The organism is Bradyrhizobium sp. B117 (assembly GCF_038969555.1).
Taxonomy (GTDB): domain Bacteria; phylum Pseudomonadota; class Alphaproteobacteria; order Rhizobiales; family Xanthobacteraceae; genus Bradyrhizobium.
The window spans coordinates 975,001-1,030,098 of record NZ_CP152414.1; the positions used below are offsets into that span (position 1 = coordinate 975,001).

Consider the following 55,098-nt stretch of genomic DNA (forward strand, 5'->3'; position numbering starts at 1 on the left):
GGAAGGGTTTGAGGATCGCGCCGGCGACCAGCAGCCGCTTCAGCGCCGGCGGGTTGACCGCATCATACTTGCCCGTCACCCAGGTGAAGGTGTCGCGCGAGGCGCAGTCGATCGCGGCCTGGTAGTGCTTCGGCAACGCGTTCCACTTGTCCAGGTTCATGATGTTGTGGCCCTGGCCGGTGCCTTCCCACCAGCCCGGATAATAGTAGAACTTCGCCACCTTCACGAAGCCGAGCTTCTCGTCGTCATAGGGGCCGACCCATTCGGCGGCATCGATGGTGCCCTTCTCCAGCGCCGGATAGATGTCGCCGCCCGCGATCTGCTGCGGCACGCCGCCGACCTTGGCGATGATCGTGCCGGCGAAGCCGCCGACGCGGAATTTCAGGCCTTGCAGATCGGCCATCGACTTGATCTCCTTGCGGAACCAGCCGCCCATCTGAGCGCCGGTCGAGCCGGTCGGAATGCCGATCGCGTTGTGCTCCTTCAAGAGGGCGTTGAGCAGATCCTGTCCGCCGCCCCATTGCAGCCAGGAGATGTGCTGGCGCGTGTTGAGACCGAACGGCAGCGCCGTGCCGAAGGTGAAGGCGGGATTCTTGCCCCAGTAGTAATACAGCGCGGTGTTGCCCATCTCGACGGTGCCGTTGGACACCGCATCCAGCACCTGCAGGCCTGGGACGATCTCTCCGGACGCGAACGGCTGGATCTGGAATCTGTTGTCCGTGATCTCGGCGACGCGCTTGCAGAAATATTCGCAGCCGCCGTAGAGCGTATCGAGCGCCTTCGGCCAGCTCGCGGCGAGTCGCCATCTGACCTCCGGCATCGATTGTGCAACGGCTGGTGCGGCAACGGCACTCGCGGCAAGGCCCAATCCGCCCGCCGTCAGGAATTTACGACGTTCCATGCGCTTCCCCTCTCTCTCTCTCTGATGTCGAGTCCTCGACGAGGGATCGCGATCTTGGTGCCGCTTTGGTCTTCGCCGGGCAACCGACGTTTCGTTGTGTCCGAAATCTTGGTTTTTCCGGATCGCGATCAGGATGACCAAAGGGGGTGCGCAAAGCAAGCGCTCTTTGGTCGTGTCCCCGGCACGGCCGTTCAATGTTGCGCTGCGAACGCCGCTTCCATCGCCTTTCGAACCTTCACCGTCTCGTTGTTCGCGTCGAACTCCACGTCGCTCCAGCGCACCACCGCGCCATGCGCGACGTCACGCTTCAGCTTCACGCGATGCGCCAGGCCGATCGGCAGCGCGCCGGCCTTCAGGCTCGCCGCCGCAGGCACCAGCTTGCCCCACACCGTGTAGCCGCCTTCGCCGTCCAGCATCTCGCCGGCGCGCAAGGCACGCTTGGCGACCGCCGCGACGTCGCCGCGGAAGCCGTAGGGCTGCCCGGTCGGCTCATTGCGCAGCGCGGCCGACAGGATCGAGATGTTCAGCTCGAGCCCGATCAGGTGATAGGGCTTGTACATTGCAGCGTACCGCCCGCTGGCATCGGTCTTCAGGCCGTATTGCCTGAAACAATCCGCTGCGTAGTCGTTCGGCGCCTCCAGCACGACATAGACGCCCCAGCGCAAATCGCGAAACACCGGCCGGCCATCGCGCTCGAGCGACGAGACCACCTCCACCACGCCGGAGCGCTCCAGCACGCCGCCCTTGTCGCTGGGCCGCATGACATGCGGCAAATCGTCGACGCCGCAGGGCGGAAACAGCAGGCCGCCGGCGGGCACATCGAGCCCACAGGCGTTGGCGATCGCGGCCATCTCGATCGCCGATTTGGTGCCGTCAAGGAAGGAGTTGAACATCTGCGGATTCATGCCCGCCGACTGCGCTTCGCCGGCGGTGAGGCCGTAATGCTGCCAGACGCCGTCAGGCGTCACGTCGTGATAGGCCGGCAGATATTTTGTCCCTTTGCCCGCGGCAACGACGCGAAAGCCGGTGGCGCGGGCCCAGTCGACCATCTCCGCTGTCAGCGCCGGCTGGTCGCCATAGGCGAGCGAATAGACGACGCCGGCTTTCCGCGCTTCCTCGGCGAGCAGGGGGCCAGCCAGCACGTCGGCCTCGACATTGACCATCACGATATGCTTGCCCGCCGCGATCGCGGCGCGCGCATGTTGGATGCCGACGGCGGGATTGCCGGTCGCCTCCACCACCACATCCATCGCGCCGCCGGCAATGGCGCGGGCACCGTCATCGGTGAACACGGTCCTGGCGATGCGCTCGGCATCCCAGCCGACGGTGCGGCATGCCTCGCGCGCGCGCTCGCGGTCGAGGTCGACGATGATGGGCACCTCCAGCCCTGGCGTGTGCGGCACCTGGGCCAGAAACATCGAGCCGAACTTGCCGGCGCCGATCAGCGCGACACGAACGGGCGTGCCGGCGGACGTGCGGGCCTGGAGGAGACGGAAGAGGTTCATGAGGGAATATTTCCAGTTCTACAGAATCTCGTGAGACGCGTGTTTCTATCAGCTCGTCATGGCCGGGCTTGACCCGGCCATCCACGTCTTACTGCAAGTGATCGTGTCGAGACGTGGATGCCCGGGTCAAGCCCGGGCATGACGACTTAGGATGTTGCGCGCGCGAACCTACTCCGCCGCCTGGCGCGGCGCCCGGGCGAGCCGCAGCAGCGCATCGTCCTCCACCGTCTTGATCGGCGCAAAATCGCGATGCGCGATGTACTCCGGCCGTGTTGGTGTGCGGATGTAGTTCGAGACCGCGTTCAGCGTCAGGTACACGATCTTGCGCGGATAGGGCGTGATGTTGCCGCTCGAACCATGCACGAGATTGCCGTGGAACATCAGCATGCCGCCGGGCTTGCCGGTGGGCGCGACGATGCCGCCCTGCTTGACGAGGCGCGTCACGGTGTCCTCGTCCAGCGTCCATAGCGGGTAGGACGTGGTGGCGAGGTCGTGCGCGGCTTCGAGATCGCCGGCATTCTGGCTGCGGGGCACCAGCATCAGCGGGCCGTTGATCGGCATCACCTCGTCGAGGAAGATCGCAATGTTCATGGCACGCGGCTCCGGCATGCCGTCGTCGCGCTTCCAGGTGCCGTAATCCTGGTGCCACTGCCAGACATCGCCGGTGAAGGCCGATTTCGCGTTGATCTTGAACTGGTGCATGTAAACAGGCTCGCCGAACACCTGCTCGACCGGATCAATCATGCGCGGATGCGCGCCGAGGAGTCTGAACGCCTCGTTGTAGAGATGCGCGGCGAAGGCCGTGCGCGGCGCGCCGCTCTTCTCGCGCCAGACCTCCGGCCGGTTGGCGTCATAGATGCCGACCGCCTCGCGCGCGAGCAGGTCGACCTCCTCCTGGCTGAACAGCTCGGGGAGGAACAGCCAGCCCTCGCGGTGGAAGAACTCCAATTGCTCCTGAGACAGTTTCATGGATCGTCCTCCTGTTTGATTATTTGTTTTTTCTCTCGTCATGGCCGGGCTTGACCCGGCCATCCACGACTTTGCTCCACGTACCGAAGAACGTGGATGCCCGGGACAAGCCCGGGCATGACGGCCAGGTGCTTTTGTCGCTACGCCGCCGCCTCGTCCGTCGCTCTCAATCTCTCCTCAGTCATCCGTCCCGCCGTCTGCGCATGCGCCAGCGCCGCGCGCTCCGCGGCCTTCGCATCGCCTGCGAGAATGTGTCCGGCAATCATCGCATGCTCGGCCCAGGCGCTGCCGCGATAGTCGAGCTCGGAGAGCACCGTCGCCATCGAGCGGCGCATATGCGGCCATTGCGGCGCGATGGTCTCCTCGATCACGGGATTGCCGGCGAGCTGATAGATGGCGCGGTGAAAATCGACATCGAGCGTGATGAGCTCGGCGAGCGAGGTGTTGCGATCGATGCTCCGTCCGGCGGCTAGCGCTGCGTCCAGCCGTGCGCGTCCCGCCGCGTCGGCGCCCGCGCGCATCGCCGCGAGCCGCGCGGCCAGCGCATCGATGGCGCCGCGCACCTCGTAGAGCTGGCGGATGCGGGAGGGATCGAGCTGGGTGACTTCAAAGCCGCGCTTGCCGCTCTCGGCGACGAGCCCCTGCCGGTGTAGCAGATGCAGCGCATGCGACACCGGCTGGCGCGAGACGCCGAGCTTGTCGGCAAGCTCGTTCTGCCGGATGCGCTGGCCGGGTTGAAGCGTGCGGTCGGAGATCGCCTCCAGGATCCGGGCATAGACCTGGTCGATCAGGTTCGGAAGCGGGTCGAGAGGAATCACGCCGGCAACTCCGAAATTTAGCAAGGAATACGGAATTCCGTATTCGAAGGTATAGCGGGAGGGGGAGGGCGTCAAGCCGGCGCCTAGGGCTTCTCTAACCCATTGATATTGCTAGCCCCGTCTACTGTGCATGGGGTTGTTTTCGCTGTTATGGCCTGGCGAGGTCGGGCGCCTATTTCTTCTTGCCCTGCTCAATCAGTATCCGGCTCATCAGGTACAGCCGCGGCGCGATCGAGTTGGTGTCGATGAACTCGTCGCGGGCGTGATAGCCGAAGCCGGCGAGGCCAAAGCTCTCGACCACGACCGCCTTGCCGCTGCGGCTGGCATAGCCGGCATCGGTGCCGCCGCCGGTCATCTCGGCGATCTCGAGCTTGCGGTCGATCTCGGCATAGATCGCCTGTCCCTCCTGCGCCAGCGCGCGGCCGCGCTCGCTGGCGACGAAGGGCGGGCGCCCCGGTGTGATGGTCACCGTCGTCTCGGTGTCGGGCACGAGCTTGTTCTTCAGCTTCTCGTCGAGCGCCGCCTGCAACTTGGCGACGCCGTCGGGACTGGTGAGGCGGACGTCGGCGCCGGCCTCGGCCTTCTCCGGGATCTGGTTGCGCACGGTGCCCGCCTGCGCCGTGGTCCAGTTCAGCTGCGTGCCCGGGATCGACTTCGCGACGTCCTTCGCCTGCAGCAATTGATGCGCCAGCTCGATCAGTGCGTTGCGGCCGAGATCGGGCGCGGCACCGGCATGCGAGGCGCGGCCCTTCACTTCCATCTTCGCGGTCGCAGTGCCGCTGGCGCCTAGCAGCAGGCTCTCATTCTTCGCAACCGGCGCGGCCACCGTCGGCTCGCAGGACAGCACGACATCATGCTGGTCGGCCAGCTCCGCGATGATCTCGCCCGATCCGATCGAGCCGACTTCCTCGTCCGGATTGAACGACACTGTGAGCGTCGCGTAGTCCTGCCAGCCGGCGTCCTTCAGCATCTTGAGCGCATGCAGCACCACCGCGATGCCGCCCTTGTCGTCGGCGATGCCGGGACCGTAGATGCGGTTGCCGTCGACGTGGTACGGCTCGCTTGCGAGGATGCCGCGCTGATAGACCGTGTCCATATGCGCGATCAGCATCAGCTTCCGCGTGCCTGATCCCTTGAACGTCGCGATCACCATGTCGGCGCGGGTGCCCGCAGTGGTCTTGCGCCGCTCGGTGCTGGCGCCCAGCGCCTTCAGGCGGGCTTCGGTGAAGTCGGCCATCGTCTTCAGGCCTTCGGCGTCGCCGCTGCCGCTCTCGATCATCACCATGTCGCGCAGGGTCTCGATCAGCGGCGCCTTCTCCTGCTCGGCGGCGGCCTTCAGTTTCTCGTCGGCAGCGGCGAGCGCGGTGCCGCTGCCGGCGAGGAGGCCGAGCACGGCGAGCATGGAGACGTGGCGGGGTTTCATGAAAGCATCCTTTCGCGTCTCGAGCGCCTGCAATCGCGCGATTGGACGGAAACGTAGCATCCGCACCGTCCGGATGCCACGCTCTAGGGCTCCAGCACCTCCACATCGAGCGCCGCAATCCGCTCCGCATCGGCCAGCGCCTCGATCCCGGCAATACGGTCGCCGCCGAACGTGACGCGCAGCGCGATGCGCAGCTGGCCACTGAGGATGACCGCAACGCCCATCTCGCCATCGACCAGCGCGGTCCGTGCCGCCTGGGCACGGCCCTTGTAGATCTGAGCGACGGCATCGGCGCCGCGGACCTCCGGCAGCGCGCCGAGCCGCACCGCGGCCTGATCGGCACGGAAGACGACGCCGGGATCGAGCACGGCCAATAGCCCCTCGAAATTGCCCTCGCGCGACGCCTTGAGGAAAGCATCGACGATCTTGCGCTGATGCGACAGGTCCGCCTCGGGCACTGGCGCGCCCTGCACGCGCCGCCGCGCGCGGCTCGCCAACTGCCGCGAGGCGTCAACCGAGCGGCCGACGATCGGCGCGATCTCCTCGAACGGGACTGCGAACATGTCGTGCAGCACGAAGGCGAGCCGCTCCGCCGGCTGCAAAGTCTCGAGCACGACCAGCAGCGCCGCGCCGACGGAATCGGCCATCTCCGCCTCGCGCTCCCTGGTCTCGTCGACCGGCTCCGGCACATGCGGGCCCATCGGATCTTCCTTGCGCGACTTCCGCGCGCGCAGCATGTCGAGGCAGATGCGCGCGACCACGGTGGTCAGCCAGCCCCGGAGGTTCGCGATGTCGGATGTGTCGTAGCGGCTGACACGCAGCCAGGCCTCCTGCACGACGTCGTCGACCTCGCCGCGCGACCCCAACATGCGGTAGGCGACGGCACGCAGATGGTCCCTGTTGGCCTCGAACTGCCGCACCAGAAAATTTTCCTCGAAGCTTTCTTGGCTCATCGGTCACATTCCCTCATCGCGATCCGTCATGCCCATGACGAAGCCAATCCGGCCGATGTGACTGGAACCTTCGAAATTCGTGAAACGGAGACTCGATATGATGCACGCCCGCATGAATCACCCCGTCATGGTCCTGCCCGAAGCCATGAATGTCTTGCAGTCCCTCGGCAATTTGACCAAGCAGGGCCTGTCGGAAAAGCTTCTGGAACTGGTGCACCTGCGCGCCAGCCAGATCAATGGCTGCAGCGTCTGTGTCGACATGCATCCCAAGATGGCCCGCAAGCTGGGGGAGACCGACGAGCGCCTGTTTGCCGTGTCGGCCTGGCGCGATGCGCCTTATTTCAGCGAGGCCGAGCGCGCCGCGCTGGCGCTGACCGAAGCCGTCACGCGGCTTGCCGATCGCGAGGACCCGGTGCCGGATGCAACCTGGAACGAGGCCGCCAAGCATTTTGACGAGCGCGAGCTGGCCACGCTGATCCTCTCGATCGCGGTCATCAACGTCTGGAACCGGCTGAATGCGACGATCAAGATGCCGGTGGGTGTGTGGAAGGTGGCGTGAGGCGAGCACGGACCGGGCGCTCCCTCGCCCCGCTTGCGGGCAGAGGGTGGGGTGAGGGGGAGTCTCCGCAGCCACGGTGAGAGTTGGACTCGCGGAAGCTCCCCCTCACCCGGATCGCATCTCGCGATGCGATCCGGCCTCTCCCCGCACGCGGGGAGAGGCGAAGAGAGTGCCTACTCAGCCAAGAACCTGCTCACCACCTCGCCGAATTCCATCGGCGCCTGCTCGAACATCCAGTGGCCGGCATTGCCGATCACCGCCGTCCGCGCGCCTGCAATATGCTCTGCCAGCACGCGCCACATCACCGACAGGCTTCCCGTGGTCGCGCCGCCGCCGATCAGCAGGGTCGGCGTCTTGATCGCTTGCGCATCGCTGAGCGTGTAGGGCCGGCGCTGCTCGTTGATCTGGCCGAGGAAGGTGAGCGTGTTGTCGCGCAATTGCTGTTTTGCGGCCGCGGGCACGCGCCGCCAGGAGCCGTCGCCCTCAATACCCTCGTAGAAATTCCGCAGCGCGCCCTCGATGTCGCCGGCGCGGATCATCTCGACCGAGCGCACCGTCTTTGCGGCGAGCGGCGGATGCGCAGGCGTGCCCTCTGGCAGCGGCAGGCTGGCGTCGAGATCGCCGCCGGGCTCGGCGAGCACCAGCTTGCGCAGCAGATCAGGCCGCGCCTGCGCGACGCGAAACGCGATGTGACCGCCGCGCGAATGGCCCATCAGATCGACGGGTCCGGGCTTCACCTGCTCGATGAAGGCGATCGTGTCTGCAACATGCTGCGCCATCTTGTAATCGTCGCCGACGGCGTCCCAATGCTCGGGAAAGAAATGTCGCAGGCTGACCGCGATCACCCGATGATTCCTAGACAGCGGGCCGAGTACCGAATACCAGGTGCGGAAATCGCCGAGCGTGCCGTGCACGCAGACCAGCGGACGGCCTTCGCCGACTTCGAGATAGGCCATGTCGTAACCGTTGACGCGGAATGTCTGCATGATCAGCTCGCCAGAAAATCCAGGACCACTTCGGAGTATTTTTGCGGCGCCTGCTCGAACATCGGATGCGTCGCGTTCGGGATGATCGCCGTCCTGGAGTAGGGCACATGCGCGGCGAGCGCATGCAGCACTTTTGGCAGCAGGCCCTTGGTCCGCGCGCCCAGGATGAACAGCGTCGGCATTTTGATGGATTCCGCATCCGCCTTCGAGAAGGGCGGGCGATCGTCGCGGACCTGACCGATCAAGGTGTAAGCGTTGTCGCGCAGGTTTTGCTTCACCATGGCTGGCAGCCGCGGCCAGGTGTTGGCACCCTCCAGCGTATCCACGAAGACGGCGAGCCCGCCATCGACATCGCCCGCCGCGATCTTGTCGGCCGAGGCCGTGAAGCGCGCAAGCAGCGGCGAGGGCCCGCCGACATAGTCAGGGTCGAGGCTCGCATCGAGTTCGCCGCCGGGCTCGGCGAGGATCAGCCGCCGTAGCAGATCCGGCCGCTGCTGCGCCACGCGGAAGCAGATGTGTCCGCCGCGGGAATGACCCATCAGATCGACCGGGCCGAGATCAAGGTTCTCGATGAAGGCGATGACGTCTTGGACATGCTGGGCAATCGAATAGGTGTCGCCGACGCCGTCCCAGCGTTCCGGGAAGAAGTGCCGCAGGCTGACAGCGATCACCCGGTGTCGCTGCGTCAGTGGCCCGAGCACGCAGCCCCAGACGCGGAAGTCGTTGAGCGATCCATGCACGCAGACCAGCGGCGCGCGGCCCTTGTCTTCGCCCACGTCGAGATAGGGCATGTCGTAACCGTTGACGTGGAGGCTTTGCATTCTGGGGGGCTCGTGAGAAGAGGGCGGAACTCCTGTGCAAGATTCCCGGAAACCGGGTGGATCGCAACTATTTCCAAGCCTAGATTTGAGCACAGATCACAGTGGGGGCATGCGAGAAGGACGCAAGCTCAGGAACCAAGCCATGACCGACCAGCATTTTGCCCTGTTCGACACGAAGATAGGCCTCTGCGCCATCGCCTGGGGCCCGCGCGGCATCAACGGCACGCAGCTCCCGATGGGCGGCGAGCAGAAGATCCGGACCCGCATCAGCCAGCGCCATCCTGACGCCAGCGAAGCCGAGCCGACGACCGAGGTGCAGCAGGCGATCGACCGCATCGTCAACTTGCTCGCCGGTGAGCCCGACGATCTCACCGACATCCCGCTCGATCTCGATGGCGTGCCCGAGTTCAACCGCGGCGTCTACGAGATCGCCCGCGCCATTCCGCCCGGCAAGACCATCACCTATGGCGACATCGCAAAACAGCTCGGCGGCGTCCAGCTGTCGCGCGACGTCGGCCAGGCGCTCGGCCGCAACCCGTGCCCGATCGTCGTGCCCTGCCATCGCGTGTTGGCGGCCGGCAACAAGCCCGGCGGCTTCTCGGCGAATGGCGGGGTGGTGACCAAGCTGAAAATGCTCGAGATCGAAGGTGCGCTGGTGAACCACACGCCGAGTCTGTTCGATTGAGGGTGCGAAAGCTCGCTCGGCGTCATGGCCGGGCTTGACCCGGCCATCCACGTCTTCCTCCTCGGTAGAAGAACGTGGATGCCCGGGACAAGCCCGGGCATGACGGTGTTCGGTGCGGCCGCCTGCCCTAAATCTTCGTCGCCGTCTTCGGCCAATATCTGTCGCGCAGATGCCGCTTCACCAGCTTGCCCGTGGGCGTGCGCGGCAGCTCGGCTTCGAAGTCGATCGAGCGCGGGCACTTGATCGCGGAGAGGCGGCTCTTGCAGTAGGCGATAAGGTCGGCCTCGAGCGCCTTGCCGACGCGCTTCATGTCGTGCGGCTGCACCACTGCCTTGACCTCCTCGCCCATCTCCTCGTTCGGCACGCCGAACACGGCGACGTCGGCCACTTCGGGGTGGGTGATGAGCACGTCTTCCGTCTCCTGCGGGTAGATGTTCACCCCACCCGAGATGATCATGTAGGACTTGCGGTCGGTCAGGAACAGAAAACCGTCCTTGTCGAGATAGCCGACGTCGCCGAGCGTCGACCATCCCTTGGCGTTGTAGGCCTTCTTCGTCTTCTCGGGGTCGTTGTGATAGGTGAAGGCGGGTGCGTCGGCGAAATAGACCGTGCCGATCTCGCCGAGCGGCTGCTCCTCGTCGTTCTCGTCCAGAATCTTGATCTTGCCGACTACGGCGCGGCCGACGCTGCCGCGATGCTCCAGCCATTGCTGCGAGTTGCAGACGGTGACGCCGTTGCCCTCCGAGCCCGCGTAGTACTCGATCAGGATCGGGCCCCACCATTCGATCATCTTCGCCTTGACGTCGACCGGGCAGGGCGCGGCGGCGTGGATTGCGCCCTTCAGCGTCGAGACATTGTATTTGGTGCGGACCTCGTCCGGTAGCTTCAGCATGCGCACGAACATGGTCGGCACCAGCTGGGATTGTGTGACCTTGTATTTCTCGACCAGCTTCAAAAACTCCTCGGCATCGAAATGCTCCATGATGATCGAGGTGCCGCCGAGCACGATCGCCATCATGTTGAAGCGCAGGGGAGCGGCGTGATAGAGCGGCGCCGGCGAGAGATAAGTGCTCTCCGCGTTCATGCCGCACATGTCGGCGCAGAGCACGCGCAGGAACGCGTTCGGCTCGTCGATCTTGTTGCCCTCAAACGCCTTCTTGATGCCTTTCGGGCGGCCGGTGGTGCCCGATGAATACAGCATGTCGTAACCGGCGACTTCGTCCGCGATCGGCGTGGTCGGCTGCGCCGCGGCTTCCTTGTCGTAGGAGCGGAAGCCGGGTAGCGGCTCGTCCATCATGTAGAAGACCGGCTCGCCGGGCGCGCCCTTGACCAGGGCCTTGATCTGGTCAGCACATTTCGGCGTGGTGATCACGACCTTGGCGCCGCAATCGCCGATGATGTAGTCGATCTCGTCCTGTTTCAGATAGCGGCTGATCGCGGTGTAATAGAGCCCGCTCCGCTGCGCCGCCCAGCAGATCTCCATGAAGGCGAGGCGGTTTTCCATCAGCAGCGCGATGTGGTCGCCGGCCTTCAGGCCCAGCGAGCGGAAGAGCTGAGCGCCCTGGTTCGAGAGCTCGTCGAGCTCGCGATAGGTGATCGCCTTGCGGGTGCCGGCCATCTGGTAGGCGATCTTGTCGGGCGTGGTCCTGGCGTAGACGGAGGGGTGAGTCATGGCGTTTCCTCAAAACGCGAATGGCGAATAGCGAGTGGCGAATAGGGAAGAAGGGTAAACCGTTCTTCGCCTACTCACCATTCGCTACTCGCCATTCACTACTCGCTTTTGCTTTTTTACAGCCGTTCCACGATCGTCACGTTGGCCATGCCGCCGCCTTCGCACATGGTCTGGAGGCCATAGCGCTTGCCGCGCTGATGCAGGGCGTGGACCAGCGTCGTCATCAGCTTGGTGCCGGAGCCGCCGAGCGGGTGGCCGAGCGCGATAGCGCCGCCGTTGACGTTGAGCCTGCTAGGATCGGCGCCGGTGGTCTTGAGCCAGCCAGTCGGCACCGAGGCGAAGGCTTCGTTGACCTCGAACAGGTCGATGTCGTCGACCTTCATGCCGGCCTTCTCCAGTGCCTTCTTGGTGGCGTGCAGGGGAGCGTCGAGCATGATGACGGGATCGCCGCCGGTCATGGTCATGTGATGGATGCGCGCGAGCGGCTTCACGCCGAGCTGCTTGAGGCCGCGCTCGTTCACGACCATGACGCCGGAGGCGCCGTCGCAGATCTGGCTGGCGCTGGCCGCGGTGAGCTTGCCGTTCTCGGCGATCAGCTTGACGCCCTTGATGCCGTCGAGCGTGGCATCGAAGCGGATGCCTTCGTCGACGTGATGGGTGTCCTTGGAGCCGTCGGCGCGGGTGATCTCGAGCGGCACGATCTCCTTCTTGAAATGGCCGGCTTGCGTGGCCGCGATCGCGCGCTGGTGGCTCTGGAAGGAATATTCGTCGAGATCATCCTTCGACAGCCCGTACTTCTCGGCCATCATCTCGGCGCCGGTGAACTGGCTGAACACGATGTTCGGATATCTCGCCTCGATGCCCGGGCTCTTGTAGTGGCCAAAGCCGTTCTTGGCGGCGAGCTGCGAGGACAGGCCCATCGGCACGCGCGTCATCGATTCCACGCCGGCGGCGATCACCACATCCATCGTGCCGGACATCACGGCCTGGGCCGCAAAATGCAGCGCCTGTTGTGAGGAGCCGCACTGGCGGTCGATCGAAGTGCCCGGCACGCTTTCCGGCAGTTTCGAGGCCATGATCGCGTTGCGCGCGACGTTGTTGGACTGCTCGCCGACCTGCATCACGCAGCCCATGATCACGTCCTCGACCAGCGCGGGATCGACCCTGGTGCGGTCGACCAGCTCGTCCAGCACCTTGGCGGCGAGATCGGCCGGATGCCAGCCGGCGAGGCGGCCCCCCTTGCGCCCGCCCGCGGTCCGCGCAGCGGCGACGATGTAAGCCTCGGCCATGTCGGTCTCTCCCTGGATTCTTCTGGATTGGTTTGGTTGTCGGGGGCGGATTTAAGGGGCGGGATAAGGTTTAGTCAATCGATCAATTAACTCTTGTGATGAGGCGCTGCATCGGCTTATCTGCGGCCGCTTCAAGCGCCGAGAACAGGGATTTCCGTGACTACCAGCGTACCGAACAGGCTCCCCAGCGGAAAAAATTCCACGGCAGAGAAATTGCTCGTGGCCGCGAGCGAGCTGATGATCGAACGCTCCTCGATCGAGATCTCGCTCTCCGACATCGCCCAGAAGTCAGGCGCCAACGCCGCGCTGGTGAAATATCATTTCGGCAACAAGGACGGCCTCTTGCTGGCGCTGCTCGCGCGGGATGCCGCGACCGAGATGTCCAATCTCGAATATCTGCTGGCGCAGCCGATCACGGCGACGGCGAAGCTGAAGCTGCACATCGCCGGCATCATTCGCGCCTATTACCGGTTCCCATACATGAACCGGCTGATCCATTATCTTCTGCACGAAAGCGAGGCGGGCTCTGCCGACGAAGTCTCGAAATTCTTCGTCGCACCGCTATTGGATTTTCATCGTCGTCTGCTCGCCGAAGGCGTCAGCCGCGGCGAGTTCCGCCAAACCGATCCGGTGCTGTTCTACACCAGCCTGATCGGCGCCTGCGATCACCTGTTCTTCGGCCGGCACGCGATGTCTCGCGCGACCGGCGTCGGCCCGGTCACCGACGAAGTCTGCCGGCAATACATCAAGCACATGGAAACGCTGATCTGCGGCGGCATCCTCACGCAAGCCGGGGAAGCTGCTGCGGCCGGATAATCCGGCCAGAACTCTTCAAGTCTAGAGAAGAAACGCCCAAGGAAAGGTAGCCTGTCATGGAATTAAAAGACGTAGCCGTTCTCATCACCGGCGGTGGTTCGGGTCTCGGCGAGGCGACCGCCCGCGCCATGGCGGCCAAGGGCGCCAAGATCGGCGTGATCGACCAGAACAAGGAGAACGCCGAGAAGGTCGCAGCCGAGGTGAAGGGCGTCGCGCTGCATGCCGACGTCACCAGCGAGGAGCAGATCAAGGCCGCGATCGCGAAGGCGGAAGCCGCGCACGGCGTCGCCCGCGTGCTGATGAACTGCGCCGGCATCGGCGGCTCGCAGCGTATCGTCGGCCGCGACGGCGTCTATCCGCTCGAAAAGTTCGCGCGCATCATCAACGTCAACCTGATCGGCACCTTCAACTGCCTGCGCCTGTTCGCCGAGCGTCTCGTCACCATCGAGCCTGTTGGTGAGGAGCGCGGCGTCATTATCAACACCGCATCGGTTGCCGCTTACGAAGGCCAGATCGGCCAGATCGCCTATTCGGCCTCGAAGGGCGGCGTCGTCGGCCTGACGCTTCCGGCCGCGCGCGACCTTGCCAGCCAGAAGATCCGCGTCAACACCATCGCGCCCGGCCTGTTCTTCACGCCGCTGCTGATGGGCCTGAACGAGGAGGCCCGCAAGAGCCTCGGCGCCCAGGTGCCGCATCCCTCGCGCCTTGGCGACGCCAAGGAATATGGCGCGCTCGCCGTGCACATCGTCGAGAACGCGATGCTGAACGGCGAGACCATCCGTCTCGACGGCGCCATCCGCATGGCGCCGCGGTAGCTCTCTTCCCTTCTCCCCTTGTGGGAGAAGGTGGCGCGCGTAGCGCGCCGGATGAGGGGTTCTCTCCGCGGAGACAGACCCCTCACCCAAGGGAGTATGTGGTCAGCGACGTACATGCCCTCTCCCACAAGGGGAGAGGGCGCAATAACCGCCACTCAAAGAGCGGATGCAGGAGCGCCCCATGTCCCAACCGCTGCTGATCGAGCATCACGACGGCGTCGACCGGGTGACGCTCAATCGTCCCGAGAGTCTCAACGCACTCGATCCCGCGCTGATCGATGCGCTCAACGTCTATTTCCAGGGTCTGCAGCGCAACCGGGAAACGCGCGTTGTCGTGCTGCGCGGCGCCGGCAAGAATTTTTGCGCCGGCCTCGATCTCAAGGCGGCGATGGCGCGCCGCGCCGGGCAGCAGGAGCCGCCGGGCGTTACGGAGTCGCTGGATTCGCAGCGGCGCATCGCCGACATCGTCATGCTGATGCGGCGCTGTCCGCAGTCGATCATCTCGCTGGTGCAGGGCGCGGCCGCCGGCGGCGGATTTGCGCTGGCGCTGGCCTCCGACATCCGCATCGCGACGAAGTCGGCACGGATGAACTGCGCCTTCATCAAGCTCGGCCTTGGCGGCTGCGACATCGGCACCAGCTATTTTTTGCCGCGGCTCGTCGGTGTGTCGGTGGCATCCGAGCTGATCCTCACCGGGCGCTTCATCGGCGCCGATCGCGCGCTCGCGGTCGGGCTCGTCTCCGAAATCGTCGACGAGGACAAGCTCGATGCGGCTGCCGAGCCTTATGTTGATGCGATGATGACGGCCTCGCCCGTCGGGCTGCGGCTGTCAAAGGAATGTCTCAACATGAGCGTCGATGCAGGATCGCTGGAAGCCGTGATCGCGATGGAGGATCGCAACCAGGTCCTGTGCAGCCGCTCCGAGGAATTTTCGGAAGGCATCAGGGCCTTCCTTGAGAAGCGAAAGCCTGTCTATATCAAGCGCTGAACGACAAAGATCCGCAAAGGACAATAATTCCGGGAGACGCAAAATGAGTGGAAGCGCGGCGGCGGTCATGTCAAAGCCCGCCTTTCGCAAGGTCGAGTGGCTCGCGCGCGACATCGATGTCGAGCGCCGCGCCGACGGCACGGTGGTGCTCAAGTCGCGCATTCCGTTGCAACCTCACGAGACGCACATTCCGGCTTCGCTGGCGAAATGGGCCAGGGAAGCGCCCGAGCGCATATGGCTCGCGCAGCGCGGCGGTCCCAACCGCGAATGGCGCAAGGTCTCCTACGGCGAAGCCAAGCGCACTGTCGATGCGCTGACGCAGGCGCTGCTCGATCTCGGGCTCGACGGACGTCCGGTCGCGATCCTCTCCGGCAATTCGATCGAGCATGCGCTGATGACGCAGGCCGCGATGCAGGCGCGCGTCCCCGCAGCTCCCGTGTCGCCGGCCTACTCCTTGATGAGCCACGATCACGTCAAGCTGAAGTATCTGTTCGACCTGATCGAGCCGGCCGTCGTGATGGTGCAGGACGGCCCGACCTTCGAGAAGGCGCTCAGGGCGATCGACCTCACCGGCGTCACCGTCGTTCACGTCCTGCGGCCTTGCGAGGGCGTCAAGAGCGTCAGCTTCGCTGAGCTCGCGGCAACGCCGGTGACCAGGGATGTCGAGGACTCCATCGCGAAGATCACGCCCGACACCGTCGGCAAGCTGCTGTTCACGTCGGGCTCGACCGGCATGCCCAAGGCGGTCATCAACACGCAGCGTATGATGTGCGCCAATGCGGCGATGATGATGCAGGTGCGGCCGCGCATCCCGGGCGGCCCGCTGCCGGTCGTGCTCGACTGGATGCCGTGGAATCACACCATGGGCGGCAACGCGGCGTTCCATCCCGTTCTGGTCGACGGCGGCACGCTCTATATCGATGACGGCCGGCCGATGCCGGGCCAGCTTGAAGAGACCATCAGGAATCTCCGCGAGATCTCGCCGACCTATTACGCCAACGTGCCGGCGGGCTACGCCGCGCTCGCGGCGGCGATGGAAAAGGACGATGCACTGTGCCGCTCGTTCTTCAAGAACCTGTCGATCATGGCCTATGGCGGCGCGCGGCTGCCCGACGATCTCTACGATCGCATGCAGGCCCTCGCCGTGAAGGCCACCGGCGAGCGCATCGTATTCTACACCGGCTGGGGCTCGACCGAGACCGCGCCGACCTCGACCGGCACCTATTGGGACACCGAACGCGTCGGCCTGATCGGCCTGCCATTCCCCGGCGTCGAATTGAAGATGGTGCCGTGCGGCTCGAAATACGAGCTGCGCCTGCGCGGCGTCAACGTCACGCCCGGCTACTTTGGGCAGCCCGATCTGACCAGGAAGATGTTCGACGAGGAAGGCTTTTACTGCATCGGCGATGCGGGCATCTTCCTCGACGATGCCGATCCGGTGAAGGGCATCATCTTTGCCGGCCGTGTGGTCGAGGACTTCAAGCTCACCACGGGCACGTTCGTGCATGTCGGCTCGCTCCGCACCGATGCGATCGCTGCGGCGACGCCCGTCGTGCATGACGCGCTGGTCGCCGGGCAGGATCAATGCTCCATTGGCTTGCTCGCCTGGCCCAATCTGCATGCGTGCCGTCAGCTTGTCGGCAATCCCGAGCTGACCTTCGAGGATGCGGTGAAGCACCCCGAGGTGATCGCCTGCTTCAAGCGCGGGCTGGAAGCACATAACAGGGAATGCGGAGGCGCCAGCAGCCGCGTCATCGCCCGCGCGATGCTGATGGTCGAGCCGCCCTCGATCGACGGCAATGAGCTCACCGACAAGGGCTACATCAACCAGCGCGCCGGCCTCGAACGCCGCGCCGCACTGGTCGAGCGGCTCTACGCGGAGCAGCCGGATCAGGATGTGATCGTGCTGCGATGAGTGCGCAACTCTCTCACCTCGTCATTCCGGGCTCGCGCTACGCGCGCCCCCGGAATGACGGCACAAATAATGACAACGAATAAGAGGTAGCCCGCCATGAACTTCGACTTCTCCGACGATCAAAAGCAGCTCCGCGATCAGGCGCGCAAATTCCTCGCCGAAAAATGCTCGCCCAAGGCGGTGCGTGTCGTGCTCGACGGCAAGGCGCCTTACGACAAGGAGCTGTGGAAGGGGCTCGCCGAGATGGGGTTTCTCGGCGTCGCGATCCCGGAAGAGTTTGGTGGCGCGGGCGCCGGTCATCTCGAACTCTGCGTGATCGCGGAAGAGATGGGCCGGGCCAATGCGCCGGTGCCGTTCTCCTCGACCGTCTATCTTGCCGCCGAAGCGCTGCTGATCGCCGGCAGCGACGCGCAGAAGAAGAAGTGGCTGCCCGCGATCGCATCCGGCGATGCAATCGGCACGCTGGCGCTGTTCGAGGGCAAGGGCAATCCGGCGCCGAAGAACGTCGAGCTCACGGCGGCGAATGGCGTGCTCAACGGCGTCAAGAAGCCGGTGGCGGATGGCGCGATCGCCGACTTCGCGGTGGTTGCCGCGCGCACGGGATCGAGTGGGCGCGAAGGCGACATCTCGCTGTTCCTGGTCGACCTCAGGGACGGCGGCGTCGAGGTGAAGAGTCTCACCAATCTCGATCCAACCCGCGGGCAGGCTGAGCTCACTTTCAGGGATTGCAAGGCCGAGCCGCTGGGTGCAGCCGGCGAAGGCTGGAGCATCTTGACCCAAGTGCTCGACCGCGCGGCGGTGCTGTGTGCCTTCGAGCAGGTCGGTGGCTCCGACCGCGCGCTGGAGATGGGCCGTGACTACGCGCTCGACCGCATCGCGTTCGGGCGCCAAATCGGATCGTTCCAGGCGGTCAAGCACATGCTCGCCGACATGTACGTCTCGGCGACGCTGGCGCGCTCCAACAGCTATTACGGCGCCTGGGCGCTCTCGACCAACGCGGCCGAGCTGCCGGAAGCGGCAGCCGCCGCGCGGATCAGCGCAACGCAGGCGTTCCAGCACTGCGCCAAGAACAACATCCAGGTTCACGGCGGCATGGGGTTCACCTGGGAGTTCGACTGCCACATGTACTACCGCCGCGCCAACGCCATGGCGCTGGGCTTGGGCAGCCTCTCCTATTGGGAAGACCAGCTGATCGACCGCATGCGCAAGAAGAACGCGGCATAACGACAGTGCGTAGGATGGGTAGAGCGAAGCGAAACCCATCGCCACGCAAGGATTGGAAGAGATGGGTTTCGCTGCGCTCTACCGATCCTACGAGATGAACGGCGCGGCCGAGGACTGAGAACCATGAACTTCGACGACACCCCGCAGGAAGCCGAGTTCCGCGCAACTGCTCGCGCCTGGATCGGCGCCAATGCGCCCAAGCAATACGAGGACGAGCTGCGCAAATCCTCGCTCGGCCGCACCGTGCTCAAGAACGCCAACATTCTGGAGGTCGCAAAAGCCTGGCAGAAGAAAAAGGCTGATGCCGGCTGGGCCTGCCTGCACTGGCCGAAGGAATATGGCGGCCGCGGCTCATCGCCGATCGAGCGCGTGATCTGGCAGCAGGAAGAAGGGCCGTTCGGCCAGCTCTCCCGCATGTTCATCATCGGCCACGGCATGTGCGGGCCGACCATGATGGCGTTCGCGCGCGAGGAGCATAAGCGCACCTATCTGCCGCCGCTCGCCTCCGGCGAGAAGATCTGGTGCCAGCTGTTCTCCGAGCCCGCCGGCGGCTCCGATGTTGCGGGCCTGCGTACACGCGCGGAAAAGGACGGCGACGACTGGATCATCAACGGCCAGAAGATCTGGACCTCGGGCGCGCATTATTCCGACTATGGCATCTTGCTCACCCGCACGGATCCGACCGTGCCCAAGCACAAGGGCCTCACCATGTTCTTCCTGGACATGAAGAGCCCTGGTGTCGAGGTGCGGCCGATTAAGCAGGCGAGCGGGGCCTCCGATTTCAACGAGGTCTATTTCACCAATGTCCGCATCCCCGACCACCAGCGTCTCGGCGAGGTCGGTGACGGCTGGAACGTCTCGCTGACCACGCTGATGAACGAGCGCAGCGCGATCGGCGCGGCCGTCTCGACCGGTTTTCCGGAGCTGTTCGAATATTGCTCCAGCCTGATGCTCGACGACGGTCCGGCGATCGAGGACCGCGCGGTGCGCTCGAAGCTCGCGAACTGGGCGGTGAAGGCGAGCGGGCTGAAATACACCAGCATGCGCGCGATCTCGGCGCTGTCGAAAGGCGAGCGTCCGGGTCCGGAAAATTCCATCGGCAAGCTGGTTGCGGGCTCGATGATCCAGGACGTCGCGACCTACGCGCTGGATCTGCAGGGCGCGGCGGGCGTGGTTAGCGGCGAGGATGCCGAGCTCGCCGGCCGTTTCCAGGCGATGCTGCTGCGCGCGCCGGGCACGCGTGTCGAAGGCGGCACCGACGAGATCATGCGCAACATCATCGCCGAGCGGGTCTTGGGCCTGCCCGGCGATATCCGTGTCGACAAGGACGTGCCGTTCAACAAGATCCCGACGAAGGGCAGATGAAATCGTAGGGTGGGCAAAGGCGCGGCAGCGCCGTGCCCACCTCTAGAAGGCGGTGGGCACGCTTCGCTTTGCCCACCCTACGAAGAAAAGGGAAGCGCCAATGAATTTCGACGACACCCCGCAGGAAGCCGCGTTCCGCGAGACCGCACGCAAATGGGTCGAGGCCAATGCGCCGAAGGAGCTGCATGCCGAGCTGTCGAAGTCCTCGCTCGGCCGCATCCGGCTTGCCAAGCATGACATCGTCGATGTCGGCAAGGCCTGGCAGAAGAAGAAGTTCGAAGGCAATTGGGCCTGCCTGCATTGGCCGAAGGAATATGGCGGCCGCGGCGCGACGCCGATCGAGCGCGTGATCTGGCAGCAGGAGGAGGGCGTCTACGGCAAGCTGACGCAGCCGTTCCAGATCGGCGAGGGCATGTGCGGTCCGACCGTGATGGCCTTCGGCAGCGAAGATGCAAAACGCCGGTACCTGCCAAAGCTCGCCTCGGGCGAGGAGATCTGGTGCCAGTTGTTCTCCGAGCCCTCAGCCGGCTCGGACGTCGCGGGGCTTCGCACCCGCGCGGAGAAGAAGGGCGACAATTGGGTCGTCAACGGCCAGAAGATCTGGACTTCCGGCGCGCATTATTCCGACTATGGCCTCCTGATCGCGCGCACCGATCCGAATGTGCCCAAGCACAAGGGACTCACCATGTTCTTCCTGGACATGAAGAGCCCGGGCGTCGAGGTGCGACCGATCAAGCAGGCCAACGGCATGCAGGAGTTCAACGAGGTCTATTTCACCGACGTCATCATCCCCGACAGCCAGCGTCTCGGCGCGGTCGGCGAGGGCTGGAGCGTGTCGCTGACGACGCTGATGAACGAGCGCATGTCGATCGGCGCGCGGCTCGCGACCGGCGTGCCTGAGATGTTCGAGTTCTGCGCGAACCTGATGCTGGAGGACGGGCTCGCCATCGACGATCCCGCCGTGCGCTCGAAGCTAGCAAGCTGGGCGGCGAAGTCGAGCGGGCTGAAATATACCAGCTATCGTACGATCTCGGCGCTGTCGAAGGGCGACCGGCCGGGGCCGGAGAATTCGATCGGCAAGCTGGTCTCGGGCATGATGCTGCAGGACATCGCGACCTATGCGATGGACCTGCAGGGCGCGGCCGGTGTTCTCACCGGCAGCGACGAGGAGACGGTGCAGGGCCAGTTCCAGCAGATGCTGCTGTCCTCGCCCTCGATGCGCATCGCCGGCGGCACCGACGAGATCCTGCGCAACATCATCGCCGAGCGCGTGCTGGGCCTGCCCGGCGACATCCGTGTCGACAAGGACGTGCCGTATAACAAGATCCCGACCAAGGGGCGGTGATCTCCCCTCTCGCTGCATCTCGTGGGGTGGGCAAAGCGAAGCGTGCCCACCATATGCAGATGCGCCGGGGAAAGTCTGTCCGTGGGTACGGCGCGATGCGCCTTTGCCCACCCTACGAGAAGAGCGCGAGCTGATCCATGGACGCACACGTGAAACAAAACGACCGCATCGGCGTGCTCGAAGAGCTCCTCAACGAGCGCTACTCCGTCCGCGCCTTCCTGCCCAAGCAGGTCGACCGCGCCACCATCGAGCATGTCTTGACTACCGCGCAGCGCACCGCGTCCTGGTGCAACAGCCAGCCCTGGCAGGTCATCATCGCCAGCGGCGAAGCCAAGGAGCGTTTTCGTCAGCTGATCTACAAGGAAGCGTCAGGCGGCCTCGGCGACGACTATGATTTCATCCCGCCGCGCGAATATGTCGGGGTCTATCTGGAACGCCGCCGCGAGAGCGGCTTCCGGCTCTACAACACGCTCGGCATCGCCCGCGGCGACAAGACGGCTTACGCGAAACAGGCGCTGGAGAACTACAATTTCTTCGGCGCGCCGCATGTCGCCATCATCCACACCAACGAGCCACTCGGCATCTACGGTGCGATCGATTGCGGAGCCTATGTCTCGAACTTCATGCTGGCCGCGCAGGCGCTCGGGCTCGGCACCATTCCGCAGGCGGCGCTGGCGCGTCACTCCGGCCTGATCCGCCGCCATTTCAATCTGCCCGACGACCGCCGCGTCGTCTGCGGCATCTCGTTCGGCTATGCCGACAACCCACAAGGTCAACAGCTACCGCACCTCGCGCGCCAGCGTGGCCGACACCGTGACCTTCGTCGAGGAGTGATCGAACGCCAGGCTTCGCCGCGCTGAGTGCCGAGATCCACGCAAGCAAAGGCGGCCGCAGAAACGGCCGCCTTCACGTCTCGTCTCGATCCGATGACTGCCGCTAGCCGCCGCTGCCGCCGATCACGGCCCGCACGGTCTCGTCGGGCCCGAAATCTTCGGCACCGTCGACATAGAGCAGCGCGGCGAGCTTGGAGCGCGCGCGATTGACGCGGCTCTTGATGGTGCCGACCGCGCAGCCGCAGATCGAAGCCGCGTCCTCGTAGGAGAAGCCCGAGGCACCGACCAGGATCAAGGCTTCGCGCTGGTCCTGCGGAAGCTTGTCGAGCGCGGTGCGGAATTCCTCGAACTCGAGATGCGCGTTCTGCGACGGCTGCGTCTTCAGCGTCTTGGCGTAATTGCCCTCGGCATCCTCGACCTCCCGCCGCCGCTTGCGATAGTCGGACCGGAAAAGGTTGCGCAGGATCGTGAACAGCCACGCCGGCAGATTGGAGCCGGGCTGAAACGAGTCGATGTTGGCGAGCGCGCGCAGCAGCGTCTCCTGCACCAAATCATCGGCGCGGTCCGCATTGCCGCTGAGCGAGATGGCGAACGCGCGCAGACTCGGCACAGCCGCCAGGATGTCGTTACGCAGGGAGTCCGTGAGAGGCATTAATCCCTCCCATTGTTGTTGTCGTTGGAGCCCCCAGCAACATTCTCTTCGTGAGATCCGCCTCCCGGCGCGTCAAGCTTCTTGATGAGCTCCGCGAACCGGTCGGGAACCCCCTGCCGCACGACGTCGTCGTACATGGCGCGGAGCTGATGCCCGATCCGGGACTGGATCTCCGGAGTGAGCCCTCCCTTGCCGGGGGTCGTGCTTTTGCTGGCTTGAGATTTGAGATCTTTCATGACCTGTTCCACGTTTCCCCGAGTTAAGTGACTGTAAAATAGAGAAGTTTTCTCAACCGGGAGCCGTTCCCTGGATAGGCACAATGCGACGTGAGATAAAAAGTTCCGCGCCTTGCGGAACTTTTATTGGCCTGATGCGTAAACAGCCCAGCAGGGGAACCCGGGCCCCCCGCGTATCGCCTGACCTCAGGGTTGGATCTCAAGGCTGGCCCGAAGATGAATGGAGTGGGGATGTCCCGTTCACAGCTTGTTGCTGAACACTTGCCGCTGTTGCGCCGCTACGCCCGCGCCCTGACGGGCAGCCAGGCCTCCGGTGACGCCTATGTCGCAGCCATGTTGGAAGCCATGCTGGGAGATCCGTCGGTGCTCGACGAGAGCCATGGGCCGCGTGCCGGCCTGTTCCGGCTGTTCACCCAGATCTGGAATTCCGTCTCCGTCAACGATGATGCCGAGGTGACGACGCTGCCGATGCCGCCGGAGCGGCGGCTGTCGAACATCACGCCGCTGCCGCGGCAGGCCTTCCTGCTGCTCTCGCTCGAGGGATTTTCGGAAGAGGAAGTCGCCTACATCCTCGGCACCGACGTCGGCGAGACGCGCCGGCTGGCCGATGCCGCCGGACGCGAGATGGCGGCCGAGATCGCCACCGACGTGCTGATCATCGAGGACGAGACTTTCATCGCCATGGACCTCGAGAGCCTGGTGAAGAATCTCGGCCACAACGTCGTCGGCGTCGCGCGCACCCATGCCGATGCGGTGGCGCTGGCCAAGAACAAGCGGCCCGGCCTGATCCTCGCCGACATCCAGCTCGCCGACGGCTCGTCGGGCCTCGACGCCGTCAACGAGCTGCTGCGCACCTTCGAGGTGCCGGTGGTGTTCATCACCGCCTACCCCGAGCGCTTCCTCACCGGCGAGCGCCCCGAGCCGGCGTTCCTGATCTCGAAGCCGTTCCAGCCCGCGATGGTCTCCGCGGTGGCGAGCCAGGCGCTGTTCTTCCAGCGCAACTCGCGCAACCGCACGCCCAAGGCGCCTGCGGCGTAAGAAGACTCGATCTAACAAGAAAACGGCGCGCCGCAAGACGCGCCGTTTTTGTTTTGCCGGCACTTCTTTCAGCAGCCTCGGCAGACGCTGTTGACCTTGGCCTTTACCTTGGCCTCGTCCGCCCATGGTCCGCCCATCGGCTGCGTCCCGTCGAAAGTGATGAGGATGGTCACCCTCTGCAAATCGTCCTTCGTCTCGGCGGGCGGTTTCGGGAACGGCACGGATCGCTCGACCATAGCGAGCGTCTCTGCATCGAGAGGTGGGATTCCGGCACTTTCGACCAGCGTGTTCGAGATCAGTTTGCCTGACCGATCAACGACGAACGTGACGCCGGTATCGCCCCTCTGACCGATCGCCTCCGGCGGAAACCTCCTGTGGTGCCCTACATGTTCGGTAACCGCCTTGCGCCACGCGTCCATGGCGTCGGACGCCGCGAAGGCAGGCGTCGGCACGCTCGCCGCCAACCCGTAGGGTACCAGGTCGAAATGACGGCCGCTGAAGACCAGCGGCGCTATGAACGAGAATGTCTCCTCCTTCAGCTCTGATGGCGGTTCGGGAAACGGTTGGGCACGATCGAAGATTGTCAGCAAAGCAACATCGACCTGCCGAGAGCCGGAGCTCGCATCCAATGCCCGCGATATCAGCCTGCCGGACCGGTCGATGACGAACGTGATCTTGGCGCGGCCAGCTTGCCCCCGCCCATCGATCGTTTGTCCTCGCCCTTCAATTGGAAGCAGCTTGTTGCCGGCAATGTGTTTCGCCAGCGTTGCCTTCCAGGCGGTCGCGCGTTCGACCTGCAAATCCGACTGTGCATGTGCGGGGAACGCCGCCAACAATCCGAGAAACGCGGTCAGCAAGGGGAATTTCATCTGCATCGGGGCGGATAGTAGTCGCCATCAGGTTGATTGCAAGGCTCGCCACTCGTATCGCGTTCGCGATGTGGGTAGCTCGATGGGCTGGGAGCCCGCTTGACGGCGAGCAAATTGCCTCGTTGATACGTCGGACCGATGACACCCATAGCGACCTCAAGCCGCCAGGAGATTTCGCATCATGGACCAGCAACTGCTCGATCGCCTCGCCATCCGCGACCTCGTCGAAAACTGGGCGGTGTGGCGCGATGCCGGGGACTGGGAGCGTTTTGCAACGGTCTGGCACGAAGAGGGCTGGATGTCCGCGACCTGGTTTCAGGGACCGGCGCGGGATTTCATGCGCGTCAGCCAGGAGGGATTTGCCAAGGGCGTGCGCATCCTGCATTTCCTCGGCGGCACCAGTATCGATCTCGCGGGTGAGCGGGCCATTGCCCAAACCAAGATGACGATCTCGCAGCGGGCCCTGGTGCACGACGTGCTCTGCGACGTCGTCTGCACCGGCCGCTTCTACGATTTCCTGGAGAAGCGGCAGGGAAAATGGGGCATCGTCCGCCGCCAGCCGATCTATGAGAAGGACCGTATCGACCCGGTCGATCCCGCAGCATCCCTCCGCCTCGACCAGCAGGCGCTGGCCGCGTTGCCCGAAGGCTACCGCCATCTCGCCTACATGCAGGAGCTGATCGGCTACAAGGTCAAGCGCGACATGCCGGGCCTGATCGGGCCCGAGGTCGAGAAGCTTTATGCCGAAGGGCGGGAGTGGCTCGCGGGGAAGGCAAAGTGAGCCCCAGACAGAAGTGAGCCCCAGAAAAAAGTAAGGCGCGACTGGCATCACCACAGTCGCGCCCTACGTCGCCGGCTTATGGGGCAGGGGGGAATAGCCGGCTGTTGAGACGACTCTCGGGCGCGAAAGTCGTTCCAGGCGGTTGCAAAATTTTTTGTGCCGCCTGCGGTGATTTGTGCACACGGTTAAGTGATCTTAACGGCTGAGAACTCCCGGTCCTCTCGTCGCGTTGTTCCCGCGATCGCCATGGGGCGAGGGATATTTAGCCATGTCACAGATTCAAAAGATATTTTTGGGCGCCGTCGCAATTGCCGCGACGCTCGCTGCGGTTCAGGTCGGCGCGGTTCAGCTGGCCTCCGGCCACGATCTGGCCGACCGCTGGCAGGCGGTTGCCGACAAGCCGGACCACAACGTCAATCGCGCCAGCAAGGCCGACCGCCTCGCCGGGATCAAGCCGGCCCCGGTTCCCACCCGCACCGTGTCGATGCGGCTGAACGACCTTGCCGACACCTCGGTGCTGCTGCGGGTCCCCGCGGTGATCGAGACCGGCAACGCCAAGCCGCCGCCGATGCTGCTCAGGGACAAGGACCAGAAGCAGGGCCGCCACAAGCCGACGGTCGCCTGCGAGCCGATGGTCAGCTCGCTGACCGAGGTCGCAAGGCTGCTCCAGCCCGGTCGCTGCGTGACCTGATCGCCCCCGGCGGACGGACCGGCGTCATAGGGGCGCTCACATCCTCTTGATCCGTTGTCCAGTCGCGTTATATCCCGGCTTTCCCTTTTGATTGACCGGGTAAACGCATGACGACGTCAGATACGGCTGTGCATACGCAGCCCTTCCAGGCCGAGGTTTCCGAGCTGCTGCACCTCATGGTGCACTCCGTCTATTCGGAGACCGACATCTTCCTGCGCGAGCTCGTCTCCAACGCGTCGGACGCCTGCGACAAGCTGCGCTATGAGGCGATCGCAAGTCCCGCGTTGCTGGGCGAAGGCGACGCGCTCAAGATCCGCATCATCCCGAACAAGGCGGCTGGAACGCTCACTATTGCCGACAACGGCATCGGCATGGAGCGGCAGGAGCTGATCGACCATCTCGGCACCATCGCCCGCTCCGGCACCAAGGCCTTTGTGTCGAAGCTGAAGGAGGCCAAGGACGGCCTCGGGCTGATCGGCCAGTTCGGCGTCGGCTTCTATTCCGCCTTCATGGTCGCCGACAGGATCGTCGTCATCAGCCGTCGCGCCGGCGAGAGCGACGTCTGGACCTGGACGTCCTCCGGCGGCTCCGGCTTCGAGATCGCGCGGGCGAGCGAGGCGGACGCGGCGCGTGTGGCGCGGGGCACCGAGATCGTCCTGCACCTCAAGGACGACGCCAAGAAATATCTCGAGACCTACGAGATCGAGCGCATCGTCAGCGCCTATTCCGACAACATCCTGTTCCCCATCGAGCTCGTGCCAGAAGAGGGTGAGCCGCGCCAGATCAACTCGGCGAGCGCGTTGTGGCAGCGCTCGAAATCCGAGCTGACGGCGGAAGACTACAAGAAGGCCTATCAGCAGATCGCATCCGCCTTCGACGATCCCGCGATGACGCTGCACTACCGCGCCGAGGGCCGCTACTCCTACGCCGTGCTGCTGTTCGCGCCTTCGACCAAGCCGTTCGACCTGTTCGAGCCGAACCGCAAGGGCCGCGTCAAGCTCTATGTTCGCCGGGTCTTCATCACCGACGACGCCGACCTGCTGCCGGGCTATCTGCGCTTCATTCGCGGCGTGGTCGACAGCGAGGATCTGCCGCTCAACATCTCGCGCGAGATGCTCCAGAACAATCCTCAGCTGGCGCAGATCCGCAAGGCGGTCGCGACCCGTGTCGTGTCCGAGCTGGAAGGCCTTGCCGACAAGGACCCGGACAACTTTGCAAAGATCTGGGACGCCTTCGGCGCGGTGCTGAAGGAAGGCATCTACGAGGATTTCGAGCGGCGCGAAAAGCTGCTGGCGCTGTCCCGCTTCACCACGACCTCGGGCGAAAAGCGCTCGCTGAAGCAGATCATCGCCGATTTCAAGCCGAACCAGACCGAGATCTATTATCTCGTCGGCGACAGCATCGAGCGGCTGAAGTCCAATCCGCGGCTGGAAGCGGCGACCGCGCGCGGCATCGAGGTGCTGCTGCTGTCCGATCCGGTTGACGCGTTCTGGACCTCGATGCCGTCGGAGTTCGACGGCAAGCCGCTGAAGTCGCTGAGCCAGGGCGATCTCAATCTCGACCTGATCCCGCGCGTCGACGCCGCGGACGAGGCGAAGAAGGACGAGCCTGAAGCGGACGAAGCCGCCACCATCGCGGTGATCAAGGCCGCGCTCGGCGAGCGAGTCAGCGACGTCAAGGCCTCGACGCGTCTCACCAGCTCCGCCTCCTGCCTCGTCGCCGACAGCCAGGGCCCGAGCCGCGAGCTCGAGCGCATCCTGTCGCAGCAGAACCGCGGCATGCGCACCAAGCCGATCCTCGAGATCAACCTGCGTCATCCCATGGTGAGCGCGATCACCAAGGCGCAGGCGGGCTCCAACACGGTCGATGACCTCAGCCTGCTCCTGCTCGAGCAGGCGCAGATCCTGGACGGTGAGCTGCCGGAGGATCCGGCCGCGTTTGCAGCGAGGCTGAACCGGCTGGTGCTGCAGGGGCTGGGCTGACGCCACGCACACAGACCGCGTAGGGTGGGCAAGGCGACTTGTCCGCCTTAGCTCGAAGAGCGAAGGCGGAAGCGTGCCCACCGCATGCGCACCGTGATGCTGTCGCGGCGCCATGTCTCATCCGTTTCGCCGCGCGTCACAAGCGGGAGAGGTATGAACGAGAGCAATCGCTTCTTGCACGCCGTTGTGCCATATCGAAATGACATACCGCGTGCCGTTGTTACCGATTCGAGGAAATGTCCGATGCGCTTGCCGATTTTGACCCTGACCGCGATTGCCTCGCTGTTTGTCGCGGCGGACGCCGGCGCACAGACCTACGATCCACGCTACCCGGTATGCATGCACGTCTACTCGCCGGGCGGCTTCGGTGGCGGTGGCGGCGACTATTACGACTGCTCCTTCACCTCGCTGCCGCAGTGCCGCGCCACGGCCTCGGGCCGATCGGCCAGCTGCGACCTCAATCCCTATTACGCCTTCGACGAACCGCCGCCGCCTCCGCGCAAGCGTCACAAGAAGCAGCACTAGCGATCGGCGATGCGGCTCTGCGGGAGGCTTGTCATGCGCAGCTCATTCGCTCTGATGGTGATCGCCGGTGCATTGATTGCGGCTGCGCCGGCGCAGGCGCAGACGTTCGATCCGCGCTATCCCGTCTGCATGCACGTCTATTCCGGCGCGAATGGCGGCGGCGGGGAATGGTACGACTGTTCCTTCATCTCGGTGCCGCAGTGCCGCGCCACGGCCTCCGGCCGCCCCGCGACCTGCGATCTCAACCCGTATTATCCGGTCAACGCGCCGTTGCCCCGCGCGCGCTACAGGCGCGGCGGCTAGCTCTGCGCGATCACCGCTCGCCGGGCCACCAGCTCGAGCGCGGATCTTTTGCGGAGATCTTTGTCGTGCGTAGCGCCACCAGATGGCTGCGCTTGTAGGGACGGCCCCCAAGCTCCGAGCACTGGCGACAGCGCATGGCCCGCTCGAGCTCGTGGATCGGCGTCGACTTCCTCCGCCTGACGATGTCGAGTGCTACCGTCTGATGCGTCTCGCAGCCCAGGCACTTGACCTCAAGATAACAGTAGCTCGCGTTGAGTGCGTCGCCGAGCGTCGGTGAGGGCTGTGCGGGGCCCTGAAACCCCAGCATGCGCTGGTTCCAGGCCTCGCAGGCGAGACGATCGGCCTCCTTGCGGACCTTGGCAGCGCGTTCTGCCGCCGCCCGGACGGACGCACCATAAATTCGCTCGCGGGATTTGGTCGTCATGACGCGGCAAGATGCCCGCGCTCGGGATATTTCGGCAAGCCGCTAGGAATGGTGGGTGTGGATGGCCTGGACGCAATCCGCGTTCCGCGCCGCTACTCCTTCTTGATCCCCGACAATTCCACAACCTTGCGCCAGCGGTCGGTCTCCGCGCTCAGCATGCTGCCGAACTCGCCGGCGTTGCCGTGCAGCGGGATTGCGCCGAGCTCGGCGATGCGGGCCTTGATCTCGGCATCGGACAGCGCGGTGTCGATCTCGCGATTGAGCAGATCGACGATCTCGCGCGGCGTGTCGTGCGGCGCGCCGACGCCGTAGAAAGAGCTCGTCTCGTAGCCGGGCAGGGTGTCCGCGATCGGCGGCACGTCGGGCAGGATCTCCGAGCGCTCGCGCGTGGTGACGCCGAGCGCGCGCAGCTTGCCGGCGCGCACCAGCTCGAACGACGAGGTGACGTTGTCGAACATGCCCTGGATCTGGCCGCTCATCACGTCGGTCAGGGCCGGCGCCGAGCCGCGATAGGGCACATGGGTGAACTGCACGCCGGCGAGGGACTTGAACAGCTCGCCGGACAGATGCAGCGAGGTGCCGATGCCGGACGAGGCGATCGACATCTTGCCCGGGTTGGCTTTGGCATAGGCGATGAAGTCGGCAATATTCTTCACCGGCAAATCGTTGTTGACGACCAGCACCAGCGGAATGCGCGCGAGCCCGGCGACCGGCGCGATCGCCTTGGCGAAATCATACGGCAGCGAGCGATCGAACGAGGCGTTGATCGCATTCGCGGTCGAGGTCAGCAGCAGCGTGTAGCCGTCGGGCGCCGAGGTGATCACGGCCTGCGTCCCGATATTGCTGCCGGCGCCCGGCTTGTTCTCGACGACAAAGGTCTGGCCGAGCCGGTCGGACAGCCGCTGGCACAGCAGCCGCGACAGCACATCGGTCGCGCCGCCCGGCGCATAAGGCACGACCCATTTCACGCTGCGCGAGGGATAGGAGGGGTTGCCGATCGCAAAGGCGCGCGGCGCTGCGAGCGTGGCGACGGTGCAGGTAGCGGCCTGAAGGAAATGTCGTCTGGTGATCATGGAAGCCTCCACGAAGAAACAGAAGTTGCCGCACGCTCCTCTTCCTTCTCCCCTCGTGGGAGAAGGTGGCGCGAAGCGCCGGATGAGGGGTTCTCTCCACTCGCAAGATTGTCTGTGTGGAGAGAGACCCCTCACCCGTCGCGCTTGCGCGCGCCATCCTCTCCCACAAGGGGAGAGGGTAAGGATGCTCGCGCGGCTTCGTTACTTGGCTATCGCAAGAATTGCGCCACGCCGCACGCCGATCCCGTCGGCTTGGTAAAGGATGACTGGAGTTAATCGCGCACTAACCGGCTTTTACCTTGTCTCTTAACACCTGGGCAGGACGCGCGGGCTAAGCTGCCGCTACCTGCAGACACGTTCCGAAAGAATGAACGGCATGACCCCCGGCGTCATTGAGCAACCAAAGGCCGCGCGTGCGCCTTCGGCTTCAAAGATCTGGCTGAAGGCCATCGAGCTCACGGCACGGATCGAGACGCTGCCGGGCCGCCTGTTCGCCGACGTCATCGACGATTGGGCGCAGCGCCAGCCGGACCGCATCGCACTGGTCGCGGAAGATACAACGCTCGACTACGACGGCCTGTCGAAGCGGATCAACCGCTATGCGCGCTGGGCACGCTCGGTCGGCGTCGCCAAGGGCGATACGGTTGCCCTGATCATGCCGAACGGCATCGACTATGTCGCGGCCTGGCTCGGTATCAGCCGGGTCGGCGGCGTGGCAGCGCTGATCAACACCAAGCTGGTCGGACAGTCGCTCGCGCATTGCATCGACGTCGCAAGACCCTCGCATATCATTGTTGCGCATCAGCTCGCCGAGGTGCTGGCGAGCGCAACGCCGCATCTGACGACGCAAGCCACGATCTGGACCCACGGCGATGCCCGCAGCGAGCGCGCCATCGACGTCGCGCTTGCCGCGCTCGACGATGCGCCGCTGTCGCCGGACGAGCATGGCGACGTCATCATCGACGACCGCGCGCTGCTGATCTACACCTCCGGCACGACAGGACTGCCAAAGGCCGCCAGCATCAGCCATCGCCGCATCCTCAACTGGGGTTTCTGGTTCGCCGGCCTCACCGGCGCCACGCCGCAGGACCGGCTCTATGACTGTCTGCCGCTGTTCCATTCGGTCGGCGGCATCGTCGCGCCGTGCAGCATGCTGGCTGCCGGCGGCTCGGTGGTGATCGCGGAAAAGTTCTCGGCTTCGAACTTCTGGTCTGACATCGTGCGGCACGACTGCACACTGTTCCAGTACATCGGCGAGCTCTGCCGCTATCTGCTGAAAGCCCCGCCGTCGGAATACGAGAACCGCCATCGGCTGCGGCTCGCTTGCGGCAACGGCCTGCGCGGCGACATCTGGGAAGATTTCCAGGCGCGCTTCGCCATTCCGCGTATCCTCGAATTCTATGCGGCCACGGAAGGTAATTTCTCGCTGTTCAACGTCGAGGGCCAGCCGGGCGCGATCGGCCGCATCCCGCCGCTGCTCGCGCATCGCTTCCCGGCGAGCCTCGTCAAGCTCGATCCTGATAGCGGCGCGCCGCTGCGCAATGAAGATGGCTTTTGCATCGCCTGCGCCCGCGGCGAGGCCGGCGAAGCCATTGGCCGCATCGGCACGGCCGACGAAGGCGGTGGCCGCTTCGAGGGCTATACCGACGCCGGCGAGACCGAGAAGAAGATTCTCCGCGACGTGTTCGCCAAGGGCGACGCCTGGTTCCGCACCGGCGATCTGATGCGGCTCGACGACAAGGGCTTTTTCCATTTCGTCGATCGCATCGGCGATACCTTCCGCTGGAAGGGCGAGAATGTCGCGACCTCGGAGGTCAACGACGCCGTGCGCGATTTCACCGGCGTCATCGATGCCACCACCTACGGCGTTAGCATCCCCGATAACGATGGCCGCGCCGGCATGAGCGCCATCGTGGTGAACGAGGGTTTTGACATCGAAGCGCTGCCGGCGCACCTGGCGCAGCGCCTGCCGGCCTATGCCCGGCCGGTCTTCATCCGCATCTCGCGCGAGCTCGATGCGACCGAGACCTTCAAGCAGAAGAAGGGCGAGCTGGCGCGGGAGGGATTTGATCCGGCTGCGATTTCCGATCCGCTGTTCATGCTCGACCCGCAATCCGGCGCCTATGCCGCGCTCGATTCAGCGACGTTTACCAAGATCATCGAGGGCACGATCAGGCTGTAGAGGACTATGAGGCAACGCACCCACCACAAGACAGGTGCGCTCCCTCCCGCCTTGCGGGGGAGGGCGGGGGAGAGGGGTAGCCCAGGAAAAGGTCTGTCGATCGTCTCAGCAAAGTTCGTTCACCACGGAGAGAGTGCGTCGTGTGGCACCCCTCTCCCTGCCCCTCCCCCGCAAGGGGGGAGGGAATGCGGGCAACGTGCTCACATCACGTATTCATCGCAAACCCGCGGAAATCGCCAGATAGGTCCAATTTTATCTGAATTGTCCAAGAAGCCATTTACTTCTGTCGGGTAAACAGAAGGCCATGGGGAGGCGGTCATCAAGAGCCGCCACAACACGAAATATCGATAACAAGAGCGAGCCAGCCATGTCGGTACGGTCCAAGGTCATTGAGGCGATCCAGCAGATCGCCAAAGAGCAGCACGTCACGCTTCCCGCCCTCTCCGACGATCTGTCCCTGCACGAGACGGGCTTCGACTCGCTCGCCTTCGCCATCCTGGTGGCGCGCCTCGAGGACGAGACCGGCGTCGACCCCTTCACCATTTCCGAGGACGCAGCGTTCCCCGCCACCGTGGGTGATTTCGTGCGGGCCTACGAAAATGTCCCCGCGTGAGATCTTTGCGCTCCGCGACCATCTCGGCGCGGAGCTGACCGGCCGCACGCTGTCGGACGCGCACCATGTCGTGTCGCTGACGGATATCCTGTCGCAGACGGTCCTCGGCGGCCGCCTGCGCGAATTGTCCGGCCGTGCCGTCTTGCTGAAATTGTCCGACCAGCTCCGGTCGGGCCTTGCCATGATCGAGCTCGACGGCATCGCCCGTCGCATGCTGCTGTGCCCGCCCGATCTCAACCCGGCGCATCTCGACGCGCTGATCGCCGATGCCGGGATCAATGCCGTCGTCACCGACGAGCCCTATCGCTGGACTGATGCCGGCGTGCCGCTGGTCGTCACCGCGCAATTGCCGCTTCAAGCCACCACGCCTGCCAGGACCGAGCGCGCCACCGAATGGCTGATGCTGACGTCGGGCACCTCGGGCGTGCCGAAAATCGCCGGCCATACGCTGGAAGCACTGACCGGCGCCATCGTCGCCGAAGGTCCCGCGAAGGGGCTCGCTCCGGTATGGGCGACGTTCTACGACATCCGCCGCTATGGCGGACTGCAGATATTCCTCCGCGCCATCCTCTCCGGCGGCTCGATGGTGCTGTCCGATCCGCATGAGGCGCTCGGTGATCACGTCGCGCGGCTGAATGCGTGCGGCGTCTCGCATATCTCCGGCACGCCCTCGCACTGGCGCAAGCTCTTGATGAGCGGCGCGGCCGCGCAGTTCGCCCCGCGCTATGTCCGCCTCTCCGGCGAGATCGCCGACCAGGCGGTGCTCGACGGCCTCAAGGCCGCGTTCCCGAATTCCTCCGTCGGCCATGCCTATGCCTCGACCGAGGCCGGCGTCGGCTTCGCGGTCAATGACGGGCTCGAAGGCTTTCCGGCCGACTATCTCGGCAACCGCAATGGCGTCGAGATGAAGGTCGTGGATGGCTCCTTGCGCATCCGCTCGACGCGCACGGCGCACGCCTATGTCGGGCGCAACGCCGCCGCGCTCACCGATGCCGACGGCTTCGTCGACAGCGGCGACATCGTTGAATTGCGCGGCGACCGCTATTACTTCGTCGGCCGCCGCGGCGGCATCATCAATATCGGTGGCCTGAAGGTCCATCCCGAGGAGATCGAGGCGGTGATCAATCGCCACCCTGATGTCAGGATGTCGCGGGCCAAATCGCGCAAGAGTCCGATTACCGGCGGTATTGTCGTCGCCGACGTGATCCTCACCGAAGGCACCGACCAGGCGCGGGTGAAGGAGACCCGCGACCAGATCCTGGAGCAGTGCCGCGCCCAGCTCGCGTCCCACAAGGTGCCGGCGGTGATCCGCTTCGTCGAGGCGCTCGACGTCACGCCGGCCGGCAAACTGGCGCGCACCGATGCATAATGTCCTCGTCACAGGCGGCAGCCGCGGCATTGGCCTTGCGATCGGCAAGCGCCTCGCCTGTGCCGGCTTCAACGTGATTGCGGCGGCGCGGCGCGAGAGCGACGAGCTCAAGGCGGCGATCGCCGAGTCCGAGGGCCGCCTGCATTTCCGGGCCTGCGACCTCGCCGTGATCGACGCGATTCCCGCTTTCGCAAAGCTCGTGCGCGACGAGTTCGGCCCGATCTTTGGCCTCGTCAACAATGCCGGTCTCGGCACCGAGGGCCTGCTCGCGACCATGCACAATTCGGAGATCGAGGCGCTGGTGCAGCTCAACGTGCTGTCGCCGATCATCCTCACCAAATATGTCGCGCGGCAGATGATGGCCGATGGCGCCGGCCGCATCATCAACATCTCCTCGATCATCGCGACGACAGGCTATAACGGCCTCTCCGTCTACGGCGCGACCAAGGCGGCCGCGACCGGCTTCACCCGCTCGCTCGCGCGCGAGGTCGGCAAGCTCGGCATCACCGTGAATGCGATCGCGCCGGGCTTCATCGACACCGAGCTCACCCACAATCTTTCCGACGAAGGCCGCAAGCGTATCGCCGGCCGCAGCGCATTGCGCCGGTTGCCGGAGACGGACGACGTCGCGCGCATGGTGGAATATCTGCTCGGCGAGGGCGGCCGCAACGTGACCGGCACCGTGTTCACGATCGACGCGGGCAACACAGCGTAAACGGAACCCGTCTGCCGCAATTGCGTTGATCCGGCGCAATGACATTCAGCCGGATTTGGTCGTAAGATGCCCCGCAATCGATTGGGTTACGTCAATCGATCTGCCCTAATCGACAGGGAGCAGTCCATGACCGTGCGAGACATGACCGCTTCAACCCAGGACCGGACCGAGCAATCCGGCGCGAAGCCGGGCGACATTCATTGCCCGCCGATGACGAATCAGAATTCCGGCAGTCACGGCCATGAAATGTATCCGCAGCAATTCGTGCGGCTCGTCGGCTGCCATGACGCCTCGCTCGAGGCCCTGCGCAAGCGCGAGGACGAGAAGCTGCACTAGCGCCTACGGGCGCTCAAGCCCGATGCTTCGGCAGATCAATCCGTTCGTGTGAGAATTCCGGCGGCCCGTCGATGAGGCGACGGATGCGGCGCTCGCGTTCGTCGGCCGCCAAGGCGGGATCGAGCAGCGCTTTGATCTCGTGGACCGCGATCTCCTCGATCCGCGTGGCGTCGGATGCGACCGAGTGCGCCGATGCCGGCGCAGCAGGCGCGATCTTCAGTCCGAGCTCTACCAGCTTGCAGATCGCAGCCGAGCGCGACAAATGATGGGCTTCGGCCCAGGCATCGACAGTTGCCGTCAGCCTTTCCGGCATTTTCACCGCGCTGATTGGGTCAAGCCCCGTGCGTCGCCGCACCGGCGCGTCGGGGTGGCTGCTGCTGAAGTCGGACACCTCGATCATCCCGCGTAGCCCCTGGAGATCCTGCCATCGTAAAGGTTGCCAGGGCCGGCTGTTTGACGTCGATCAATGATCGGCTGCGGCATTGCGGCGCGCTGCGATCTTGTTGTCCGGGCCGGTTTCGGCCAATGATCGAAAGCGGCGCCCGGCGAACCCGGATCGCTTCTGCCTCGTATCTCTCTCGGACGCTTCCCAACCATCCGGCATCAACCGATGACATCAGGCGACTCCTTCTACGGTGGCATTCCGGTCTTCCGCGGCTTCACCAGCCTTATGGACCCCGCGCTCTATGCGCCGCTGCCGGATGACTGGAGCATCGGCGTGGCTGACATCGTGGATTCGACCAAGGCGATCGCGGCGCAGCGCTACAAGGCGGTCAACATGGCCGGTGCCGCCGTGATCGCGGCGGTGACCAATGCGCTTGAGGGACGCGAATTTCCCTTCGTGTTCGGCGGCGACGGCGCGAGCTTTGCGGTCGCGCCTTCGGATCTCGGTGCTGCGCGCGAGGCACTGGCCGCGACCGCGACCTGGGTGCGCGAGGATCTCGACCTCAAGATGCGCGTCGCGCTGGTGCCGGTGAGCGCCATCCGTGCGCAGGGCCTCGACGTGCGCGTCGCGCGTTTCGGTCCGTCGGCGAATTTGTCCTATGCGATGTTCTCCGGCGGCGGGCTCGCCTTCGCCGACGCCGCGATGAAGCGCGGCGAGTTCGCGGTCGCGGAGGCACCGACGGGCACGCAGCCCGATCTCTCCGGCCTGTCCTGCCGCTTCGAGGTGATGCCGGCCGCGCGCGGCCTGATCCTGTCGGTTCTGGTGATGCCGGTGCGCGGCGCCGAGCCGGCGGCTTTCCGCAAGGTGATCGAGGATATCATCCACCTCGTCGAGCGCAGCCCGGATGGCGGCCGTCCCGTGCCGCCACAGGGACCGCCGCTGAAATGGCCACCGCAGGGGCTGGAATTCGAGGCCCGCACCAAGCGCGGCGGTCCGCTGCTGGCGCGCAGGGCTAGCGTGCTGGCCTATACGCTGTTCGTCTATCTGATCATGCGTTTCGACCTCAAGGTCGGCGGCTTCGTGCCCAAGGTCTACAAGCGCCAGGTGGTCGAGAACTCGGACTTCCGCAAATATGACGATGGCCTGCGCATGATCCTCGACTGCACGCCGCAGCTCGAGCGCGCCTTGAGCGAGCGTCTCGCAACCGCCGCCCGCGACGGCATCGTGCGCTACGGCCTCTATCAGCAGGACGCGGCGATGATGACCTGCTTCACGCCGTCGGCGCTGCGCAGCGACCATGTCCACTTCATTGACGGCGCGCGAGGCGGCTACGCCTCGGCGGCGACGGCGCTGAAGGCGATGGTGGCGGCGGGTTAAGGCATGATCCTGAAAAGTGCGAAGCGGTTTTCCGAAAAGATCATGCTCAAACAACAACCTAAAGCGCGATGCGATTCATCCCAATCTCATCGCGCTTTAGCGGCGGGTCCAGGTCTCGCCGCCACAGAGCGCGCCGACGCAGCCTTCGACCCGCAGCGAATCTGCGCCGGTGACCGTGACGCTGCTCGCATAGGTGCTGCCGTCGTCGGCATTGTAGATCTGGCCTGACCATTTGTTCGGCCCTGACGGCTGCATGCCGTTGAACAGCGGCAGGCCGATCATCGGGCGCCTCGCGAGCGCGGGATTGGGGTTCTTGCTGTCGGTGGCGGGCTGGCCGGTCGCGGTGTCCATGGGCTCGCGCAGCCAGACGATGTGGCCGCAGATGCCGCCGCCGCACTTGCTGATCTTCACGCGCGCATCACCCGCCTGGGTGAGCCAGGTCCCGTCGGCGCTCTGCGCGTGGGCGGAAGGCGTGCCGAACAGTGCAGCCAAAATGATGGAAGGAATCGCGAATCTGGTGAGCATGGAGAGAGCCCCGAAAAATGGAGGCGCTTCCATAGCAGCCCGGCAGGATAGTGCAACGCTGGATGGAATCACATTCCCGCGTTTCCCTGCCTGCGCTTAGTCGCCTGCGCTCATTTGCCCCAGCGCGCGAAGGCGACCGAGGCGGCGGTCGAAAGCCCGAACACGACCATGGCGCCGCCGACCAGCGCGAACAGGGTCCAGGCCGGCGCCTGCGCCGTCATCAGGCCGACGCCGCCGATCGCGACGATCAGAAGCCGCGCGGTGGAGGCCAGCACCGGGCCGCCGACGCGTGCCGCGCCCTGCGAGGAGAAATACAGCGACACGCCCATGCCGAAGAACACGAACGCCGGTCCGGCCCAGTGGAAATAGCTGTGGGCGGCGGCGGTGACGCCGGGGTCACGCGTGAACAGTGATACCCACAAGGCGGGATCGAGCGCGACGACGAGGCCGATCAGGCCGACCGTGAGTCCGGAAGCAGCAGCCGCGGTCCAGGCCACCCGCCGCGCGCGCTTGATATGTCCGGCGCCCATGGCCATGCCGACCATCGGCACCGAGGCGATGCCGAAGGCGAAGGTGATCGGGATCAGCAAGAATTCCAGCCGCGAGCCGATGCCGTAGCCGGCCAGCATCTCGGTGCCGAAGGTCGCCAGGATTTTTGTGAAGATCAAAATGGTGAGCACGGTCTGGAGCGGCGACAGGCAGGCCACCGCGCCGACTTTGAGAATGTCCAGGAACATCGCGCGCTCGAACTGGAAGGCGCGAAAATTCAGCGGCAGCCGGCTGCGACCAGACAGGAGATACCAGAGAAAGAAGACCGCGGCGCAGCTGAACGCGAGCAGCTGGCCGCTCGCAACGCCGGGCATGCCGAATTGCGGCACGCCGAACAGGCCGAGGCCCAGCGTGCCGCCGACCGCAATCTGGAGCACGCTCGCGCCGATCAGCGTCATCGAGGGCAGGCGCATGTCGCCGGTGCCGCGGATCACCGAGGCCAGCGTGTTGACGAGCCAGATCGCGATCGCGCCCGAGAACAGCACCTGCGAATAGCCGCAGGCTTCCTCGAGCACGCGCTCGCGCCCACCGAGCAGGGTGAAGAACGAGCGGCCGAAGGCGAGCATCATCGCCGTGAAGAACAGTCCGCCGCAGAGGCCGATGATGGCGGCATGCAGCGCCAGCGTCGCGGCGCGGTCGCGATTCCCGGCGCCGAGCGCGCGGCTGATCGCGGAGGAGACCCCGCCGCCCATCGCGCCCGCGCTCATCATCTGCGTCAGCATCGCGAACGGAAAAACGAGGGCGATGGCGGCGAGCGGGATGGTGCCGAGCCGGCCGATATAGGAGGTCTCGGCGATCGCAACCAGCGTGCTGCCGACCATCGCGATCATGTTGGGGATCGCAAGCCGGAGCAGCGTCGGCAGGATCGGCGCCGTCAGCAGGCTCGCGATGGGGGAGGCGACCGGAGCATGCGGCGGCGCGGCGTCTATCGGGGCGTCGATCGTCATGTCTCACCGGGCGGAATATTGAATGACGAGTGACATATTATAGGGCGCCCGCGCCGGTGCCAGCCCTCCGTTCACGCAGGGCTCACCACGGCAGGCCGCATAGGTCGATGGTGCCGAGCGTCGGCGCGCGGACGATGTCGAAGACGTAGGGCGCCATGTACTCGAAGCGGATCCGCCCCTCCGGCTGCTCGCAATAGACCTCGCCCTTGAAGGGCTGCCATCTGCGGGCCTCGTAGAACGCGAAATTGTGCGGCTCGCAGAACAGGAGCCCGAAGCGGACAGCCTCGTTGGCGCGCATGGTATGGACGGCTGCGTCGATGGCCATGGTGGCATAGCCGCGGCCGCGCCGGTCCTCGCGTGTGCAGACGCCGCCGATGCCGCCGACATGGACCTTCTGTCCGTTCCAGGTGACGGTGCGGAAGTAGACGCCGACGTGGCAGACGATACCGTCCTCGGGCGTCTCGAGCAGCACGCGAAGTTGGGCATTGTCCCATTTGACGTGAGCCCAGGGCTTGCCCGCGATCATCTGCGGTCCCCAGACCGCCTGATGCAGCGGCGCGGCGATCGGCCACGAGGCGTCGCCGTTCAGAATGTCGATCTCGATGCTCATGCCGTCCCTTCACAGCTCCGCTTCGTGGCGCGCTTGTTCTGTCTTAAGCGCCTCAAAGGCAATGATATTTTATGGCGAACCGCAGGCTTGATCGACGGCGGCCCGTTGCGACGAATTGGTGCATTCGGGCGAAGTCACCCCATCACGCGTTTTCGCAAATTCTGAGGTATTTAATGCTGCAGGAACCTTCTATAAGGGGTGACCGTTAGAACTCGTTCCCCACCAGTTGCGGACAAGAAGCCATGACCTTTACGCTGCCCCCACTCCCCTACGCCTATGACGCCCTCGGCCAGTACATGTCGAAGGAGACGCTGGAATATCATCACGACAAGCATCATCAGGCCTACGTCACCAACGGCAACAATGCGCTCAAGGGGACCGAATGGGAAGGCAAGTCCCTTGAAGAGATCGTCAAGGGCTCGTTCGGCAAGAACCCCGCGGTGTTCAACAACGCCGGCCAGCACTACAACCACATCCACTTCTGGAGCTGGATGAAGCCCAACGGCGGCGGCACCAAGCTGCCGGGCAAGCTCGAGAAGAAGATCAACGAAGACCTCGGCGGCTTCGAGAAGTTCAAGACCGACTTCCAGGCGGCCGGCGTCGGCCAGTTCGGCTCCGGCTGGTGCTGGCTCCAGGTCAAGAACGGCAAGCTCGAGATCTCCAAGACCCCGAACGGCGAGAATCCGCTGGTGCACGGCGCCACCCCGATCCTCGGCTGCGACGTCTGGGAGCACTCCTACTACATCGACTATCGCAACCGCCGCCCCGACTATCTCAAGGCGTTCGTGGAAAACCTCGTGAACTGGGAATACGTCGAGTCGCTGTTCGACAAGGCGTAAGCGTCATTCCGGGGCGCGCAAAGCGCGAGCCCGGAATCCATTCGTCCACTCGGGCTGACGCCCGATGGATTCCGGGCTCGACGCTGACGCGCCGCCCCGGAATGACAACAAAGGCGGTCGCATGCGCGGCCGCCTTTTTGCCGTGCGGAATTGCCTGATTGAACCAGTCCTGCGCCGTGCGCGCACGGGTCTGTCATCACACCGTTTGCATCGGGGGAACACCGCCCTTAATCAGGACGGGCATCACCTTCGATCCGACCGAGCCCGTTGTCAGACCCTTCCCCGAAAGACCCGGCGCCTGCCGAGGACGCGGAGTCCGAGCCGCGGCCGGGACGCGTGCGCAAGCCGATCGGCTGGTCGACCATCATCATCGCCGCGCTGGTGGCGGTGAGCGCAGGCCTGGTCTGGCGGCGCGACGGGACGGCCGGCGTTCTCGACATCCTCACCCATGACCTGTCGCTGTTCGGCGGCATCCTGCCTCGGGTGCTGGCGGGCTGCCTGTTAGGGGCCTTCATCTCGGAGATCCTGCCGCACGAGAAGGTCTCGCGCGCGCTCGGGCCGAAATCCGGCCTGATGGGGCTTCTGATCGGCACCGCCTTCGGCGCGATCCTGCCCGGCGGACCCTTCACCGCCTATCCCGTGGCGAGCGCGCTGCTTGCGGTCGGCGCCGATTTCGGCGCCACCATCGCCATGGTCGTGAGCTGGACCCTGATCGGCTACGGCCGGGCGGTCGCCTGGGAGATCCCGATCATGGGCACCGATTTCACGCTGTGGCGGATTTTGATCTCGCTGCCGTTGCCGGTGCTCGCCGGTGCGCTCGGCCGTTTCGTTTATGTCCGGGTCTATCCGAAGCGCGAAAGCGACGAGGACGCGGCATGAGCGCGGCGCTCCTGATCGACATCCTGCTCTGGGGCTCGGTTTTCGGCGTCGGCCTGATCGCCTTCCGCCGCGGCCCTCCGGTGTTCAAGGCCTCGCTGCGCGAGGGCTCGATGGACTTCATCAACATCGTGCCGCGGATCGCGCTCGGCGTGATCGGCTCCGGCTACATCGCCGCCATCATCCCGCAGGAGGTGATTACCGGCTGGCTCGGCCCGGACTCTGGCTGGCTCGGGGTTGCGACCGCGGTGGTCGCCGGCGCCGCGACCCCCGGCGGCCCGGTGATCGGCTTCTCCATCGGGACAGTGGCGCTGAAATCCGGCGGCGGGGTGCCGCAGGTGGTCGCCTATGTCGTCGCCTGGGCCCTGTTTGCCTTCCAGCGGGTGATCTTGTGGGAAATCCCGTTCATGCCGGCCCGTTTCGTCTGGTTCCGCTGCGCCGTCTCTGTGCCGTTTCCCTTCGTGGCGGCCGCCATCGCCATGGTGATCGGCAAGCCCTGAGTGGGCCGTGGACAGGCGTAATGTTATAATATAACGTCGTTGAATGGTTCCCGCCGCGTCCCACGCCCACCATCACGACCATGCTCGTGGGCATTCCCAAGGTCATTCTCATGACCATTCGCATGGGCACGACCACACCCATGCCCATGTCCACAATGCGGCCTCGCCGCATCCGGCCCAGGACGCACCCTGGTCGATCCTTCGCATGACCATGGCCGGGCGCCTTGCGGCCGCATTGGCGGTCTGCGCCGTGCTCTGGGCCATCGTCTTCCTGGCGATGAGGTGATCATGGCGGCGCTGCACTTCCACAACGTCACGCTCGGCTATGACCGCCACCCCGCCGTGCACCATCTCAATGGCGAGGTCGCGCGCGGGGCGCTGGTCGCCGTGATCGGGCCGAACGGCGCCGGCAAGTCGACGCTGCTGCGCGGCATCGTCGGCATCCTGAGGCCGCTCGATGGCAGCATCCATCTCGGCGGGTTAGACGCCCGCGACATCGCCTATCTGCCGCAGAGTGCAGAGATCGACCGCAGCTTCCCGATCTCGGTGTTCGATTTCGTCGGCACCGGACTGTGGCGCGATGCCGGCCTGTTCGGCGGCATCGGCAAGGCCGCGCGCGCCAAGATCCTGCGCGCGATCGGCGCAGTGGGTCTCAGCGGTTTCGAGAACCGCCCGATCGGCACGCTCTCCGGCGGGCAGATGCAGCGCGTGCTGTTCGCGCGCGTGCTGCTCCAGGATGCGCGCCTGATCGTGCTCGATGAGCCCTTCAACGCCATCGACAGCAAAACGACGGCCGATCTGCTCGCGCTGGTGAAGCACTGGCATGGCGAGGGCCGCACTGTGCTCGCCGCGCTGCACGACATGGAGATGGTGCGCACCCATTTCACCGAGACGCTGGTGCTGGCGCGCGGCCCCGTGGCCTGGGGCGCGACGGCGGAGGTGCTGACGCCGGAAAACCTGATGGTCGCGATGCGGATGTGCGAAGCGTTCGATGACAGCGCCGCGGCCTGTGGCGAAGATGGGCGCTCGCAGGCGGCGTGATTCCAGATGGTCTATGACGCGCTGATTGGCCCGTTCACCGAATTCGAGTTCATGCGGCGGGCGCTCGCCGCCGTCATCGCGCTGGCGCTCGCCGGTGCGCCGATCGGCGTGTTCCTGATGCTGCGGCGGATGAGCCTCGTTGGCGATGCCATGGCGCATGCGATCCTGCCTGGCGCCGCCGTCGGCTTCCTGCTCTCGGGCCTCAATCTCTTTGCGATGACGGCCGGCGGCCTAATTGCCGGTTTTGCGGTCGCGATCCTTGCCGGCGTCGTCGCCCGCTCGACCGGGCTGAAGGAAGACGCTTCGCTCGCGACCTTTTATCTCGCCTCGCTCGCGCTCGGCGTCACCATCGTCTCGATCAAGGGCACCAATATCGACCTGCTGCACGTGCTGTTTGGCAACATCCTCGCGATGGACGACCAGACGCTGCTGGTGGTCGCCTTCAACGCCACGGTCACGCTGCTGGTGCTCGCTGTGATCTACCGCCCGCTGGTGATCGAGAGCGTCGATCCACTCTTTCTGCGCACCGTGAGCCGCGCCGGTGGCCCTGCGCATCTCGCCTTCCTCGCGCTCGTCGTGATCAACCTCGTCAACGGCTTTCAGGCGCTCGGCACGCTGCTGGCGGTGGGGCTGATGATCCTACCCGCAGGCATCGCGCGGTTCTGGTCGCGCGATCTGACGGCGATGATGTGCATTGCCGTGATCGCCGCTGCCGTCTCGGGCTATGCCGGCCTCGTGCTGTCGTTCCAGACCCGCGTGCCGTCGGGGCCCGCGATCATCCTGGTGGCGACGGTGTTCTACATCGTCTCCGTGCTGTTCGGCCGCGTCGGCGGCATCGTCAGGCAGATGTTTCCCGGCCGGCATCTGGAGGCGTGACGATGCGCTTTCTTGTACTCACTGCCCTGCTGCTGATCGCTTCGCCGCTGCAGGCCGCGGAGCGGCTCAATGTCGTCGCGAGCTTCTCCATCCTTGCCGACTTCGTCCGCAACGTCGGCGGCGACCGGATCGATCTGACCACGCTGGTCGGCCCCGACAGCGACGTCCACGTCTACACGCCGGCGCCGGGCGATGCGAAACGGATCGCGGCAGCAAAGCTCGTCATCGTCAACGGGCTTGGCCTCGAGGGTTGGCTGCCGCGGCTGGTGCAGTCCGCAGGCAGCAAGGCCCAGGTGGTCACCGCGAGCGCCGGCATCGCGCCGCTGAAACTGGGCTCGGCTGCCGATCCGCATGCCTGGCAATCCGTGCCGAATGCCAAGGTCTACGTGACCGACATCGCCAATGCTTTGGCTGCGGCCGACCCCGATGATGCAGACTTCTTCCGTGCCCAGGCCAAGGCCTATCTGGAAAAGCTCGAAGCCCTCGACCGCGAGGTCCACGAGACCGTCGCCAAAATCCCGCCGGAACGGCGCAAGGTGATCTCCACCCACGACGCCTTCGGCTATTTCGCCGCCGAATACGGCGTCCAGTTCGTGGCTCCCTTGGGCGTCTCCACGGAAACCGAGCCCAGCGCGCGGGACATCGCGGCCATCATCGGCCAGATCAAGGCCCAAAAGATACCGGCCGTTTTCCTGGAAAATATCAGCGATGATCGCCTGATCCGGCGGATCGCGGCCGAGACCGGGGCGAAGGTCGGCGGGACCCTGATTTCGGACGGTTTGACCGGCGAAAAGGGGCCTGCACCCACTTACATTGACATGGTCAGGCACAATATAAAGGCCCTGACCAGCGCGCTTGACCATTAGGGCAGGGGCCACCCCGCCTCGCGTCGCGCGAAAAAGCCCGAAGCCGGAGTTGTTATGTCTGAAGCGACCTCCCAGAAAATTCCCGTGACCGTCCTGACCGGCTATCTCGGTGCGGGCAAGACCACGCTGCTCAACCGCATCCTGTCGGAGAACCACGGCAAGAAATACGCCGTCATCGTCAACGAATTCGGCGAGATCGGCATCGACAACGACCTCATCATCGGCGCCGACGAGGAAGTGTTCGAGATGAACAACGGCTGCATCTGCTGCACCGTGCGCGGCGACCTCGTACGCATCATGGACGGCCTGATGAAGCGCAAGGGCAAGTTCGACGCCATCATCGTCGAGACCACCGGCCTTGCCGATCCGGCGCCGGTCGCGCAGACCTTCTTCGTCGACGAGGACGTGCAGAAGAACGCCCGCCTCGACGCGGTCGTCACGGTCGCCGACGCCAAATGGCTGTCCGATCGCCTGAAGGACGCGCCCGAGGCCAAGAACCAGATCGCGTTCGCCGACGTCATCGTGCTGAACAAGACCGATCTCGTCAACAAGGGCGAGCTCGCCGAGGTCGAGGCCCGCATCCGCGGCATCAACCCCTATGCGAAGCTGCATCGTACCGAGCGCTGCTCGGTGGCGCTGGCCGACGTGCTCGATCGCGGCGCGTTCGATCTCGACCGCATTCTCGACATCGAGCCGGACTTTTTGGAGGCCGATGATCATGACCACGACCATGATCATCACCACCATCACGGCCACGATCATCACCACCATGATCACGGCCACGGCCTGAAGCATTATCACGACGAGGACATGCAGTCGCTCTCGCTGAAGACCGACAAGCCGCTCGATCCGAATGTGTTCATGCCCTGGCTGCAGAACCTGGTGCAGGTCGAGGGCGGCAAGATCCTGCGCTCGAAGGGCATCCTCGCCTTCCACGACGATGACGACCGCTACGTCTTCCAGGGCGTCCACATGATGCTGGAGGGCAACCACCAGCGGAAGTGGAAGGAGGGCGAGCCGCGCGAGAGCCGCCTCGTCTTCATCGGCCGCGAATTGCCTGAAGAGGCGATCCGCAAGGGTTTCGAGAGCTGCATCGTCTCGTGATGAAAGAGTTTTCACCGGCCCCCGATTCCGCTTCGATCGTCTCCGTCACCGACCGCGTCAAGCAGGTCGCACTCGGGATGGCCGTGACCTCGGTGCATTTCCTCGGGCCCCGCGCTGCCTTCGTTGGCGGTGAGGAGAATGTCGCGTTCGTCGACGCCAAGGGCGAGGTCACCACCGTTGCCGTGCACAGCGGCGGCATTCTTTCGACCGCCTCCGACGGCAAGCGCCTCGTGATGGGCGGCGACGACGGCAAGGTCGTCGCGCTCGACGCCAAGGGCGAGGTGACGCTGCTCGCGACCGATGCGAAGCGTCGCTGGATCGATGCGGTGGCAGTGCATCCCGACGGCGCTTTCGCCTGGTCGGCCGGCAAGACGGCTACCGTCAAGAGCGGCAAGGCCGAGGAGAAGTCGCTCGAGGTGCCCTCGACCGTCGGCGGTCTCGCGTTTGCGCCAAAAGGCCTGCGGCTCGCGATCGCGCATTACAACGGCGCCACGCTGTGGTTTCCCAACATGGAAGGATCGGCCGAATTCCTGCCCTGGGCCGGCTCGCATCTCGGCGTCATCTTCAGCCCGGACAACAAGTTCCTGGTCACCAGCATGCACGAGGCGGCACTGCATGGCTGGCGGCTCGCCGACAACAGGCACATGCGCATGACCGGCTATCCCGGGCGCGTCCGCTCGATGTCCTGGAGCGCGGGCGGCAAGGGGCTCGCGACCTCCGGCGCCGACACCGTCATCATCTGGCCATTCGCCAGCAAGGACGGCCCGATGGGCAAGGAGCCCGCGATGCTGGCGCCGCTCCAGGCCCGCGTCTCGGTTGTCGCCTGTCATCCGAAGAACGACATCCTCGCCGCCGGCTACAGCGACGGCACCGTGCTGATGGTGCGTCTGGAAGACGGCGCCGAGATCCTGGTCCGCCGCAACGGCACGCCGCCCGTGTCCGCCCTCGCCTGGAATGCCAAGGGCACCCTGCTGGCGTTTGCGGATGAAAGTGGGGATGGCGGTCTGCTGGAGCTTTAATCTGTCATGGTTCCCGCCGTATAGCGGTAGGGTGGGCAAAGGCGCTCTTGCGCCGTGCCCACGATCTTTTTCCTTTGACGGGAGCCGTGGGCACGCTTCGCTTTGCCCACCCTACTGCAGCTGACATTCATGCGGTTTCTGACGACCTTCCAGCTTGCCGACTTCGCCGACACGCTGGTCAGCCTGACCACGGCCTTCGTGCTGGGCACGCTGATCGGCGCCGAGCGGCAGTATCGCCAACGCACCGCGGGCCTGCGCACCAACGTGCTGGTCGCGGTGGGCGCGGCCGCCTTCGTCGATCTCGCCATGCACCTGGACGGCGCGGACGGCGGAGTGCGGGTGATCGCCTATGTCGTCTCCGGCATCGGCTTTCTCGGTGCCGGCGTCATCATGAAACAGGGCATGGACGTGCGCGGGCTCAATACCGCCGCGACGCTGTGGGCCTCGGCCGCCGTCGGCTCCTGCGCGGGCGCCGACATGGTCGCGCAGGCCGCCGCCCTGACCGTGTTCGTCATCGCCGGCAACACGCTGCTGCGCCCGCTGGTCAACGCCATCAACCGCATCCCGCTGAACGAGAAGGCGCTGGAGGCGACCTATTACTTCAAGCTCGCGGTCGCGACCGACGCGCTGCCCGACATGCGCGACCGCCTCGTCGACAAGCTCGAATCCGCGAAATATCCGGTGGCCGATGTCGAGGTGGCCGAGATCGGCGAGGACAATCTGGAGATCGTCGCAAAGCTGGTGGCCACCGCGGTCGACCCGAACGAGCTGAATGCGGTGGCGACCGATCTCCAGCACTTGCCGGGCGTGCGTCACGCCACCTGGGAAGTCAGCACGACGGAGTGAACGCGGCGCTTTGGCGCACAGGAGATAGGTTCCCGCTCATTCGGTCCCGGAACCGGCGCGCCCCAGTTTCGTTGATCCCGCGGACAAACGCGGTGATCGATATGGCCGGCCCAAACGATAAGCGCAGACTGAAACTCGACCTGACAATCGCCGGTTCGCTGTTCGCAGCAGGCGTCGTGGTGTCGGTCATGTCACTGGCGCAAATCCGCGCCGAAAGCCGGATGCAGACGGCGCAGGCGACTCAGCCGCTCCAGGGCACGCCATCCGACGAACAGAGCAAGACGCCCGCGGAGGCGAAGCCTGGCGGCGACCGGCCGACCACGCCGGCCCCCGAGCCGGCGCGCCCCGATCCGCAGACGCAGGGCGCGGCGACCAAGCCGGCCTTGCCGCCGGCACCGGCCGAGAAGATCGCCCCGCCGATTGAGAAGAAGTAGGTCTCTCTGTCATTCCGGGGCGCGCGAAGCGCGAGCCCGGAATCCATTCATCCGCACACTCTGTCGCCCGATGGATTCCGGGCTCGACGCTGCGCGTCGCCCCGGAATGACGGGCGGAGAGAGGTCGCGCGTCACCGCACCAGGATGTTCCTAAACTGCCAGGGATCGCTGGTGTCGATGTCCTCCGGGAACAGTCCCGGGCGATCCGTCAGCGGCGTCCAGTCGGTGTAAAAACCCTTCACCGGGCCAAGATACGGCAGCTGGATTTCGAGCAGGCGGTCGAAATCCATCTCGTCGGCCTCGACGATGCCTTCGTTCGGGTTCTCCAGCGCCCACACCATGCCGCCGAGCACGGCGGAGGTCACCTGCAGGCCGGTGGCGTTCTGATAGGGCGCAAGGGCGCGGGTCTCTTCGATCGAGAGCTGCGAGCCGTACCAATAGGCATTGTTGTCATGGCCGAACAGCAGCACACCGAGCTCGTCGATGCCGTCGACGATCTCGTTCTCGTCTAGGATGTGGTGCTTCTCCTGCATCTTGGCGGCGCGGCCGAACATCTCGTGCAGCGACAGCACGGCATCGTCGGCCGGATGATAGGCGTAGTGGCAGGTCGGCCGGTAGATCGCCTTGCCCGAGGCGTCGCGCACCGTGAAGTAATCGGAGATCGAGATCGACTCGTTGTGGGTGACGAGGAAGCCATACTGCGCGCCGCGGGTCGGACACCAGGTGCGCACGCGCGTGTTGGCGCCGGGCTGCATCAGGTAGATGGCAGCACCGCAGCCGGCCTCGTGGGTCCGCGCATTCTCCGGCATCCATTTCTCGTGGGTGCCCCAGCCGAGCTCGGAAGGCTGCACGCCTTCCGACAGGAAACCTTCCACCGACCAGGTGTTGACGAAGACATCAGGCTCTTTCGGCTTCTTCGAGCGCTGGGTGTCGCGTTCGGCGATGTGGATGCCCTTGATGCCGGCCTGGCGCATCAGGTCCGCCCATTCGGCCTTGGTCTTGGGCCGGGGCGCATTGAGCTTCAGATCGGCGGCGACGTTGAGCAGCGCCTGCTTGACGAAGAAGGAGACCATGCCGGGATTGGCGCCGCAGCAGGAGACGGCCGTGGTCGAGCCCGCGGGGCGCGCCCGCTTGGCGGCCAGCGTCACTTCGCGCAGGGCATAGTTGGAGCGCGCTTCCGGGCCCTTCGACGCATCGAAATAGAAGCCGAGCCAGGGCTCGTTGACGGTGTCGATGTAGAGCGCGCCGAGCTCGTTGCAGAGCTCCATGATGTCGGTCGAGCCGGTATCGACCGAGAGGTTGACGCAAAAGCCCTGGCCGCCGCCTTCGGTCAACAGCGGGGTCAGCAGCTCGCGATAATTGTCCTTGGTCACGGCCTTCTGGATGAAGCGTACATTCTGCTTCTCGCAATGCGCCTTGCGGCCCTCGTCCTTCGGGTCGATCACGGTGACGCGCGACTTGTCATAGTCGAGATGCCGCTCGATCATCGGCAACGTGCCTTTGCCAATGGAGCCGAAGCCGACCATGACGATGGGACCGGTGATCTTCGCGTAGATCTGCGAGGGGTGGCTCATGGGATGGTTTCTCCGGAACGTGCTAGCGGACAAAAGGTGAGGGGGTGGATCAGGCGCTGCGGCACTTGTCAGATGCTGCGGCGCTTGGCGGTGACTTCGATTTCGACCTTCATCTCGGGCTTGGCGAGGGCGGTGACGACCAGCAACGTCGCCGCCGGCCTGATGCCGCCGAGAACCTCGCCGCAGACGGCGAAGTGGGCGTCGATGGTGCTCGCGTCGGTGACGTAGTAGGTCGCACGGACGATATCGGCCATCTCGAATCCGCCCTCCTTCAGGGCGGCTTCGATGGTCTTGAAGCAGTTGCGTGACTGGCTCGTGACATCGGCCGGCATCGTCATCGTCGTGTAATCGTAGCCGGTGGTTCCCGCGACGAAGGCGAAATCGCCGTCGATCACGGCGCGGCTGTAGCCGACGGTCTTCTCGAGCGGGGAGCCGGTGGAGATCAGGCGACGGGACATGTTTGGACCTCGACTGAAAGGGGTGTTTCGCGGGGGTTAAAAGGCGTTTCCGGCGCCTGCGCAACCCCAAAGGGCTTAGGATTGGCGCAGGCGCGGCCGGGCGTTGCCGCAGGATGCTGCGGCTTCGGTCTTCGCTATGAAAGCGATCCCTTAGGCCGCGTGGGCGTGGAGGGCGCGAACCGCCCTCCGTTTAGGCAGGGCCGCGCCGGTCGGGACGATCATCCCTTCGGCGCCATCGAGCGCACCGTCGGTGAGCTCGATCGCCAGCAGGCGGTCGCGTTCGAACGGGCCGGGCAGCGACAGCGCGCCGGTCTTCTCGGCCGAGAAGCCGAAGCGGGCGTAGTAGGGGCCATCGCCGAGCAGGATCACGGCGGCGTGCCCGCGCGCCCGGGCGGCGGCCAGCGCTTGATGCATCAGCGCGGCGCCGATCCCGAGCTCGCGGCAGGCAGGGTCAACCGCCAGCGGTCCAAGGACCAGGGCGGGCCTGCCTCCGGCGCTGACGTGCCACAAGCGCACGGTTCCCACGAGTGTCCCCTCGCGCACGGCCGACAGGGCAAGGCCTGCGGCAGGTACGCGCCCGTCGCGGAGGCGCTGGCAGGTGCGGCCATGGCGGTTCTCGCCAAAGCACGCATCGAGCAACGCTTCACGCATCGCGACGTCGGCAGCACGTTCCGCACGGATCGCGAACGGAGCGGCTTTCGAAGTGAGGGCGACTTGTGGCTTCCGAGGAGCAGTCATGGCGCGTCAGTCCCCGCTTGAGCCGACGCGCGTGCAGCACGCCGGTCCAAGACGTCGTCAGAAATCGAAGATGTCAGGGAGGAGCCGGCAAGCCGGCTCCCGGGTTCGTCAGGCCTCAGACAGAGAGGCGGATCAGATGTGGTACGTCTTGAGCGGCGGGATGCCGTTGAACGCCACCGCCGAGTAGGTCGACGTATAGGCCCCGGTGCCTTCGATCAGCAGCTTGTCGCCGATCTCGAGCGTGACCGGGAGCGGATACGGGCTCTTCTCGTACAGCACGTCGGCGCTGTCGCAGGTGGGACCTGCGAGCACGCACGGGGTCATGTCCGCGCCGTCATGCGGGGTGCGGATGGCGTAGCGGATCGACTCGTCCATGGTCTCGGCGAGACCGCCGAACTTGCCGATGTCCAGGTACACCCAGCGCACCTCGTCCTCGTCGCTCTTCTTCGAGATGAGCACGACCTCGGACTCGATGATGCCGGCGTTGCCCACCATGCCGCGGCCCGGCTCGATGATGGTCTCCGGAATCTGGTTGCCGAAGTGCTTGCGCAGCGCGCGGAAGATCGAGCGGCCGTAGGTCACGACCGGCGGCACGTCCTTCAGGTACTTGGTCGGGAAGCCGCCGCCCATGTTGACCATGGAGAGGTTGATGCCGCGCTCGGCGCAGTCGCGGAACACCTGCGAGGCCATCGCCAGCGCACGATCCCACGCCTTCACCTTGCGCTGCTGCGAGCCGACATGGAAGGAGATGCCGCACGGCTCCAGGCCCAGGCGCTTGGCGACGTCGAGCACGTCGACGGCCATCTCCGGGTCGCAGCCGAACTTGCGCGACAGCGGCCACTCGGCGCCGGCGCAGTCATAGAGGATGCGGCAGAACACCTTCGCGCCGGGAGCGGCACGGGCGACCTTCTCGACCTCGGCGGCGCAGTCCACCGCGAACAGGCGAATGCCGAGCGCGAAGGCGCGCGCGATGTCGCGCTCCTTCTTGATCGTGTTGCCGAAGGAGATGCGATCGGGCGTCGCACCTGCGGCCAGCGCCATCTCGATCTCGGCGACCGTCGCGGTGTCGAAGCAAGAGCCCATGGAGGCGAGCAGGGACAGCACTTCCGGCGCCGGGTTCGCCTTGACGGCGTAGAACACGCGGCTGTCGGGCAGCGCCTTGGCGAAGCTCTGGTAATTGTCGCGCACGACCTCGAGGTCGACGACGAGGCACGGCTCGGTGTCGAGACCTTCCTTGCGGCGGTTGCGCAGGAATTCCTGGATACGTTCGGTCATGGCACTCTCCAACGGTCCCAGCGACGGGATCCGCATCAACGTGACGTCGGATAAGAGTGCTTCGGCCACATCGCGCGATGGAGGCGCGTTGAGGCCAAAAAACTCAAACCAGACTGTGCTGCCGTGGATTGGTTGGGAGAGTCTCCCGCCCGCTCACCTGGCAATGAAGGACAAGCCTTTTCAGTAGCCCGCGCCGGCGTTGGAATGCCGGTAGAGACCAAAAAAGCCCGATCCGTCGTTGCTTTAAGTCGCGTCCCCCGTTGAGAGCGGGGTGCGCCGGTTCGCCTCCGGCTGCCAGTCACGGTTGCAAAAAGTGAAGTCACCTTCGACAAGGCATCTCTTGAGAGAGATGCTGGGCTCCGGGTTTGCTTCGGTCGTTCGACTTTTCAGTCTTCGACTTCCGCACTTCCGAAGAGCCCCTCGGCTTCTTCACCCCTTGGCGGCTGTCCGGCCTCTTGTCCGGATACCTACCGACTGACACACGACCACAGGCACGTGCGAAATTGGGCAAGACCGCAAATAAGCGTTTTGACTCTGGTTCGCAAGAATTTTTTTAGGCTGCGGACAGAATTGCCTAACATCTGCTTGCGCAGTGTTGCGCGAGCGACGCGGAAGATGAACGTGCGTTAAGTTTTCTGTGTCGTGTGCGTGTTGCCTACGCGCGTGTGCGCGTCAGTGGCGCTTGGTGAAGGGCTCGACGCGCTGAGCTGCGCGGATGAACGCGGTCATCACGAGCACGCCGAGTGCGAACAGCACGGCCTGAAGGATGTGCGTGCCCTGGTCGCCGAGACCGAACAGGATCGCGAGCGCCCAGCCACCGGCAAAGGCCGCGCCGAACACCTCCGCGCCGATCAGGATCGCGGCGCTGATGACGGTGATGACGCTGGGCCAGACGATCTGGCGGGAGGACGAGGAAGGCGCGTTCATGAACTCTGGGATCCCAAGGCTTCGAGGGCCGCAATCTCCCCGAAAAGCCGGTCGGGAGCAAGGGCAAAGGGCCCAAAAAAGCCCCATGGCGTGCTATAGCTGCCCGCAACAATCGAGCCACAAAAATCGGGACTTGCGATGTCAGAACCCCGCCAAAATACCGACACCGAGATCAACCCGCTGCTGAAGGCCTGGGTGACGCCGTTCGCGACCCCGCCCTTCGACGAGATCAAGCCGGAGCACTTCCTGCCCGCCTTCGAGCAGGCCTTCGCCGATCACTCCGCCGAGATCGCGGCGATCACCAATGATCCGGCCGCGCCCGACTTCGCCAACACCATCACGGCGCTGGAGCGCTCGGGCAAGCTGCTGAGCAAGGTCGCGGCGGTGTTCTACGACCTCGTCTCGGCGCATTCCAATCCGGCCATCCTTGAGATCGACAAGGAGGTCTCCTTGCGGATGGCGCGGCACTGGAATCCGATCATGATGAACGCCGTGCTGTTTGGTCGCATCGCCCATCTGCACGAGAACCGCGCTGGCCTCGGTCTTTCGCCCGAGCAGCTCCGCCTGCTGGAACGCACCTACACCCGCTTCCACCGCTCCGGTGCCGGCCTCTCCGAGGAGGCCAAGACGCGGATGGCGGAGATCAACGAGAAGCTCGCCCAGCTCGGCACCAGTTTCAGCCATCATCTGCTCGGCGACGAGCAGGAATGGTTCATGGAGCTCGCCGAGGCCGACCGCCAGGGTCTGCCGGAGAGTTTTGTCGCCGCCGCCACGGCTGCGGCAGAAGAGCGCGGCATGGCCGGCAAGGCCATCGTGACGCTGTCGCGCTCCTCGACCGAGCCGTTCCTGAAGAGCTCGGCGCGGCGTGACCTCCGCGAGAAGGTCTACAAGGCCTTCACCGCGCGCGGCGACAACGGCAATGCCAACGACAACAACGACACCATCGTCGAGATCCTCAAGCTGCGGGAGGAGAGTGCCAAGCTGCTGGGCTATCCCACCTTCGCCGCCTACCGGCTGGAGGATTCCATGGCCAAGACGCCGGACGCGGTGCGCGGCCTCCTGGAGCGGGTCTGGAAGCCGGCCCGCGCGCGGGCGCTCGCCGATCGCGACGAGATGCAGGCACTGATCACGGAAGAGGGCGGCAATTTCAAGCTCGCGCCCTGGGACTGGCGCTTCTACGCCGAGAAGCTGCGCCTCCAGCGCGCCAATTTCGACGATGCCGCGATCAAGCCATATCTGACGCTCGACCATATGGTCGCCGCCGCCTTCGACTGCGCCACGCGCCTGTTCGGCATCACCTTCGAGGAGCGCAAGGACGTTCCCACCTGGCACCCCGACGTCCGGGTCTGGGAGGTGAAAGGCCCTGATGGCAAGCACAAGGCGCTGTTCTACGGCGACTACTATGCCCGGCCGTCGAAGCGGTCCGGCGCCTGGATGACCTCGCTGCGCGACCAGCAGAAGCTCGACGGCGACATCGCGCCGCTGGTCATCAATGTCTGCAACTTCGCGAAGGGAGCAGGCGGCGAGCCCTCGCTGCTGTCGCCGGACGACGCCCGCACCCTGTTCCACGAGTTCGGCCACGGCCTGCACGGCATGCTCTCCAACGTGACCTACCCGTCGCTGTCGGGCACCTCCGTGTTCACCGACTTCGTCGAACTGCC

At 65.1% G+C, this 55,098-nt stretch carries 57 protein-coding genes and 1 pseudogene (2 of these 58 cut by a window edge); 34 read left to right on the forward strand and 24 right to left on the reverse strand.

The window, feature by feature from the left end; all coding sequences use genetic code 11:
* From AAFG16_RS04720 to AAFG16_RS04745, 6 genes are all read right to left on the reverse strand, one after another.
* Positions 1-901, reverse strand: partial view of an ABC transporter substrate-binding protein gene (locus tag AAFG16_RS04720; protein ID WP_283083728.1) — the 5' portion only. Its footprint begins 188 nt before the window's first position; only the first 901 of its 1,089 coding nucleotides appear in the window; it begins with the start codon at positions 899-901; its stop codon lies beyond the left edge, outside the window.
* 191 nt (positions 902-1,092) lie between these two features.
* Positions 1,093-2,406 (reverse strand): Gfo/Idh/MocA family oxidoreductase, encoded by a 1,314-nt coding sequence (locus tag AAFG16_RS04725; RefSeq protein ID WP_342737675.1) that lies wholly within the window; start codon positions 2,404-2,406, stop codon positions 1,093-1,095.
* Between the two features lie 168 nt (positions 2,407-2,574).
* Complete coding sequence (locus tag AAFG16_RS04730; protein ID WP_283083730.1) at positions 2,575-3,375, reverse strand: phytanoyl-CoA dioxygenase family protein; 801 nt, start codon at positions 3,373-3,375, stop codon at positions 2,575-2,577.
* A gap of 140 nt (positions 3,376-3,515) precedes the next feature.
* Positions 3,516-4,193 carry a GntR family transcriptional regulator gene (locus AAFG16_RS04735; protein WP_342737677.1) on the reverse strand — a complete coding sequence of 226 codons (678 nt, stop codon included), beginning with the start codon at positions 4,191-4,193 and terminating at the stop codon, positions 3,516-3,518.
* A gap of 172 nt (positions 4,194-4,365) precedes the next feature.
* Complete coding sequence (locus tag AAFG16_RS04740; protein WP_342737678.1) at positions 4,366-5,616, reverse strand: M20/M25/M40 family metallo-hydrolase; 1,251 nt, start codon at positions 5,614-5,616, stop codon at positions 4,366-4,368.
* A gap of 83 nt (positions 5,617-5,699) precedes the next feature.
* Positions 5,700-6,569 carry a sigma-70 family RNA polymerase sigma factor gene (locus AAFG16_RS04745; RefSeq protein WP_342737679.1) on the reverse strand — a complete coding sequence of 290 codons (870 nt, stop codon included), beginning with the start codon at positions 6,567-6,569 and terminating at the stop codon, positions 5,700-5,702.
* Positions 6,570-6,669: 100 nt separating this feature from the next.
* Between AAFG16_RS04745 and AAFG16_RS04750 the strand changes: the two genes are divergently transcribed.
* On the forward strand, positions 6,670-7,128 hold the full coding sequence (locus AAFG16_RS04750) for a carboxymuconolactone decarboxylase family protein (protein ID WP_342740850.1): 459 nt from the start codon (positions 6,670-6,672) through the stop codon (positions 7,126-7,128).
* A gap of 173 nt (positions 7,129-7,301) precedes the next feature.
* On the opposite strand, the gene AAFG16_RS04755 is transcribed toward AAFG16_RS04750, so the two are convergent.
* Both AAFG16_RS04755 and AAFG16_RS04760 read right to left on the reverse strand, forming a co-directional pair.
* A complete protein-coding gene (locus AAFG16_RS04755) occupies positions 7,302-8,114 on the reverse strand; it encodes an alpha/beta hydrolase (RefSeq protein WP_342737680.1) in 813 nt (270 codons plus the stop codon).
* A 2-nt stretch (positions 8,115-8,116) separates the two neighbouring features.
* Complete coding sequence (locus AAFG16_RS04760; protein ID WP_342737681.1) at positions 8,117-8,935, reverse strand: alpha/beta hydrolase; 819 nt, start codon at positions 8,933-8,935, stop codon at positions 8,117-8,119.
* Positions 8,936-9,077: 142 nt separating this feature from the next.
* Here AAFG16_RS04760 and AAFG16_RS04765 point away from each other — a divergent pair, with 142 nt between their 5' ends.
* Positions 9,078-9,620, forward strand: coding sequence for a methylated-DNA--[protein]-cysteine S-methyltransferase (locus tag AAFG16_RS04765; protein ID WP_342737682.1), 543 nt, complete (start codon positions 9,078-9,080; stop codon positions 9,618-9,620).
* A 127-nt stretch (positions 9,621-9,747) separates the two neighbouring features.
* Here the strand turns inward: AAFG16_RS04765 and AAFG16_RS04770 are convergent, their stop codons facing one another.
* Positions 9,748-11,292 carry an acyl-CoA synthetase gene (locus AAFG16_RS04770; protein ID WP_342737683.1) on the reverse strand — a complete coding sequence of 515 codons (1,545 nt, stop codon included), beginning with the start codon at positions 11,290-11,292 and terminating at the stop codon, positions 9,748-9,750.
* Between the two features lie 116 nt (positions 11,293-11,408).
* On the reverse strand, positions 11,409-12,581 hold the full coding sequence (locus tag AAFG16_RS04775; protein WP_342737684.1) for an acetyl-CoA C-acetyltransferase: 1,173 nt from the start codon (positions 12,579-12,581) through the stop codon (positions 11,409-11,411).
* 237 nt (positions 12,582-12,818) lie between these two features.
* On the opposite strand from AAFG16_RS04775, the gene AAFG16_RS04780 reads away from it, so the two are divergent.
* The 8 genes and pseudogenes from AAFG16_RS04780 to AAFG16_RS04815 all read left to right on the forward strand — a co-directional run bounded on the left by AAFG16_RS04780 (position 12,819) and on the right by AAFG16_RS04815 (position 21,883).
* Positions 12,819-13,397, forward strand: coding sequence for a TetR family transcriptional regulator (locus AAFG16_RS04780; RefSeq protein WP_283083739.1), 579 nt, complete (start codon positions 12,819-12,821; stop codon positions 13,395-13,397).
* A 56-nt stretch (positions 13,398-13,453) separates the two neighbouring features.
* A complete protein-coding gene (locus AAFG16_RS04785; protein WP_128954145.1) occupies positions 13,454-14,212 on the forward strand; it encodes an SDR family NAD(P)-dependent oxidoreductase in 759 nt (252 codons plus the stop codon).
* A 181-nt stretch (positions 14,213-14,393) separates the two neighbouring features.
* Entirely contained in the window at positions 14,394-15,200 is an 807-nt protein-coding gene (locus AAFG16_RS04790) for an enoyl-CoA hydratase/isomerase family protein (protein ID WP_342737685.1), read from the forward strand.
* A 43-nt stretch (positions 15,201-15,243) separates the two neighbouring features.
* Positions 15,244-17,115: an AMP-binding protein gene (locus AAFG16_RS04795; RefSeq protein WP_342737686.1), complete on the forward strand. Its 1,872-nt coding sequence runs from the start codon at positions 15,244-15,246 to the stop codon at positions 17,113-17,115.
* 96 nt (positions 17,116-17,211) lie between these two features.
* Entirely contained in the window at positions 17,212-18,339 is a 1,128-nt protein-coding gene (locus tag AAFG16_RS04800; RefSeq protein ID WP_283083742.1) for an acyl-CoA dehydrogenase family protein, read from the forward strand.
* Between the two features lie 123 nt (positions 18,340-18,462).
* The gene (locus AAFG16_RS04805) at positions 18,463-19,704 is read left to right on the forward strand and encodes an acyl-CoA dehydrogenase (RefSeq protein WP_342737687.1); all 1,242 of its coding nucleotides are present in this window, start codon (positions 18,463-18,465) and stop codon (positions 19,702-19,704) included.
* A gap of 100 nt (positions 19,705-19,804) precedes the next feature.
* Complete coding sequence (locus AAFG16_RS04810) at positions 19,805-21,049, forward strand: acyl-CoA dehydrogenase (protein WP_283083743.1); 1,245 nt, start codon at positions 19,805-19,807, stop codon at positions 21,047-21,049.
* A gap of 137 nt (positions 21,050-21,186) precedes the next feature.
* Positions 21,187-21,883, forward strand: a pseudogene (locus AAFG16_RS04815) (nitroreductase).
* Between the two features lie 102 nt (positions 21,884-21,985).
* Here AAFG16_RS04815 and AAFG16_RS04820 read toward each other — a convergent pair.
* On the reverse strand, positions 21,986-22,534 hold the full coding sequence (locus AAFG16_RS04820; protein WP_018316216.1) for a sigma-70 family RNA polymerase sigma factor: 549 nt from the start codon (positions 22,532-22,534) through the stop codon (positions 21,986-21,988).
* The gene (locus tag AAFG16_RS04825; RefSeq protein WP_283083745.1) at positions 22,534-22,770 is read right to left on the reverse strand and encodes a NepR family anti-sigma factor; all 237 of its coding nucleotides are present in this window, start codon (positions 22,768-22,770) and stop codon (positions 22,534-22,536) included. The genes AAFG16_RS04820 and AAFG16_RS04825 overlap by 1 nt, the downstream gene beginning before the upstream one ends.
* Positions 22,771-23,001: 231 nt before the next feature.
* On the opposite strand from AAFG16_RS04825, the gene AAFG16_RS04830 reads away from it, so the two are divergent.
* Positions 23,002-23,808 carry a response regulator gene (locus AAFG16_RS04830; protein ID WP_027562863.1) on the forward strand — a complete coding sequence of 269 codons (807 nt, stop codon included), beginning with the start codon at positions 23,002-23,004 and terminating at the stop codon, positions 23,806-23,808.
* 68 nt (positions 23,809-23,876) lie between these two features.
* Here the strand turns inward: AAFG16_RS04830 and AAFG16_RS04835 are convergent, their stop codons facing one another.
* On the reverse strand, positions 23,877-24,665 hold the full coding sequence (locus AAFG16_RS04835) for an energy transducer TonB (RefSeq protein WP_283083746.1): 789 nt from the start codon (positions 24,663-24,665) through the stop codon (positions 23,877-23,879).
* Positions 24,666-24,858: 193 nt separating this feature from the next.
* On the opposite strand from AAFG16_RS04835, the gene AAFG16_RS04840 reads away from it, so the two are divergent.
* From AAFG16_RS04840 to AAFG16_RS04860, 5 genes are all read left to right on the forward strand, one after another.
* Positions 24,859-25,458, forward strand: a complete 600-nt coding sequence (locus AAFG16_RS04840; protein WP_342737696.1) for a nuclear transport factor 2 family protein — start codon at positions 24,859-24,861, stop codon at positions 25,456-25,458.
* Positions 25,459-25,726: 268 nt separating this feature from the next.
* Complete coding sequence (locus tag AAFG16_RS04845) at positions 25,727-26,149, forward strand: hypothetical protein (RefSeq protein WP_283083748.1); 423 nt, start codon at positions 25,727-25,729, stop codon at positions 26,147-26,149.
* A 107-nt stretch (positions 26,150-26,256) separates the two neighbouring features.
* Entirely contained in the window at positions 26,257-28,131 is a 1,875-nt protein-coding gene (gene htpG, locus AAFG16_RS04850; protein WP_342737698.1) for a molecular chaperone HtpG, read from the forward strand.
* Positions 28,132-28,374: 243 nt separating this feature from the next.
* Positions 28,375-28,656 (forward strand): DUF3551 domain-containing protein, encoded by a 282-nt coding sequence (locus tag AAFG16_RS04855; RefSeq protein ID WP_342737700.1) that lies wholly within the window; start codon positions 28,375-28,377, stop codon positions 28,654-28,656.
* Between the two features lie 33 nt (positions 28,657-28,689).
* Entirely contained in the window at positions 28,690-28,959 is a 270-nt protein-coding gene (locus AAFG16_RS04860; protein WP_283083751.1) for a DUF3551 domain-containing protein, read from the forward strand.
* 10 nt (positions 28,960-28,969) lie between these two features.
* On the opposite strand, the gene AAFG16_RS04865 is transcribed toward AAFG16_RS04860, so the two are convergent.
* A complete protein-coding gene (locus AAFG16_RS04865) occupies positions 28,970-29,383 on the reverse strand; it encodes a hypothetical protein (protein ID WP_342737703.1) in 414 nt (137 codons plus the stop codon).
* A 92-nt stretch (positions 29,384-29,475) separates the two neighbouring features.
* Entirely contained in the window at positions 29,476-30,456 is a 981-nt protein-coding gene (locus AAFG16_RS04870) for a tripartite tricarboxylate transporter substrate binding protein (protein WP_342737705.1), read from the reverse strand.
* A gap of 367 nt (positions 30,457-30,823) precedes the next feature.
* On the opposite strand from AAFG16_RS04870, the gene AAFG16_RS04875 reads away from it, so the two are divergent.
* The 5 genes from AAFG16_RS04875 to AAFG16_RS04895 all read left to right on the forward strand — a co-directional run bounded on the left by AAFG16_RS04875 (position 30,824) and on the right by AAFG16_RS04895 (position 35,671).
* Positions 30,824-32,638, forward strand: a complete 1,815-nt coding sequence (locus AAFG16_RS04875) for a long-chain-acyl-CoA synthetase (protein ID WP_342737707.1) — start codon at positions 30,824-30,826, stop codon at positions 32,636-32,638.
* A 367-nt stretch (positions 32,639-33,005) separates the two neighbouring features.
* Positions 33,006-33,251 (forward strand): acyl carrier protein, encoded by a 246-nt coding sequence (locus AAFG16_RS04880; RefSeq protein ID WP_015688794.1) that lies wholly within the window; start codon positions 33,006-33,008, stop codon positions 33,249-33,251.
* On the forward strand, positions 33,238-34,620 hold the full coding sequence (locus AAFG16_RS04885) for a fatty acid--CoA ligase family protein (protein WP_342737711.1): 1,383 nt from the start codon (positions 33,238-33,240) through the stop codon (positions 34,618-34,620). The genes AAFG16_RS04880 and AAFG16_RS04885 overlap by 14 nt, the downstream gene beginning before the upstream one ends.
* The gene (locus AAFG16_RS04890) at positions 34,613-35,335 is read left to right on the forward strand and encodes an SDR family NAD(P)-dependent oxidoreductase (RefSeq protein ID WP_342737713.1); all 723 of its coding nucleotides are present in this window, start codon (positions 34,613-34,615) and stop codon (positions 35,333-35,335) included. Before AAFG16_RS04885 ends, AAFG16_RS04890 begins: the two co-directional genes overlap by 8 nt.
* 126 nt (positions 35,336-35,461) lie before the next feature.
* Positions 35,462-35,671 (forward strand): hypothetical protein, encoded by a 210-nt coding sequence (locus AAFG16_RS04895; protein ID WP_283083757.1) that lies wholly within the window; start codon positions 35,462-35,464, stop codon positions 35,669-35,671.
* A gap of 13 nt (positions 35,672-35,684) precedes the next feature.
* Here AAFG16_RS04895 and AAFG16_RS04900 read toward each other — a convergent pair whose 3' ends face one another.
* Positions 35,685-36,071 (reverse strand): hypothetical protein, encoded by a 387-nt coding sequence (locus tag AAFG16_RS04900; RefSeq protein WP_342737715.1) that lies wholly within the window; start codon positions 36,069-36,071, stop codon positions 35,685-35,687.
* Between the two features lie 210 nt (positions 36,072-36,281).
* On the opposite strand from AAFG16_RS04900, the gene AAFG16_RS04905 reads away from it, so the two are divergent.
* Positions 36,282-37,433 carry a DUF3095 domain-containing protein gene (locus AAFG16_RS04905; RefSeq protein WP_342737717.1) on the forward strand — a complete coding sequence of 384 codons (1,152 nt, stop codon included), beginning with the start codon at positions 36,282-36,284 and terminating at the stop codon, positions 37,431-37,433.
* A gap of 96 nt (positions 37,434-37,529) precedes the next feature.
* Here AAFG16_RS04905 and AAFG16_RS04910 read toward each other — a convergent pair whose 3' ends face one another.
* The 3 genes from AAFG16_RS04910 to AAFG16_RS04920 all read right to left on the reverse strand — a co-directional run bounded on the left by AAFG16_RS04910 (position 37,530) and on the right by AAFG16_RS04920 (position 40,064).
* Positions 37,530-37,958 carry a DUF2147 domain-containing protein gene (locus AAFG16_RS04910; protein ID WP_342737719.1) on the reverse strand — a complete coding sequence of 143 codons (429 nt, stop codon included), beginning with the start codon at positions 37,956-37,958 and terminating at the stop codon, positions 37,530-37,532.
* Between the two features lie 110 nt (positions 37,959-38,068).
* Positions 38,069-39,454 carry an MATE family efflux transporter gene (locus tag AAFG16_RS04915; protein ID WP_342737721.1) on the reverse strand — a complete coding sequence of 462 codons (1,386 nt, stop codon included), beginning with the start codon at positions 39,452-39,454 and terminating at the stop codon, positions 38,069-38,071.
* Between the two features lie 82 nt (positions 39,455-39,536).
* Positions 39,537-40,064, reverse strand: a complete 528-nt coding sequence (locus AAFG16_RS04920) for a GNAT family N-acetyltransferase (protein WP_342737723.1) — start codon at positions 40,062-40,064, stop codon at positions 39,537-39,539.
* 242 nt (positions 40,065-40,306) lie between these two features.
* Here AAFG16_RS04920 and AAFG16_RS04925 point away from each other — a divergent pair, with 242 nt between their 5' ends.
* The 11 genes from AAFG16_RS04925 (at position 40,307) to AAFG16_RS04975 (ending at position 48,465) form a co-directional block, all read left to right on the forward strand.
* On the forward strand, positions 40,307-40,903 hold the full coding sequence (locus AAFG16_RS04925; protein ID WP_026312923.1) for a superoxide dismutase: 597 nt from the start codon (positions 40,307-40,309) through the stop codon (positions 40,901-40,903).
* A 267-nt stretch (positions 40,904-41,170) separates the two neighbouring features.
* The gene (locus AAFG16_RS04930; RefSeq protein WP_283083765.1) at positions 41,171-41,782 is read left to right on the forward strand and encodes a permease; all 612 of its coding nucleotides are present in this window, start codon (positions 41,171-41,173) and stop codon (positions 41,780-41,782) included.
* Positions 41,779-42,279, forward strand: a complete 501-nt coding sequence (locus tag AAFG16_RS04935; protein WP_008138982.1) for a hypothetical protein — start codon at positions 41,779-41,781, stop codon at positions 42,277-42,279. The genes AAFG16_RS04930 and AAFG16_RS04935 overlap by 4 nt, the downstream gene beginning before the upstream one ends.
* A gap of 43 nt (positions 42,280-42,322) precedes the next feature.
* Complete coding sequence (locus AAFG16_RS04940; RefSeq protein ID WP_342737726.1) at positions 42,323-42,565, forward strand: hypothetical protein; 243 nt, start codon at positions 42,323-42,325, stop codon at positions 42,563-42,565.
* Between the two features lie 2 nt (positions 42,566-42,567).
* The gene (locus AAFG16_RS04945) at positions 42,568-43,320 is read left to right on the forward strand and encodes an ABC transporter ATP-binding protein (RefSeq protein ID WP_342737729.1); all 753 of its coding nucleotides are present in this window, start codon (positions 42,568-42,570) and stop codon (positions 43,318-43,320) included.
* Positions 43,321-43,326: 6 nt separating this feature from the next.
* Positions 43,327-44,196: a metal ABC transporter permease gene (locus AAFG16_RS04950; RefSeq protein ID WP_283083768.1), complete on the forward strand. Its 870-nt coding sequence runs from the start codon at positions 43,327-43,329 to the stop codon at positions 44,194-44,196.
* A 2-nt stretch (positions 44,197-44,198) separates the two neighbouring features.
* On the forward strand, positions 44,199-45,062 hold the full coding sequence (locus AAFG16_RS04955; protein ID WP_342737731.1) for a zinc ABC transporter substrate-binding protein: 864 nt from the start codon (positions 44,199-44,201) through the stop codon (positions 45,060-45,062).
* Positions 45,063-45,116: 54 nt separating this feature from the next.
* Complete coding sequence (locus AAFG16_RS04960) at positions 45,117-46,166, forward strand: GTP-binding protein (protein WP_283083770.1); 1,050 nt, start codon at positions 45,117-45,119, stop codon at positions 46,164-46,166.
* The gene (locus AAFG16_RS04965; RefSeq protein ID WP_342737733.1) at positions 46,166-47,185 is read left to right on the forward strand and encodes a WD40 repeat domain-containing protein; all 1,020 of its coding nucleotides are present in this window, start codon (positions 46,166-46,168) and stop codon (positions 47,183-47,185) included. Before AAFG16_RS04960 ends, AAFG16_RS04965 begins: the two co-directional genes overlap by 1 nt.
* Positions 47,186-47,314: 129 nt before the next feature.
* Positions 47,315-48,031: an MgtC/SapB family protein gene (locus AAFG16_RS04970; RefSeq protein WP_283083772.1), complete on the forward strand. Its 717-nt coding sequence runs from the start codon at positions 47,315-47,317 to the stop codon at positions 48,029-48,031.
* Positions 48,032-48,132: 101 nt separating this feature from the next.
* A complete protein-coding gene (locus tag AAFG16_RS04975) occupies positions 48,133-48,465 on the forward strand; it encodes a hypothetical protein (RefSeq protein ID WP_283083773.1) in 333 nt (110 codons plus the stop codon).
* Positions 48,466-48,596: 131 nt separating this feature from the next.
* On the opposite strand, the gene AAFG16_RS04980 is transcribed toward AAFG16_RS04975, so the two are convergent.
* The 5 genes from AAFG16_RS04980 to AAFG16_RS05000 all read right to left on the reverse strand — a co-directional run bounded on the left by AAFG16_RS04980 (position 48,597) and on the right by AAFG16_RS05000 (position 53,437).
* The gene (locus AAFG16_RS04980) at positions 48,597-50,039 is read right to left on the reverse strand and encodes a homospermidine synthase (RefSeq protein ID WP_283083774.1); all 1,443 of its coding nucleotides are present in this window, start codon (positions 50,037-50,039) and stop codon (positions 48,597-48,599) included.
* Positions 50,040-50,107: 68 nt separating this feature from the next.
* Complete coding sequence (locus tag AAFG16_RS04985; protein ID WP_342737735.1) at positions 50,108-50,497, reverse strand: RidA family protein; 390 nt, start codon at positions 50,495-50,497, stop codon at positions 50,108-50,110.
* A 150-nt stretch (positions 50,498-50,647) separates the two neighbouring features.
* Positions 50,648-51,235, reverse strand: coding sequence for an N-acetyltransferase (locus AAFG16_RS04990; RefSeq protein ID WP_342737737.1), 588 nt, complete (start codon positions 51,233-51,235; stop codon positions 50,648-50,650).
* Between the two features lie 132 nt (positions 51,236-51,367).
* Positions 51,368-52,510, reverse strand: coding sequence for a type III PLP-dependent enzyme (locus tag AAFG16_RS04995; protein ID WP_342737739.1), 1,143 nt, complete (start codon positions 52,508-52,510; stop codon positions 51,368-51,370).
* Positions 52,511-53,182: 672 nt separating this feature from the next.
* Complete coding sequence (locus AAFG16_RS05000) at positions 53,183-53,437, reverse strand: hypothetical protein (protein WP_342737741.1); 255 nt, start codon at positions 53,435-53,437, stop codon at positions 53,183-53,185.
* 138 nt (positions 53,438-53,575) lie between these two features.
* Between AAFG16_RS05000 and AAFG16_RS05005 the strand changes: the two genes are divergently transcribed.
* A protein-coding gene (locus AAFG16_RS05005; protein WP_342737743.1) for a M3 family metallopeptidase crosses the window boundary here: on the forward strand, positions 53,576-55,098 show its 5' portion. Its footprint extends 559 nt past the window's final position; only the first 1,523 of its 2,082 coding nucleotides appear in the window; the start codon lies at positions 53,576-53,578; its stop codon lies off the right edge, out of view.

Coding starts and splice junctions, on each gene's coding strand:
- AAFG16_RS04725 (WP_342737675.1), bottom strand. CDS start 2,406: ATGAACCTCTTCCGTCTCCTCCAGGCCCGCACGTCCGCCGGCACGCCC.
- AAFG16_RS04730 (WP_283083730.1), bottom strand. CDS start 3,375: ATGAAACTGTCTCAGGAGCAATTGGAGTTCTTCCACCGCGAGGGCTGG.
- AAFG16_RS04740 (WP_342737678.1), bottom strand. CDS start 5,616: ATGAAACCCCGCCACGTCTCCATGCTCGCCGTGCTCGGCCTCCTCGCC.
- AAFG16_RS04745 (WP_342737679.1), bottom strand. CDS start 6,569: ATGAGCCAAGAAAGCTTCGAGGAAAATTTTCTGGTGCGGCAGTTCGAG.
- AAFG16_RS04750 (WP_342740850.1), top strand. CDS start 6,670: ATGCACGCCCGCATGAATCACCCCGTCATGGTCCTGCCCGAAGCCATG.
- AAFG16_RS04755 (WP_342737680.1), bottom strand. CDS start 8,114: ATGCAGACATTCCGCGTCAACGGTTACGACATGGCCTATCTCGAAGTC.
- AAFG16_RS04760 (WP_342737681.1), bottom strand. CDS start 8,935: ATGCAAAGCCTCCACGTCAACGGTTACGACATGCCCTATCTCGACGTG.
- AAFG16_RS04765 (WP_342737682.1), top strand. CDS start 9,078: ATGACCGACCAGCATTTTGCCCTGTTCGACACGAAGATAGGCCTCTGC.
- AAFG16_RS04770 (WP_342737683.1), bottom strand. CDS start 11,292: ATGACTCACCCCTCCGTCTACGCCAGGACCACGCCCGACAAGATCGCC.
- AAFG16_RS04775 (WP_342737684.1), bottom strand. CDS start 12,581: ATGGCCGAGGCTTACATCGTCGCCGCTGCGCGGACCGCGGGCGGGCGC.
- AAFG16_RS04780 (WP_283083739.1), top strand. CDS start 12,819: ATGATCGAACGCTCCTCGATCGAGATCTCGCTCTCCGACATCGCCCAG.
- AAFG16_RS04785 (WP_128954145.1), top strand. CDS start 13,454: ATGGAATTAAAAGACGTAGCCGTTCTCATCACCGGCGGTGGTTCGGGT.
- AAFG16_RS04790 (WP_342737685.1), top strand. CDS start 14,394: ATGTCCCAACCGCTGCTGATCGAGCATCACGACGGCGTCGACCGGGTG.
- AAFG16_RS04795 (WP_342737686.1), top strand. CDS start 15,244: ATGAGTGGAAGCGCGGCGGCGGTCATGTCAAAGCCCGCCTTTCGCAAG.
- AAFG16_RS04800 (WP_283083742.1), top strand. CDS start 17,212: ATGAACTTCGACTTCTCCGACGATCAAAAGCAGCTCCGCGATCAGGCG.
- AAFG16_RS04805 (WP_342737687.1), top strand. CDS start 18,463: ATGAACTTCGACGACACCCCGCAGGAAGCCGAGTTCCGCGCAACTGCT.
- AAFG16_RS04810 (WP_283083743.1), top strand. CDS start 19,805: ATGAATTTCGACGACACCCCGCAGGAAGCCGCGTTCCGCGAGACCGCA.
- AAFG16_RS04820 (WP_018316216.1), bottom strand. CDS start 22,534: ATGCCTCTCACGGACTCCCTGCGTAACGACATCCTGGCGGCTGTGCCG.
- AAFG16_RS04825 (WP_283083745.1), bottom strand. CDS start 22,770: ATGAAAGATCTCAAATCTCAAGCCAGCAAAAGCACGACCCCCGGCAAG.
- AAFG16_RS04830 (WP_027562863.1), top strand. CDS start 23,002: ATGTCCCGTTCACAGCTTGTTGCTGAACACTTGCCGCTGTTGCGCCGC.
- AAFG16_RS04840 (WP_342737696.1), top strand. CDS start 24,859: ATGGACCAGCAACTGCTCGATCGCCTCGCCATCCGCGACCTCGTCGAA.
- AAFG16_RS04845 (WP_283083748.1), top strand. CDS start 25,727: ATGTCACAGATTCAAAAGATATTTTTGGGCGCCGTCGCAATTGCCGCG.
- htpG (WP_342737698.1), top strand. CDS start 26,257: ATGACGACGTCAGATACGGCTGTGCATACGCAGCCCTTCCAGGCCGAG.
- AAFG16_RS04855 (WP_342737700.1), top strand. CDS start 28,375: ATGCGCTTGCCGATTTTGACCCTGACCGCGATTGCCTCGCTGTTTGTC.
- AAFG16_RS04860 (WP_283083751.1), top strand. CDS start 28,690: ATGCGCAGCTCATTCGCTCTGATGGTGATCGCCGGTGCATTGATTGCG.
- AAFG16_RS04865 (WP_342737703.1), bottom strand. CDS start 29,383: ATGACGACCAAATCCCGCGAGCGAATTTATGGTGCGTCCGTCCGGGCG.
- AAFG16_RS04870 (WP_342737705.1), bottom strand. CDS start 30,456: ATGATCACCAGACGACATTTCCTTCAGGCCGCTACCTGCACCGTCGCC.
- AAFG16_RS04875 (WP_342737707.1), top strand. CDS start 30,824: ATGAACGGCATGACCCCCGGCGTCATTGAGCAACCAAAGGCCGCGCGT.
- AAFG16_RS04880 (WP_015688794.1), top strand. CDS start 33,006: ATGTCGGTACGGTCCAAGGTCATTGAGGCGATCCAGCAGATCGCCAAA.
- AAFG16_RS04885 (WP_342737711.1), top strand. CDS start 33,238: ATGTCCCCGCGTGAGATCTTTGCGCTCCGCGACCATCTCGGCGCGGAG.
- AAFG16_RS04890 (WP_342737713.1), top strand. CDS start 34,613: ATGCATAATGTCCTCGTCACAGGCGGCAGCCGCGGCATTGGCCTTGCG.
- AAFG16_RS04895 (WP_283083757.1), top strand. CDS start 35,462: ATGACCGTGCGAGACATGACCGCTTCAACCCAGGACCGGACCGAGCAA.
- AAFG16_RS04900 (WP_342737715.1), bottom strand. CDS start 36,071: ATGATCGAGGTGTCCGACTTCAGCAGCAGCCACCCCGACGCGCCGGTG.
- AAFG16_RS04905 (WP_342737717.1), top strand. CDS start 36,282: ATGACATCAGGCGACTCCTTCTACGGTGGCATTCCGGTCTTCCGCGGC.
- AAFG16_RS04910 (WP_342737719.1), bottom strand. CDS start 37,958: ATGCTCACCAGATTCGCGATTCCTTCCATCATTTTGGCTGCACTGTTC.
- AAFG16_RS04915 (WP_342737721.1), bottom strand. CDS start 39,454: ATGACGATCGACGCCCCGATAGACGCCGCGCCGCCGCATGCTCCGGTC.
- AAFG16_RS04920 (WP_342737723.1), bottom strand. CDS start 40,064: ATGAGCATCGAGATCGACATTCTGAACGGCGACGCCTCGTGGCCGATC.
- AAFG16_RS04925 (WP_026312923.1), top strand. CDS start 40,307: ATGACCTTTACGCTGCCCCCACTCCCCTACGCCTATGACGCCCTCGGC.
- AAFG16_RS04935 (WP_008138982.1), top strand. CDS start 41,779: ATGAGCGCGGCGCTCCTGATCGACATCCTGCTCTGGGGCTCGGTTTTC.
- AAFG16_RS04940 (WP_342737726.1), top strand. CDS start 42,323: ATGGTTCCCGCCGCGTCCCACGCCCACCATCACGACCATGCTCGTGGG.
- AAFG16_RS04945 (WP_342737729.1), top strand. CDS start 42,568: ATGGCGGCGCTGCACTTCCACAACGTCACGCTCGGCTATGACCGCCAC.
- AAFG16_RS04950 (WP_283083768.1), top strand. CDS start 43,327: ATGGTCTATGACGCGCTGATTGGCCCGTTCACCGAATTCGAGTTCATG.
- AAFG16_RS04955 (WP_342737731.1), top strand. CDS start 44,199: ATGCGCTTTCTTGTACTCACTGCCCTGCTGCTGATCGCTTCGCCGCTG.
- AAFG16_RS04960 (WP_283083770.1), top strand. CDS start 45,117: ATGTCTGAAGCGACCTCCCAGAAAATTCCCGTGACCGTCCTGACCGGC.
- AAFG16_RS04965 (WP_342737733.1), top strand. CDS start 46,166: ATGAAAGAGTTTTCACCGGCCCCCGATTCCGCTTCGATCGTCTCCGTC.
- AAFG16_RS04970 (WP_283083772.1), top strand. CDS start 47,315: ATGCGGTTTCTGACGACCTTCCAGCTTGCCGACTTCGCCGACACGCTG.
- AAFG16_RS04975 (WP_283083773.1), top strand. CDS start 48,133: ATGGCCGGCCCAAACGATAAGCGCAGACTGAAACTCGACCTGACAATC.
- AAFG16_RS04980 (WP_283083774.1), bottom strand. CDS start 50,039: ATGAGCCACCCCTCGCAGATCTACGCGAAGATCACCGGTCCCATCGTC.
- AAFG16_RS04985 (WP_342737735.1), bottom strand. CDS start 50,497: ATGTCCCGTCGCCTGATCTCCACCGGCTCCCCGCTCGAGAAGACCGTC.
- AAFG16_RS04990 (WP_342737737.1), bottom strand. CDS start 51,235: ATGACTGCTCCTCGGAAGCCACAAGTCGCCCTCACTTCGAAAGCCGCT.
- AAFG16_RS04995 (WP_342737739.1), bottom strand. CDS start 52,510: ATGACCGAACGTATCCAGGAATTCCTGCGCAACCGCCGCAAGGAAGGT.
- AAFG16_RS05000 (WP_342737741.1), bottom strand. CDS start 53,437: ATGAACGCGCCTTCCTCGTCCTCCCGCCAGATCGTCTGGCCCAGCGTC.